Genomic DNA, 56,595 nt, shown 5'->3' with positions numbered 1-56,595 from the left:
ATTGCCTGGCTGCACGCGCATGGCGATGTGCTGGAAGAGGCGGATGCTGGAGAGGGCGATCAAGGGCCACAACGCACCTTCACCGTGCGCCTGAACCCTAAGGAATTGGGGCAATACGCTTCGCTTTAACGCTGTAATCAGGCGTTTTTCTCAGCGCGCTTGACGCGTTGCCAGTATTCCTCCTGGTCTTCGAGAGAAAGCGCCTGGAAATCGTTTCCATCGGCCTTGGCGAGCGCTTCCATCTCGCGGAAGCGGCGTTCGAATTTTTCGTTGGAGGCCTTGAGCGCCTGTTCCGGATCCACGCCATAGCGGCGGATGATGTTGACCATGACGAACAGGACATCGCCCGCTTCGAGTTCGCGTTCGGCCTCGCTGGCGTATTCGAGCTCTTCAAGCTCTTCCTGAAGTTTGTCGAGTGGCCCTTTGATATCGGGCCATTCAAACCCAGCGCGCGCGGCGCGTTTTTGCAGTTTCTCCGAGCGCAACAGCGCGGGCAGAGCCTTCGCGACACCATCGAGCGCGCTGGTCGAGCCGCTGTCTTCGCGCTCGGCTGCCTTGAGATCCTCCCAGCGCGCGGTGTCCATGTGTCCACCTTCGGTGCCAAAGATATGCGGGTGGCGGCGCTCCATCTTGTCCGAAATGGCTTGGGCGACGTCTGCGAAGGCGAACAGCCCGGCTTCTTCGGCCATGCGCGAATGAAACACCACCTGAAGCAGCAGATCGCCGAGTTCGCCGCGCAGATCGTCCATGTCCTCGCGCTCGATGGCGTCGGCGACTTCGTAGGCTTCCTCGATCGTGTACGGCGCGATGCTGGCAAAATCCTGCGCGCGGTCCCATTCGCAGCCGCTAACCGGATCGCGTAACCGGGCCATGATGGCGAGCAGACGCTGGAGCTGCCTCGTTGTGGTCTCAGGGTCGGATGGGGCGGGTTTGGTCATTGGGTGGGTTTGGCGGCTTTCGCTGGTCTGATGCTGGTCTGACGCGCCATCGCTAAGCTCGATGAGTCAGATGGATAATATATATTATGTTAAAATATAAAGCAGGCTGCGGAGCTCGTTCATACCATCCCTCGGATGCCTTTGATCAACTAAACCCCTCATAGCGTCAGTCCAAGAAGCCTTGCCAGAAGGAACAATCCACCAAAGATCGCAACCCAAACGAGTGCCAGCTGAACGGTCTTGCCCCAGCTCAGGCGATAGGAGGCGAAACCGGCGCTGACCACTATAAGCCACCCCACCATGGCGATCAGCGAGATGACGGTTGCATCGTTCATGCGGCGATCTCCAGCCCATCGTAACCGACGGTCACATGCCCGGGCACCTCGTCGCAAAGGGTGCGGTAATCCATGCTCTTGTCGAGATGGCTGAGGACCAACCGTTTCGCGCCGCTGCGTTCGCCAAGTTCGAGTGCCATGGCCAGATGCGCGTGGCTGGGATGCGGCTCTCGGCGCAAGCAGTCGCACACAAGCACGTCAACATCCTCGCACAAATCGACCATGTCATCGGATATTGCGCTGAAATCCGTGGTGTACGCAATCGATTTTGTGTCGGCCTCAAAGCGATAGGCGGTGGTCTCGCCCGGGCCATGTTCCATCTGGCACCATTCCACTGCGAACCCGGCCACCATCTTCAGGCGATCGAGTGTCTCAAGCGTAGCGATCGTCGGATAGCCATCCTGTCCCGCGAAGACGTAACCAAATCTTTGCCGGAGCCTTCTGACAGTTTCGGTGTGCGCGTAGCCCGGAATGGGACCGCCGCGTCCGTAGCGCAGCACCCGCAGATCATCGATGCCGTGGCAATGATCGGCGTGGTCATGCGTCCAGAAGACACCGTCGATGCGGTTGATGCGATTGGCGAGCAATTGGGCGCGGCAGTCAGAGGAGGTGTCGACCAGCAGTCGAGCGCCCTCGTCGCTTTCCACCAAGATCGAGACGCGCGTGCGGCGGTTGCGCGGTTCTTCGGGGTCGCAAAGGCCCCAATCGCCGGTGCCGTCCTCGCCTCCTATCCGTGGCACTCCGGTCGAGGTGCCAGAGCCCAGTATGACCACCTTCACAGCGAAACGCTCACAGCGTCGCCCTGGTGAACAGGCTCATGAAGTTCGCGCTGGTTTGCTCTGCGAGCCGATCCGGCTCGACACCGCGCAGGTCCGCGACAAACCGCGCCGTGTCCGCCACATAGGCCGGCTCGCACTTCTTCCCGCGATGCGGAACAGGCGCGAGGAACGGGCTGTCGGTTTCGACCATGAGCCGATCAGCGGGCACTTTGGCGGCCGTTTCCTGGAGCGCTTTTGCGTTCTTGAATGTCACGATGCCCGAGATCGAGATCGTCAGACCAAGATCGAGCACCTTCGCACCAAATTCATCCGATGCGGTAAAGCAGTGGATGAGCGCGGGAAAGGCGCCCTTCTCCATCTCCTCTTCAAGGATCTGGTACGTGTCGGCCTCAGCATCGCGGGTGTGGATGATGAGCGGCAGCCCGGTCTCTCGCGCAACATCGATGTGCACTCTAAACAGCCGCTTCTGCGTCTCGCGATCGGAATGCTCGTAGAAATAGTCGAGACCGGTTTCCCCGATGCCGATGACCCGTTTGTTCTCGCTAGCGGCAAGCAGCGCCTCGCGCCCAAGGTCGGCGTGCTGGTCGGCCTCATGGGGGTGGATGCCCACGCTTGCAAACACATCGCTTTCGCGCGTGGCCGTGCCAACGACCCGCTCCCACTCGCTCTGCTTGGTCGAGATATTGAGAAAGGCCCCCACCCCAGCCGCGCGCGCGCGCGCCAGAACACCGGCCTGGTCTTCAACAAGGCCCTCATACTCAAGGTGGCAGTGGCTATCGATCAGCATGGTTCCTTAAACCTCAGCCTCGTCCGGCAGTTCCAGTCGCGGAAAGATGCCCTGGGGCTTTTGAAGTGCAAAGCCGGCCTCAACGAGGCGCTGAAACCATTGGGTATCGGCCAGATCGGCGTAAGATCGCTGCCCTTGAGGCACGCCCATCTGATCGAGCAGAGCGGCGGCCTTTTCCGGGACCACGGGCTGGATCGCGACGGCAAGGTCGCGCAAGGCCACGAAGAGCGTTTGCAGGACCACCTTCATCCGCTCGGGATCCGTCTTCTTGAGCGTCCATGGGGCCTGTTCGTCGACATACTGGTTGCACGCATAAACGGCGCGCATCCACGCTTCGATTCCGTTGGAGAAGGCGAGTTTCTCGAATTCATCCGGCAGGACGTTTCGGCAGGCATCGGCGACTTCGCCCAAAAGCGCATCGTCCACGTCGCTCGTCTCGAAGGCTTCAAGCGTGCCGTCCATGTTCTTGAAGATCATGGACAAGGTGCGCTGCGCCAGATTGCCAAAGCTGTTGGCCAGCTCCGCGTTGGCGCGCGTTACGATTGCCTCGGGCGAATAACTACCGTCCTGTCCAAACGCGACTTCGCGCAGGAGAAAGTAGCGCAAGGCATCGATCCCGAAAGTGTTGGCCAGTTCAAGCGGGTCGACGACATTTCCAAGGCTCTTGCTCATCTTCTCGCCACCGCGCGCGAGCAGAAAACCGTGGCCGAACACCTTCTTTGGCAGCGGCAGATCCGCGCTCATCAGGAAAGCGGGCCAGTAAATCGTGTGAAACCGCACGATATCCTTGCCGATCAGATGCAGGTCGGCCGGCCAGAAATCGCGCATCATTGCGGTGTCATCGGGAAAGCCGAGCCCGGTCAGATAGTTCGTCAGCGCGTCGACCCAGACATACATGACATGGTTGTCCGAGTTGGGCACCTTCACGCCCCAGTCAAAGCTGGTGCGGCTGACCGAAAGATCGCGCAAACCCTGCTCGACAAAGGCAATCATCTCGTTGCGGCGACTGGCCGGCTCAAGAAAGCCCGGTGATTTCAGCAGCTCGAGCAGCGGCTCTTCGTACTTCGAAAGTCGGAAGAACCAGCTTTCTTCAACCGTCCATTCGACCGGAGTGTTCTGGGGCGAGAGCTTTGCGCCGCCCTCCCCTTCGACAAGCTCGCTTTCGTCGTAATAGGCCTCGTCCCGCACCGAGTACCAGCCTTCATAGCGGTCGAGATACAGATCGCCAGCGGCCTCCATGCGCCGCCAAATCGCTTGGCTGGCGCGATGGTGGTCTGCCTCGACCGTGCGGATGAAGCGGTCGTAACCGACGTTCAAAGCGTCGCACATTTCCTGGAAATAGCCCGACATCTCGTCCGCCAGGTCGCGCGCGGTGCGGCCCTGTTCTTCGGCCTTGCGAGCCATTTTGAGCCCATGCTCATCGGTGCCCGTCTGAAAGCGTACCGTCCGCCCGCGAAGGCGCTGGAAGCGCGCGATCACGTCCGCCGCAATCGCCTCATAGGCGTGCCCGATATGCGGGCGGCCGTTGGGATAGCTGATGGCCGTCGTGATGTAATAGGGCGAGGTGTCAGTGTGAGCCATGGGCTGGCTCGCTAGCTGCGTGCGCTGAGACAAGCAAGGTGCCGATTTCGAGCGTGAGAAGGCCGGGATCGTAATTGTGCGTCGGCGCCTGCGCGGCCAGCTTGGCGAGCCGCTGGTGTGCATCGATCAGCGCCGCGCGCAAGCGTTTGGTTTCGGCTCGCCGGGCGCGTTCTGCGGTCATGCCCTGAGCCAGGTCGAACACGGCCTGGACGCGAGCACGGTCGGCTCTAGCGCCGATAAGCCGAGACAGCTCGGACCGTGCGACAAAGCCGGGATCGCCAACTGTGAGCAATCCGTCGATCATGCGCGCGATCGGCGCGAGATCCTCTTCAACAAAGCGCACCGCCGCGCCGTACGAGCCGCCCGCTGCGTGCAAGGCGGCGGGGTCGGGCGCAAACCCTTCCTCGGCCAGCATGGCGGCAAGTTCGTCTTCGCTCAGCGATCGGAAGCGGAGCACTCGGCAACGCGAACGAATAGTGGGCAACAGCCGTGAGGGGCGATGGGTCACCAGCAAGAAAAACGTGCCTTCGGGCGGTTCTTCAAGGCTCTTCAAGAGCGCGTTGGCCGCTTCGGTGTTCATGTCGTCAGCCGGGTCGATGACGATCGCGCGCCGGCGCCCCAAGGTCGGCCGTGTCGTCAGCCGCCGCTGCATTGCGCGGATTTCGCGCACCCGGATCACTCTTGAAAGTTCATAGGGCTTCCCGTTTTCGCGCTTGCGCTCTTCCTTGTCGTCCTTCGGTCCGAAAGTGACGTGAAGAATATCGGGGTGTTCGCCCGGTTGCGCCGCGCCGGGTTCCGCGACCAGTTCGCGCGCCGCCGCGTGCGCGAACTCGCGTTTCCCGAGCCCAGCCTTGCCCGCTAGGATCCAGCCGTGGTGCATGCGTGAGCCACTCAGTGCGCTGCGCCATTCGCGCCAGGGGCCATCGTGGTTGGGCCACCGGCTCATGACAGGTCGCTGCCAAATCGCCGATCGACAGCGGCGGCGATCCGCGCCTGCACCTCTAGTGCAGAGCCCTCCCCGTCGATGACAGCGAACCCGTCCGGATCGGCTTTGGCCAGAGCCTGGAATGCAGCCGCCACTTGGTCGTGATACGCGGCGCTTCGCCCTCCAATAGCATCGCTCGTATCACCGTCGCGGTCGAGCAGACGCGTGCGAGCGACCTCACTGTCTGTCACGATCAGAAGCGTAAGGTCAGGGCGAATACCGTCGCTGCCGAATGCGTGAAGCCGACAGATCGCTTCGTCGCCCAGCCCTCCGGCTCCGCCCTGATAGGCGCGGCTTGAATCCACAAACCGGTCGCACAGGACCCACGCGCCTCGCTCGAGAGCAGGCCGAATGCGCTGCGCGACATGATCGGCGCGGGCCGCTGCGAACAGCAACGCTTCGGCCTGCGGCCCCCAGCTCGTCCCCTCTGGCGGATCGAGCAGCAGCGCGCGGATGGCTTCAGCGCCCGGCGTGCCACCCGGCTCGCGCGTCACGTCCACCTCATACCCCCGCGCGCGCAAAGCTTCGGCGAGAAGTCGCGCCTGCGTCGACTTGCCCGCGCCCTCTCCTCCCTCAAAGGCGATGAAGACACCGCGGCGCGCTGCCCCGCTCATCCCAGCCACCTGGCCACCGCGTTGACGATCCGATCGAGCCAGTTCGCCTTTTCCACCGAGTGTCCAGCAAACAGAGGCACGCGCGCGGGGGCAATACCGGGCGCGGTGATCTCAAGCGTCGCAATCGCTGCCCCGGCCGGAAACGGCGCGCGCAGCGGTCCGTCGTATCGGATGGTCATGGCAAGGCTCTCCCCCGCCCCTTGCGGGAGGTTGATTGCAACCGGGCGATCGGTCACAAGATCCACGCGGCGATGCGAGCCGTTCTGGACCCGCGCTGCGCCGACAACCGCGCCGTCGGCGAATATCTCCCTGCGTTCGAAGTCCGCAAAGCCCCATTCGATCAGATCGCGCGCCGCCTTGGCGCGATCCGCGCTGCGCGGGCTGCCAGCGATAACGACGATCAGACGTTGCTCGCCCCGTTTTGCGCTGCCCAGATAGGTGTATCCCGCTTGATTGGTGTACCCTGTCTTGAGCCCGTCGGCCCCGTCCACCTCTCCCAGCATCGGATCGCGGTTGCTTTGTGTGATACCGCCATAGCGAAACTGCGCGCGCCCTATGAACCGCGCCACGGATCGGGGATGCTCACGATAGAGCGCGCGGGCGAGCGTTGCGAGGTCGCCCGCGCTGGTGAAGGTGCGGCCTTCGTCGGGCCAGCCATTGGGCGTTGCAAAATGGCTTTGGGTCATGCCGATCGCGCGCGCTTTGGCGTTCATTTGCGCGGTCCAGTTCTCGACAGAGCCCGACGCTCCTTGCGCCAGAACAAAGGAGGCATCGTTGGCGGAGACGGTCGCAATACCCGTCAGCAGATCAGGCAGCCCGACACGGTCGCCTGCATTGAGGAACATGGTCGACCCCTTGCCGCGCCACTGCCTCCAGGCTTCCGGACTCACCGTCAGCGACTGTTTGAGGTCGAGCTCACCGTCTTCGATCATTTCGAACGCGGTGTAGAGCGTCATGACCTTGGTAACCGATGCCGGGACGAAACGCCGCGAAGCTCCGCGCTCGAACAGAACCTGGCCCGTGTCCGCGTCGACAAGGAGCGCGACAGGGATGTCGGGATTTACAGAGAAGGGCGAGGCATCCGGCGCTTTCGCACTCAGCGGAGCGGCCAGAACTGCCCCAGCAACGATCGCCGCGAGCGCTCGCAATCGTATGGACACGGGTGATCTCATGCTTGGGAATATAGGGCCCCAGGGCGCGGTTAGCGAGGCGCGTCCACCGCTTAGTTCACGATTTCATCGGCGAGGAGGCCAACGCTCATCGCATAATAATTGGAACAATTGTATTCGAGGATCACGCGGTAATTGCCGGTCAAGAGCCAGGCGGGCTTGCCGGGGCCATCGGGCTGAAACAGCGAGACCAGCGTGTCATCCGCCAGCGTCCGGCGTGGCTCTACGCCCAGCGCGCGCCATTCGCGCACGGTCTTCCACTGACTGTGGCGTTCGTGAACGCGCGGACACACGCGAGCCGAGAGCTTGGTCTTATGAGCGTCCACATCGAAGTCCGCTGGCACATTCGCGCGCACACCCCAGGGCTGTCCGCTGCGCCAGCCCGCGTCTTTGAAGTAGGCGGCGATGGATGCGAAGGTGTCCGCGCGGTTGGTGAAGATGTTCGCGCGGCCATCGCCATCCCCATCCGTTGCGAGGCGCAGATAGACCGAGGGCAGGAATTGGGGGTTGCCAAACGCGCCCGCGTAGCTGCCGACAAGCTCACCGCGCGAGAAGCCGCGTTCGGCGACCTTCATCAAAGCCACCCACTCGCCTGCAAACAGCTCACGCCGACGCCCTTCCCAGGCTAGGGTTGCAAGCGAGCGCGATAGATCGAAGCCGCCCTTGATCCGGCCATAGCTTGTCTCATGCCCAAAGATTGCAACGATGATCGAGGCCGGTACGCCCGTTTCCTGTTCGATACGCGCCAGACGGGTGCGGTTCGCACGGTATACCGATCGGCCTCCGGAAACCCGCGTCGAGTTCACATGGGTTGCAATGTAAGGCGCAAGGTCGGGGTAGCCGCGCTTTGTCGGCTTGCCCGGCTGCCCCTGATCGAGGCGAATGACGCGCGCGTTCGGCGTCAGACCCGCACTCATACGCTCCAAGGTGCTCTCTTGCACCCCTTCGGCTCGCGCGCGGGCCTTGAGCAGCTCGATATAAGCGTCGAAGGCGATGCCGTCGCGGGCCTCGACCTGGGCGTGAGCGGGGCCGGTTGCGGTGAGGCTGAGGAGAGCAAGGGCCGCGAGGCGAAACGGGATAAAACGAAGCATAATCGGCGGGTTCTCACATTTCTAGGCGCGGGCCAAGAGGCGGTTTGATCACACGGGGCTTGAGCGCGGCGATCGGTCCGGCTACTGGCCGCGCTGACGAAATCGCGCGCGCGGACAGGTGGCAGAGCGGTTGAATGCACCGGTCTTGAAAACCGGCAAGGGTGCAAGCCCTTCGTGGGTTCGAATCCCACCCTGTCCGCCAAACGCACTCGCCGAGGGCGGGTGCGATTGGTGGATTGCGGTGAGGCTGAGACCCCATGGTTCGGAGTCGAAGCCGCGCATGCGGCGTAGACGGGCGTAGCCCAATCCCACCCTGTCCGCCAAACGTGTCGCTCGCCGTACAATGACTGGTAGCTCCAGACTTCTCGAAAGCGATAGGCCGTCTTTCTTGAACCGCAGCTGATCCCGGCTCAGGGAAGGACAGCCGTCTTGGCGCGGTCGCCTGCGACGAATATCAGGGTGTCGACGCTCGTGCCGGTGCCGAGGTTGACCCGGTTCTCCTGACGCGCCCAGACATCGGTCAAGACTTTCGAGAGCACGGATATTTCAGCCCCCCGACCAGGCGAAGGCCCCTCTTGCAAGACCAGGAGACGCCCGCTCTCGATCTCGGTTCCCAACAGTGTGAGGGCAATTGGCTTGCCGTCCCTGACAATCGCAAACCGCTCCGCCACGTACCGCGCAAAGGCGCGGCGACTGGCAATATCGTTGACGATATCGGGCGAAGTGTCGCCCTGCGTCTTGAGAGCGTGTTCGGCATCGTGCAGCGGGATGCGGTGCACCACTTCAACCAGCCCGGTTCGCGGATTGTGCGCAACCGTTGTGATCGTCACCTTCTGCTCATGCGCCGCTGCCGGGACCGCCAGCAGCAGCGCAAGCATCAAGGCCAGGGCTCGGATCACTCGCTACCCTCGGTCGCGGCCTCGTCGTCGGTGTCTGCCTCGGCATCTTCCAAATCAGGGACAAGCACTTCGGCCATCAGGTCGCGGCCAGTCCGCGACGTCGGAGCGGGGCGCTTGAAGGCTTCGACACGGCTGTCGATGATCTTGCGCGGATAATGGTTATTCGAGATGTCCGCGTCGGCGGTTTCCCAATCGGGATCGACCTCGACCGAGGCCAACTCCTTGTCTTTGGGAAACACCAGAAGCTTGCTGACATTGCGCGAATTGCGCCGCCAGATCTCCGCCGGGATCATCATCCGCTCGCTCGTGCCGTCGGCAAAGGTCAGGCCAAGAATGATCGGCATGACGAGACCGCCCTTGTTGGAGAAATTCAGGACATAGTAGTTCTTGTCCTCGTCGATCGCGCGGTCGAAAACCTTGCGCTCCCAGTCTTCGAGACCCTCTAGAAAGCTCTCATAGCTCTTTACGTCCCTGGGCGTGACGGTGAACTGATCGTTTTCGTCGTAGAAATCGGTGACGCCGGGGTTCTCGAGGACCCAGATCGGCAGGCCTTGTTCACGGTTCAAGCGCACGCCCACCTTCTCCGGCTCGCCCGCAAGCTCGTCGCGGCGACGCGTCAGATCGATATCGGGGTTCTCCGTGTCGAGGCGCAGGCGGTGGATGGTGTCGAGCGAGATATCGACGTGATCGGTGGTGTAGAACCAACCGCGCCAGAACCAGTCGAGATCGGTGCCTGAGGCCTCTTCGATCGTGCGGAAGAAATCCGCCGGCGTCGGGCGCTTGAACTTCCAGCGGCGCGCGTATTCGCGCAGCGCAAAGTCGAACCGCTCGCGCCCGATGATCGTGTCGCGCAGCATGTGATACGCCGCCGAGGGCTTGCCATAGGCGTTCGGCCCCAGGTTCAGCACGCTGTCCGAATGCGTCATGATCGGAACCTGATTGGTCGAGGTCATGTACGGGATAAGGTCGCGCGGAAGGCTGCGGGTCCACGGCATGTCCGGATCCCATTCGTAGCCCGCGACGCTGTCGAGGAACGAATTGATGCCCTCGTCCATCCACGTCCACTGCCGCTCGTCCGAGTTCACCGTCATCGGGAAGTAGATGTGGCCGATCTCGTGGATCACGACGCCCACGAGGAAGACCTTCTCGCTTTCCGAATAGGTGCGTGAGCCGTCTTCGTTCAGATTGGTGCGCGGCCCGTTGAAGGTAATCATCGGGTATTCCATGCCCCCGACCGGTCCGTTGACCGATTGCGCCGTGGGATAGGGGTAGTCGAAGCTGAAGCGCGAATAGACCTTCATTGTATGCACAACCGCAGCGGTTGAGTATTTCTGCCACAGCTCGCCGCCTTCCTTGGGATAGAACGACATCGCCATCACGGTCTCGTTGGCCGCGCCCGGCTGTTTGTGACCCTGCGCATCCCAGGCGAACTTGCGGCTCGTCGCCCAGGCGAAATCGCGCACGTTCTTCGCGGTGTAGCGCCAGGTCTTCACTCCGGTCGGGTTGCTGCTCTCGTTTGCCTCGGCCTCTTCCGGTGTCACGATAAACACGGGCGCGTCGGCGTTGCGCGCCTGAGCAAGGCGCTGGCGCTGGGTGGGCGTCAGAACCGCGCTGGGATTGGTGAGGACGCCGGTCGAGGAAACGATATGATCGTTGGGCACCCGCATCGTCACATCGTAATCGCCGAATTCGAGCGTGAACTCGCCGCGACCGAGGAATTCCTTGTTGTGCCAGCCTTCGTAGTCCGAATAGGCCACAAGGCGCGGGAACCACTGGGCAAACAGGAAGATATCGTTGCCGCCTTCGCGCGGATCGTCCGGGAAATGCTCATAGCCCGAGCGCGCGACGATCACGTTTTCCTCGACGATGTTGAACGCCCAGTCGATGTTGAAGCTCACGCTCTGACCGGGGCGTAGCGGGGTGGCCAGGTCAATCCGCATCAGCGTGCCGACAATCGTATGCGAGAGCTCGCGCCCGTTCGTCAGGCTCACCCGCGTTATGTCATAGCCATAGCTGTTGTCTTCCATCGCCTGCTGGCGGCGCAGCTCTTCCATGCTGAGGCGCGCTGGAGCGCCGCCACCACCGGCGCTGACGGCGGGGCCGCGCCGACCCGGACCGCCAAAGGTGTTGGTCAGCTCGGCCATCGAATCTTTCTTGAAGATGTTCTGGTCGAGCTGCATCCAGATCCACGGCAGCGTATCGGGCGAGTTGTTCTTGTAGGTGATCGTGGCCTTCGCCGTCAGGCGGCGATTGTTCTCATCCAGATCGGCCGTGATCCTGTAATCCGCCTGTTGCTGCCAATAGCGAAAGCCCGGCGCGCCGCTTGCGTTGCGATAGACGTTGGGATCGGGAAGCACTTCGTCGAGCTGGCGGAACTTGTCTTCATAGTCGCCCTTGGTCTGTTGAATGCCCTGGGCGTGAGCCGGAAGAGCAACGAAAAAGGCGAGCAAAATCGCAATCAGTCTCAACGGATATTCCTTCGTTTCGGTGCGTGAGTTGATGGGCGCGCGTGTGCGGATGATCAGTCAACAACGTCCATTTCATCGATCAGGGCCTGCGCCCCGTCCACTTTTTCCATGACCCACAGCATGTAGCGCGAATCCACGTGGATCGAGCGGGTGGTGCGCGGGTCGAAATCCCAGTCCGAATTGATGCTCTCATAGGTCCCGTCGAACAGCAGTCCGACAAGCTCACCCCTAGAGTTGAGCGTGGCCGAGCCGCTATTCCCGCCGGTTACATCAAGATCGGACAGGAAGTTGACCGGCACAGAGCCGATCGCGTCCAGCTTGTATTCGCCGTATTCGCCCGCCTCGATCAATTCGAGTTGACGCTTGGGCGCGTTGAATGGGTCTTCGCCGGTGTCCTTGGCGGTGATTCCTTCGAGCGTGGTGAACGGCGCGTAGATGAGCCCGTCCTGCGGCGAACCGCCCAGAACGTTGCCAAAGGTGACGCGCAAGGTGCTGTTGGCGTCGGGATAGGCGAGAACGCCCTGCTCCGCCTGCCACGCGGTGATCGCTTCCATATAGTCCGGGCGCAGCGCAAGGCTGCGGCCCGCGCGGGTCTTGCTCTGCGTTTCAAGTTCGAAGCCGTAATCGTACATCGCGACCGCAAGCTTGATGAACGGATCCTCGCTTGCCTCGAAGTCTTCCGGCGAGGCTTCCATCAGCGCCAGGCGCGTGTCGAGATCGCCCAGCGTTGTTCCCGCGTAGAACGCGTCCAACAGCTCGGGCAGATCGTCCGCCGTAGTCTCGGCAGTGAAGCCCATGGCCTCGTCAAGCTCTGCAACGCGTTCTTCAACGGGCTGCGCTAGGTAGCCGGTCAAGAACAGAATCCAGGTCGCCTTGTCGACGCCCGCATCGTAGCGCCGGTCGATTGCCTCCATGCTTTGCCTGAAGAATGTCATGTCGCGTTCCTGATAGCCGCTTTCGCGCTCGGCGTTGGGCTTCTGGCGCTCCTTGGAGAGACGATATAGCCGCCGCGCCACGCCGAACAGTTGCGCCCTCGTGGCGTTCCCGTACCAGAAATTGGTGCGCGCGGCCTTGGCGCTCTCCTCGGAAAGCTCGGCCAACGAGGCAATGGCGGCGCCGTATTCGGTGCGGGAGGGATCGGTCGCGATCCACTCAGCCAAAGCGGCTTCGCGGGCGCGGCGTCGGTCGACAAGTCCAACCCGCTGCGCGCCTTCCATCTGGCCGCGCAGGTTCTTCTCAAAATTATTGAGCCCGGCGAGCAGACTTTCATACTTGACCCGCGCTTCCGAGCCTTCGGGCGCGGCCTCTTCGATCGTGGCGATCCATTCTTCGATAAGCTTCTGGAAGGTCGGGTAATTCCAGTCGAACGTGTTCTCGACCTCCGCAAGGAGCGTGTAGCGGCTCGTGGCGCCCGGATAGCCTGCGACCATGACAAAGTCGCCGTCTTCAACGCCCGCCGCGCTCACTTTGAGGTGATGCTCCGGCTTGTAGGGAACATTCGCTTCGCCGAAGTCCGCCGCCGAGCCGTCGGGCGCGACATAGGCGCGGTAAAAGGCGAAATCGCCAGTGTGGCGCGGCCACTGCCAGTTGTCGATGTCGCCACCATATTTGCCAATCGAATCCGCGGGCGCGTAAACAAGCCGCACGTCGCGCACTTCGAGGCGCTTGATCAGTTTGTACTGTGCGCCTCCGAAAAAGCCGGAGACTTGACAGCGATAGCCCGCCGCTTCCTCGCATCCCGCGATGATATCCTTGCGGCGCTGCTCGACAAGTTCATAGCGCGCCAGCGGCTCCATACCCTCGGTGCCCTCGCGAACAGCATCGGTCACGTCGGTCACTTCGGTGGTTACGTATACGCGCGAGCCGGGCGCGGCGGGAAGCTCATCGGTCTTGGTCGCGGCGAGAAAGCCGTTTTCGAGATAGTTGTTTTCAGCCGTCGAGTTGAATTGCACCGAACCGCGCGCGCAGTGGTGATTGGTGACGACGAGCCCTTCTGGCGACACGAAACTCGCCGAACACCCGCCCAGCGAGACCACCGCGCCCATCGGAAAGCTGGTGAGATCGGCCAGCGTTGCCGGATCAAGCTCCAAGCCGGTTTCCCGAAGTTCATCGCTGATCTCTTTCAGCTGGTCGGGCGTATACATGCCCTCTTTGGCAGCCAGAGGGGCGCTCAAAGCCGCGCTGAGCGTAAGGCCGATCGTGGCCAGTCGGGTCATGGTCATGCTGCAACCCTGTAGTTGCGCCAGCGCTTGGCGCTGGCTTGAGAGACGAACGAATGCGTGAGGGGCAAAAAGACGACGCGATGCGTGGGGTCAAGCGTTAATCGAGCAAGTTCTTGGTCGCTCGAGGCGTCAGGAGGGTTTTGCCTGACGCAGGCGATAGAAGACACCGCTCTCGTCGTACCCGGTCAGTTCAAGCACGCCGCTCACCACATGGGCGTTCTTCTCGTCGGTGGGAAAGGGCGTGTTCGCGAACACCTCGATGTACTGATTAGGCGCGGCGTGAAAGTGATAGGGGCATCCGGGAGGATAGCCGAGCAGCACGAAGCGCTTTTGAGTGCGCGATTCTTCCAAAGGAAGCATCCATCCGGCGACCTTGATCCTCTTGCCCTCCAGCTTTTTGACATCGTTCGTGAAAACGGGTTTTGAGCGGATGAAGCCATTTTCGTCCAGGCGCTGTTCCTCCTGGGTGGCCTCAAGCACAGTCCATGAGGTTCCGCCTTTGGGCGTTGGGGCCGGCTTCCAGATATCCTCGACAGGCGGCCCCATTTTGGGGTCCGGCGCCTGCGCCAAGAGTGGCCCCGACAAGACGGCCAGGCTCATACCCATTGCGGCCACGGCGCCCAGAATTCCGTTCGATGTCATAATTGCCTTCATCCCATCAAATTCGCGCCATAATCCGGGCGGGGTCCACCTTGTAAACCCGCCACGCCGGTATGAGCGCGGCCAGCGCGCCGATACCGACAACGCCGATCAACAGGAAGCCCTCCGCCGGCATGATGTTCCAGGCGGTCAGACCCAGATCGGCCAGCGTTGCAAAGTTCGACTTGGCCAAGGCGATCAGCGTATGAGCGGCGATCCATCCCAGAACGGCTCCCAACGCCGCTGTGATCACGCCTTCCATAACGACCGTTGCGACAACCTGAACGCGGCTCGCGCCCATGACCCTGAGCAAAGCCAGATCTCCCTCGCGGCTGCGCGCCATATTGAGCAGAGCGACAAAGATCGCGAGGCCGCCCGTCGCCGTCAGCAGCCAGGCGAACAGTCTGATGCCGTCAAAGCTTGCCCCGATCAACTCCAGCAGACGCGTCGTCTCGACCGCCGGTACTGCGGATTGCATCTGCGTCTGCCGATTGATGAGCGAGGGTATGCGGACCGCGCCCGAAGCGTTGCGATAGGTCACCAGCAGCGCGGTAAGCTCCTGTTCGAGCACACGGCTGCGAGCCTGGAGAACCCGCGGTGACTGGCCGCTTGCTCCCACGAACGGAGAGGCGGCCTCTTCCTCCTCAGCGTGATCGTGCCCCTCGTGCGCGTGCTCGTCCCCCTCATGGTCATCGCCATGGTCATGGTCGTGATCATCGTCAGTGTCATGGTCGTGATCATGCTTTATCCCATGAACCTCCCAGACGCTTTCGAAGGGCGTCAGGATCAGGCGATCGGCCACCGTTCCGGTCGGCTCAAGGATCCCGACCGTTGTGAACGGCGCGTTTTCATGCCCGTGGTCGCCGTCCTCATCTGTGGTCAGGCCATGGCTGCCGATGAACATCTGCCCCAGCCGCGCGCCGGTCTGTGCCGCGACCGAGGCGCCCAGAACTGCCTCCATTGGCGCATCGAACCCCCGCCCTTGCGCAATTCGGGTCTGGTAGAGATCGGCGAAACTCTCATCGGTTCCGACGATACGATACCCTCTGAAATTGTCGCCCAGAGCAAGCGGCACCGCGCGCGCGACCGAAGGGTCCCTGCGCAGCAGATCAAGCGCGGCGAACGGCACATTGCCGGTCGGTTGATCGACGTGGAACACACTCGAAAGGATCAGTTGAAGCGGCGAGCCTTTCGCCCCCACGACCAGATCGACATCGCGGCCATCGCGCTCCAGCCGCTCGCTCGCCTGCGCGCCGAGTTGCAGCAGCAGAATGAGCATGGCGACCGCAATCGCGAGCAACGCGACATTCAACGCGGTGGTGAGTGGGCGATCGCGCAAATAGGCAAGAGCAAGCGAGATCACGCAGCGAGCCTTCCGTTATCGAGCGTCATCGTGCGCGCAAACAAGGCGTTGAGACGCTGGTCGTGCGTCGCCACAAGCAAAGACGCGCCCGCGTTTCTTGCCACATCGAGCAGCAGCTGTGCGGCGCGCTCGGCGTTGGCGGCGTCAAGCGCGGATGTGGGTTCGTCCGCAATCAGCAGGGTCGGCTTGACGACCAGAGCGCGCGCGATCGCCGCCCTTTGCGCCTCCCCCTGGCTCAGTTCGAACGGGCGCGCATTGGCGCGATCCGCGATACCAAGTCTATCGAGCGTCTCCTGGACGAGGTTCGGGTCGTGCGCGCCGTTCTGAATCTTCTGAGCGAGCAGCAGATTGGCTTTCAAGGAAAGCGCCGAAACCAGCCGCAGGGTCTGGAAGATGATGCCCATGGACCGCCGCCGGACCGCATCGCTGTTCGCTGAACCATCGGCGCTCACCACTCGTTCGGTCCCGAGTGTTACCGTTCCCCGATCGGGCGTTTGCAGGCCGCAGATGATGTTGAGAAGGCTCGATTTACCCGAACCCGATGGCCCCAGCAGAAGCGCGCTTTCCTGCTGTTCAAGCGTGAACGAAACATTCTGCAGAACCGGTCGAGCGCCGTAGGATAGGCCGACCTCTTCGACCTTGAGCTCCATAACTATCTGATCGCGGCTCGCTCTTCAAATTCTTCGAACTCTTCGACTTCGCCGCGCGTGGAATCCCTCTCGGTCTTCTCGGCCGCATCCGACCGCTCCGCTCGGCCCCGATCCGTCTCGTCACGCTCGGCCCGCGGGCGGCGTTTGATCTCGGCGACGCGCCTTTCCGCGGCCTCATCTGCGAGCAGTGGATTGTGATTGGTCAGGTTATGAAGGGCCTGAGCAAAGGGATTGTAGCGTTGGAAACCGTGGGCCTGATCCGGGCCATGCCGATCACAGGCGGACGCAGAGGCCCCGACACCAAGCGCCGCAGCGCTGACCAAACTCACGAATAGATGACGAAACTGCATTACGGTAGGCCACTCTTTCAGTTCTGGCGCGAGGTCATAGCACGCCAGCGCGGCATCGCAAAACCCTCACCATGAAAAGCCAAAACGCGTCTTCCCACGCGCGACCAGGACCTAGAAGTGCAAAGCGCGGCCATAAGCGTCGAGCACACTCTCGTGCATCATCTCCGAAAGGGTGGGATGGGGGAAGACCGTCTGCATGATTTCGGCCTCGGTCGTCTCCAAGGTCTTGCCGATAGTGTAGCCCTGGATCAGCTCGGTCACTTCCGCGCCCACCATATGCGCGCCCAGCAATTCGCCGGTGCCAGCGTCGAATACCGTCTTGATGAGGCCCTCCGCCTCACCCAGCGCGATGGCCTTGCCGTTGCCGATGAAGGGAAAGCGCCCCACCTTGATCGCGTGCCCGGCTTCTTTTGCCTGAGCCTCAGTCAAGCCAACGCTTGCCACTTGCGGGTGGCAATAGGTGCAGCCGGGTATCGCGCTGCGATCCATGGCGTGCGGGTGAACGTCTGTATCGCCCAGCTCCTGCGCGATGGCTTCCGCGCAGGCGACGCCTTCGTGGCTGGCCTTGTGCGCAAGCCAAGGGCCCGGCGTGCAGTCGCCAATCGCCCAAAGACCCGGGGTCTTGGTGCGCCCGAGCGGATCGATCTGGATGAAGCCGCGATCCATCTCAACGTAATCTTCCAGCCCGATGTTCTCGGTGTTGGGCTGAATGCCGATGGCGCTGATGACATGGCTGAATTCGGTCTCGCTGACCGTCCCGTCCTTGCCCGTAATGGACGCGGTGACCCCCTTGTCGCTGACCTTTAGGTCTTCAACCCCGGTGCCGGTAAGAATGGTCATTCCCTGCTTGACCATCGCCTTTTCAAGAAAGGCCGAAATCTCTTCGTCTTCAGCCGGAACGATACGGTCGAGCATTTCCACGACCGTCACATCGACGCCGATGTCGTTGTAGAAGCTGGCAAACTCGATCCCGATCGCGCCTGAACCGATGATAAGCAGCTTGGTCGGCTTTTCGGGTGGCACCATCGCGTGGCGATAGGTCCATATTCGTTTGCCGTCGGTCGGGGCGAACGGCAGATCGCGCGCCCGCGCTCCCGTGGCGAGGATCACGTGTTTGGCGGCAAGATCTTCGGTGCCCTTGTCGCTCGTCACTGCCAGCGACGTGGCGCCGGTAAGAGAGCCCTCGCCCATATGGACGGTGATCTTGTTCTTCTTCATCAGGTGCCCGACGCCCTGATTGAGCTGTTTGGCGACGCCCCGGCTGCGGCTCACGATGGCCTCTAGATCCGCCTCGATCCCCTTGGCCACCAGACCGTAATCGTGCGCGTTCTGCATGTAGTGGTAGATCTCAGCCGATCTGAGCATCGCCTTGGTAGGGATACAGCCCCAGTTGAGGCAGATGCCGCCGAGGTTTTCGCGTTCGACGATGGCGGTTTTCAAACCAAGCTGCGCGCAGCGAATTGCGGCGACATAGCCTCCGGGGCCGGAACCAAGCACTGCAACGTCGTAACTCACTGACATCTCTCGTTTCTCTCTTCTCAAACCCTACAGGATGGAACACATGGAACACGGTCCTGAAGAACAAAACGATTCCTGCGATTTGCGCATCATGTCGCGCGGTGTTGTCCAGCCTGTGTATGCCGTTTTCATAAGCCCGTGTCTCACATGTCAGCGTCTTGCATATCAGACCCTTGTAGGACAGCGCTTCGCAAGGGCGTGACGATCCAGAACCAGCCGAGCAAGGCATATGTCAGGACTGCCGCTATGCTGGGCAGGCCAATCCAATAGGCGATGAAGGCTCCGCCGATGGCAAAACTGGCGAGAACCACCATGATCGCAGCGAGCGCGACGATCATGGCGAAGGTCGTCAGCGACCGGGCCATGTGACGGCCGGAAAACTGCAGGGTTAACAGCGCCACCGGAAAGCCCACGAGCAAATTGCCAGCCGTCGCGTAGTAGAGCACGACTAGCGGGCGAGCATCGTAATCGCGGATGCCGAAACGGATCATTGTAAGGTAGACAAGTGCCCAAACGGCTCCGGCGACGAGCGTGATCGCGACAAGTTTGGCGAGAAATCCGGAATACCTTCCAAACCTGCTCACGCCCTCGCTCACACCACCAGCCCCAGCGGGTTCTCGACATTCTGCTTCACCGCCTCCATCAGCTGCGCGCCATCAGCACCATCGATCGCGCGGTGATCGAAGCTGCCGCTCGCGTGCATCACGGTGGCAACTCCCAGTTCGCCATCGATCACGTAGGGCGCCTTCTGCCCCGCCCCGACCGCCAGGATCATGCCTTGCGGCGGGTTGATGACCGCGTCGAACTGCTTGATCCCGTACATTCCGAGGTTCGAGAGGCTGGCGGTGCCGCCCTGATATTCGTGTGGCATCAGTTTGCCGTCGCGTGCCTTGGTCGCAAGCGCTTTCATCTCGGTCGAAATCACGGCAAGGCTCTTGGTGTCCGCTTCGGTGATGACCGGGGTAATCAGCCCGCTGGGCGCGGCGACCGCCACCGAAATATCCGCGCGGGTGTAGCGGCGCATTGTCTCGCCATGGAAGCTGACATTGCAATGCGGCACGCGGATCAAAGCCTTGGCCAGCGCCTTGATCAGGAGGTCGTTGACGGACAGTTTCACGCCATCGGGTTCCAGCGCCGCGTTCAGCTCAGCGCGCAGCGCCAGCAGCGGATCGAGCCGGATATCCATGGTGAGATAGTAATGCGGAACGGTGTTCTTGCTCTCGGTCAGGCGGCGGGCGATGACCTTGCGCACACTGGAGACCTTCTCCTCCTCGTAGGGAGCGCCGAACTCCGGAACGCTTCCCGCCGACGGCGCGGATGTCGAAGCGGGCGTCTCGACTTTCGGGGCCGGCACGAAGTTCTCGACATCGCGCTCGATGATACGCCCACCGGGACCGGTGCCGCTCACCTCGCCAAGCGTGATACCCTTTTCGCCGGCAATCCGTTTCGCCAGCGGGGAGGCGATGATTCGCTCACCATTGCGGGTTGGCGGAGCGCTCGCGCTCGCGCTCGTGGCCGGGGCCGTGGCCGGGGCCGCATCGAGCGAACCCATCGCCGATGTGATATCCGCCTTGATAATCTTGCCGCGCGGACCAGACCCTTCGATCGAAGTCAGATCAACACCACTGGCCGCGGCCAGACGTCTGGCGACCGGGGTGACATTGGGCAATCTTGCCGCGTTGGTGGTTTCAGAAGATGACCCGGAGTGGCCTTGCGACAGCGGCGCTGGCCCGTCCTGCGCTTTCCCATCGGGCGCGCCGACATTGCCGAGATCTTCGCCATCCTCGGCCAGCATGGCTATCACCGTGCCAACCGCCACATTCTCGGTCCCTTCATCAATCAGGATCGACGCCAGCGTCCCTTCATCGACGGCTTCGAACTCCATCGTGGCCTTGTCGGTTTCAATCTCCGCCATGATGTCGCCGGAGCTGACCGTGTCGCCCGGCTTCACGAGCCACTTGGCGAGTGTGCCCTCCTCCATGGTGGGCGAAAGCGCGGGCATTCGAATTTCGATCGACATGACGTTTTCAGACCCCTTGCAAGCGATGCGCGGCGCCATCCGTTTGGCGAATTCGGGCACGCCGGGCAAGGGGGCGAACGAGCGATACCCCTCCTTCGGCCCCTTTGCCCCTCGCGCGCGATTTTGACACCGGCCCCCTTTTGGTGACAGGGGTTCACGATGCGCACGTTTCTGGTGATTACCGACGAGAGCGAAGAGGCCCGCGCAGCGCTTCGATTCGCAGCAAGGCGCGCAGTCGCCGTCGATGGCGCCGTCCATATCCTTGCGCTTGTCCCGCAGCAGAGTTTCAGCGCGTTCGGCGGCGTGCAGGCAACGATCGAACAGGAAGCGCGGGACCGCGCCGAAGTGCTCGCGCACGGCGTTGCCGGCAATCTGTTCGCCGAGAGCGGGCTGATGCCGACGATTTCGGTGGCGATCGGGAACGGCACGAAAATCGTCTCGGACTTTCTCAACGAGCATGAGGAAGTCGCGGCGCTTGTTCTGGGCGCGGCCAAGGGCAGCAATCCCGGCCCGCTTGTGCTGCACTTTTCCGCGAACGCCGGAGCGCTTTCCTGCCCGCTCTATGTCATCCCCCATGATTACGACGAGCGGGACAGCGATCACGGCGCCTAGTCCGGCGGTCTATTTGCGGCGTCGCCCCTGGTGGCGGATGTTTCCCGGTCGGCCCCTCTTGCCCGTCTTGTACTTGCCGCGCTGTGGCCCGCCCGCACGCGGCTTGGCTTCAGGCCGATGCCCCCGCGTCTCGACCGCGTTGCCATCGCTGTCCACCGGCGCAAACTTGAGCGCGCCGGTCAGAGCGTTGGCCTCCGCGAGTTGCAGTTTGAGCCGATCGCCCGCCGCGTAGCGCGTGCCGCTATCTTCTCCGATTAGAGCCTGCGCGGCCTCGTCGCGACGGAAGTATTCGCGGCCCAGCGTGGAGATCGGGACGAGCCCGTCTCCGCCAAGACCGACGATGGTCGCGAAGAAGCCAAAGCTCTGAACCCCGGTGATGCGGGTATCGAAGGTCTCCCCCACGCGGCCCGATAGCCACGCGGCGACGTAGCGATCGATCGTATCGCGTTCGGCCTCCATTGCGCGGCGTTCGGTGCCGCTGATCGCGTCGGATATCTGCTGAAGATTGTCGCGGTCGCGATCGGAAAGGCCCGTTGTCGGCGGCAGCGAACCGGGTGGCTCGGGCTGCTCTAGCTTGTAGGCGTCCACCAGCGCGCGGTGCACGAGCAGGTCCGAATAGCGGCGGATGGGCGAGGTGAAATGAGCGTAGGAGCCGAGCGACAGTCCGAAGTGCCCGGCGTTGGCCGGGCCATAATAGGCCTGCGTCTGTGTGCGCAGCACAGCCTCCATCACTTGCGCCTTTTCCGCCTCGTCGGTGACGTCTTTCAGCATGCGGTTGAAGAGGCTCGGAGTGACCACCTGGCCCAGCGCCAGCTTTCGGCCCATCGTCGCCAGATAATCGCGCAAAGCGATCAGCTTCTCTCGGCTCGGCGGTTCGTGGACGCGGTAGACCACCGGAGCGGTCTTGGCTTCCAGCGCCTTGGCCGCAGCGACGTTGGCTGCGATCATGAAATCCTCAACCACGCGGTGCGCATCGAGCCGCTCGCGCACAGCGATTTCCGCAATCTGGCCGTCGTCGCCCAGAACCACCCGGCGTTCGGGCAACTCCAGCTCTAGCGGATCGCGCGCCTCACGCGCCGCGGCCAACAGCTTCCAGGCGCCCCAAAGGTTCTGCAGGAAGTCAGGCGCTGCTCCACCATCAATCCGGTCCTGCGCGTCTTCGTAGGCGATGTTGTGATGAATGCGCACGAGCGCGCGCGTGAAGCGATGGCTGGTGACTTTGCCTTGCGCATCGATTGTCAGATGGCACGCCATCGCCGCGCGGTCCTCATCCTGTTTGAGCGAGCAGACATCGGCGCTGAGAAGCTCCGGCAGCATCGGCACCACTCGGTCGGGAAAGTACACCGAATTGCCGCGCTTCCTCGCCTCGCGGTCGAGCGCTGAGCCGGGGCGCACATAAAACGACACATCGGCAATCGCGACCACCGCGCGGTAGCCGCCCTTCCCGTCGGGTTCGGCCCAGATCGCATCGTCATGGTCGCGCGCATCGGCGGGATCGATCGCGACGATGGGCAACGCCCGTAGATCTTCGCGATGGTCCGCAGACAAGCGCAGCCTGGCCGCGCGCGGGGCTTCTTCAATCACTTCCTCGGGAAACACCGTCGGGATGCCGTGCTTTGCGATCGCAATCAGGCTGAACGCGCCCGGTGCGAGTGGGTCACCATAGACCTCCACGACTTTCACGCCGCTGCGTTCAGAGCGTCCGATGCGCTCAGCGAGGACCAGCTGGCCTTCCTCCGCGCTGCCCAGATCGCTGATCTTCGCAGAGCGACGCACGCGTTTATCGACCGGGGCGAGCCAGGCGTTGCCGCCAAAATCCTTCTCGACCACGCCAAGCAGGCCCTCGGTGCGCGCGGGCAGCTTCTTCATTGGATGCGCGATCCATCCGCCGCCCTGTTCTTCGGCCCGCTTCTCGGTCCGCGCCAGCACCCGGTCGCCGCGTTTGAGGGCGGGCGCGCGCTTTCCTCCACTCTCCTTCCTCTCCTTGAGCGTCAGACGCGGCGGCTTACTCGGAGCTTCCGGATCCCAGTTGTCGGGGATCGCAATCGGCTCGCCATCTTCGACATCCACCACCCGCAAGACGGTGACTTTCGGCACGCCGCCCATACGGTGATAGGCGGTCTTCCTGCCGTCGATCAGCCCTTCTTCGGCCATATCCTTGAGCAGACGTTTGAGTGCGATCTTTTCCTGCCCTTTCAGGCCAAACGCCTTCGCGATCTCGCGCTTGCCCGCGGGCGTGTCGGAACTCTGGATGAAGTCGAGCACCTGTTGGCGCGATGGCAGACCTTGCGAAAGCTTTTGTCGAGGCATGCGCGCGCTCTAGCCACTCGCTCACAGCTTGTCGAAGTCGAACGCGGTGAAAGCCTCAATAGGCTCTTGCCACCAAGATCCGCTCGACCGCCGGTTCGCCGGTGAAGATGCACGAACCGCTCGCGGGATCGGCGTCGCGCGGCACGTTGCGGATTGTCAGCTGGAGGGTTTTCAAGCGCTCAACGACCTTCTCCAGCGCGGCGCCAGTTGGCTTGGACCATTCGACCTCGATCCAGCCGGGATACTTGCCGCCGTCCTTGAAATGGCTGACGACGGCCTCCCACTCCGTGATACCGCGCGTGATGTTGGCATCGCGGCGCTCGGCGGCCTGGGCGTAAAGCGTGGTCTGGATATCTTCGAGCAGCGCGGGCGCTTGGGCGACAAAGGCCTCGCGATCCACGAAGTCCATGGCGGGTTTGCCAGTTTCGACGGTCCACAACTGGTCACGGCGCAGCAGCGCCACCTTGCCGCCGTCCATATCGCGCGGGCCGACTTCGATTATCACCGGTGCACCCTTGCGCACCCAGTCCCAGCGCTTTGCGCTCGCCTTGCCCGGTGTCTTGTCGAGGAGCACGCGGATCGGCCCGCCCAGACTTGACTGCGTCGCGAGGCGTGCGCGGACCTCCTCGCAATAGGCAAGCACCGCTTCGTCCTCCGGCTTGTCGCGCAGCATGGGCAGGATCACCACCTGATAAGGCGCAATGCGCGGCGGCACGCGCAGACCGTCATCATCGCCGTGGGTCATGATGACCCCGCCGACGAGCCGCGTGGAGGTGCCCCAACTCGTCGTGTGACAAAGTTGCTGCGTGCCCTCGCGATCCTGATACTGAATGCCCGCAGCGCTCGCGAAACTTGTGCCGAGGTAATGGGATGTACCCGCTTGCAACGCCTTGCCGTCCTGCATCATCGCTTCGATCGACCAGGTCTCGTCCGCGCCCGGGAACCGCTCATTCTCAGGCTTTTCGCCCGCAATGACCGGCAGCGCCAGATCCTCTTCGGCGCACGCCCGGTACATTTCCAGCGCGCGGTGCGTTTCCTCCAGCGCTTCCTCGCGCGTCGCGTGCGCAGTGTGCCCTTCCTGCCAGAGGAACTCGCTGGTGCGCAGGAACATGCGCGTGCGCATCTCCCAGCGAACGACATTGGCCCATTGGTTGAGCATTAGCGGTAAGTCCCGCCAGCTCTGCACCCACCGCGCCATGGCATCGCCAATGATCGTTTCCGAGGTCGGACGCACGACCAGCGGTTCTTCAAGCTTGGCATCGGGATCCGGGATAAGGCCGCCCTTTTCATCGGCGATAAGGCGATGGTGTGTGACCACCGCCATCTCCTTGGCAAACCCTTCCACGTGATCGGCCTCGCGCTCAAAGTTCGCAAGCGGGATGAAAATCGGAAAGTAGGTGTTCTGAACCCCGGCGGCCTTGATCCGGTCGTCCATCAGGCGCTGAATGCGCTCCCAGATGCCATAGCCCCAGGGCTTGATCACCATACAGCCGCGCACGCCGGATTCTTCGGCCAGGTCCGCGGCGCTGATGACTTCCTGATACCATTTGGCAAAATCGTCGGTGCGCCGGGTGTTGAGCGCGTGCCGTATGACAGGGCTGTTGTTGGACACGAAACCTGGCTTTCTGCTGGAGGCGGATGGCCTCGCGCGGTGACGTTATTTGCTGAGTTCGTCCAGCTTCTTTTGCATCGCCGCCATCTGCTCCCTGAGCACGGCAATCTCGGAGGATGAGCTTTCCGAGCTTTCCGGAGCCGCTGGTTCCGCCGCGCGCTTCTTCGACCCTGGAATGAACGTGTCCGCCGCTGCGCGCATCATGGCCATGTTGGTTTCATGGATCGCGGCCAGCGGGCCGGCGCTCATGCCCTTTTCAAACGCCTCGCGAATGTTGGCCTGGTTCTGGCGAAAGTTGGTCATGCTGGCTTCAAGGTAGGACGGCATCAGGTTCTGCATCGAGTTGCCGTACATGCCGATCAGCTGGCGCAGAAAGCTGACGGGCAGCATCTGGCCACCGTTGGCTTCCTCATCCATGATGATCTGCGTCAGGATCGAATGGGTGATATCATCGCCCGACTTTGCATCGAGAACCTGAAAATCGACATTCTCGCGGACCATCTTGGCCAAGTCTTCAAGCGTGATGTAGCTCGAAGAGCTGGTGTTGTAGAGCCGCCGGTTGGCGTACTTCTTGATCGTGATGACACCCTCGGCGTCATCGCCGGAGGTGGACGTGTTCTTCTTGGCCATGTGATAATCCCAATGCGACGTGGCAGATAGTTTAGCACTTGCAATATGTGCAGCGCAATATGCCCTGACTAGCCCCGCAGACGATTGCCGATCGTGGTGAGCAATTCGTATTGGGAAACAGAGCTTTGCCGCGCAGCATGGGGCAGCGAAAACGGCGCCTCGATCCAGTCTCCCGGTGCAAGGTCGCGAGCTTGGGCAAGGTCGACGACAACCATGTCCATCGAAACGCGCCCGAGGACCGGACACGGCTTATCGCCCGCCATGAAGACTGCGCCTGGCCCGCGCGCGCGCAGGAAGCCGTCGGCATAGCCAAGCGAAACCGTCGCGATGCGCATGGCCTCGTGCGCTGTGAATTTCGCATTGTATCCAACGCTCGCCCCCGCTTCGATATCGCGAACTTGAAGGATGGCTGCCTCAACGCGCGCAACCGAGCGGATCCGATCGGCAAGTTCCGCACGCGGAACGCCGCCGTAAAGCGCAAGGCCCGGCCGTGTCACGTCGAATGCGTAATCCGTGCCAAGCGCGATCCCGGCGCTGTTGGCAAAGCTTGCGCGGCGATGCGGGACGGTCCGTGCGGTTTCGCGGAAGAGCTCGAGCTGGCGGTCGTTCATCGGGCTGTCTTCGTCGGCGCAGGCGAGGTGCGACATCAGGATGTCGATATCGAGGCTCTCGATATCCGCCGAGCCTACCTCGCCCGGTGAAAGGCCAAGACGGTTGATCCCGGTGTCCACCATCACGTGGCATCGCCCTCCCCCGGCCTTCCTCCAGGCGCGCGCCTGTTCGAGCGAGTTGAGAACCGGGACGGCTCCGGTGGCCTTGGCGTATTCGATTTCGGCTGCGTTGATCAGGCCGTGCAGCACCGCAATCGAGGCCGCTGGGACGTGGCGCATAACCGCGTCGACTTCGCTCCAATGCGCAACAAAAAAGCTGTCGCATCCCGCGTCGCGCAAGGCAGGTACACAAGTCTCGATGCCCAGCCCATAGGCGTTTGCCTTGACCGCCGCTCCCGCCTGCGCGCGACCGGAAAGGCGATCGAGCGCAAGCCAATTGTCCACAAGCGCCTGAGTATCAACGGTCAGTCGAAGCGTGGGCGGCGGCGCCTCCGGTGGCGCGTCAGACGGCATCGTCGGCGAAGTCTTTGGGAGGGCCACCGGGCAGCCCCCACCACGCGACAACCACGCCGAACGCGACCACGCCCCACGTGTACCAAAGGCCGGAATAGATATCGCCGGTGCTGGCCACGATCACACCTGCAATGAGCGGGAGAAAGCCGCCAAGGTAGCCAGCGCCGATATGGTAGGGGATCGACATGGAAGAATAGCGGATCTTGGGCGGAAACATCTCGGACAAGAGCGCGGCGACCGAACCATAGGTTAGAGCCGACAGCATCCCGAGACCAAGCAGGATCGCCACGATACCAAGGACATTGGCCAGGGCGGGCTTCTGTTTGGAGAAATCAAATCCGAATTCGCCCAGCGCCGCGTGGACGCCCTCTCGTCTCGCCTCTCCGCTCTCCAACCATTCGGGAGCGATCGCGATGGACTTGCCGCCAGCGGTGAGAGACAGCGTCGATCCTGGCTCCAGCGTGTAAGCGACCCCGGAAGCGGTAAGTGTTTCAAGGATCTTGCCGCAATCGGTTTGCTCGCGGTCGAACAGCTCGGCGAACGGATCCGTCACGCATTGCGGCCCGGAAACGACAATGGGCGTTGTCCTTGCCGCTTCATCCAGCCCCGGATTGGCGAGGTTGCCCAGCCCCCAAAAGGCCGGGAACAAGAGCGCGAGAGTGCCCAGAGCTCCGATGATGATCGGACGCTTGCGCCCGACCCGGTCCGACCATTTTCCAACGATCAGGTAAAAGGTCATGGAAATCGCGCCCGCGACCAGCAGGATAAGCTCCACCGTTTGCGGATCGACATGCATCGGCCCTCGCAGAAAACTCAGCCCCGAGAAGAAGGCGGTGTACCAGATCGTTGTCAGGATGCCGGTTACTCCGAACAAGGCAACGAAGATCCGCTTGGGATTGCCCGGATAGGTGAAGCTCTCGACAAAGGGATTGCCCGCTATCTGCCCTTCCTCTTTCATCGCCTGGAAGACCGGGCTTTCCGACAGCATCAGGCGCATCCACAAGGATATCGCAAGAAGCGCGATCGAAAGCAGGAAGGGCACCCGCCAACCCCAGGCCTCGAAATCCTCGGTTGAGAGAAGCGCGCGGCAGGCAAGAACGACGATGATCGAGAGCACGAAGCCCCCCGCAACGCTCGCCTGGATAAAGCTGGTGTAAAATCCGCGTTTCTCCGGCGGCGCGTGTTCGGCGACATAAATCGCCGCTCCGCCATACTCTCCGCCCAGGGCCAACCCCTGTACGACGCGCAGCAGGATCACGATGATGGGAGCGGCAACACCAATCGTCGCGACGGTGGGAATGAAACCGACGCCCGCGGTCGCGATGCCCATCAAAGTCACGGTCACGAGGAAGGTGTATTTTCGGCCCAGGCGATCGCCGAGAAAGCCGAACAGGATCGCGCCAATCGGGCGAAACGCGAAGCCGACAGCGAAGGTCGACCACACCAGGAGCAGCCCTAGCGTGTCGTTATCCACGTCGTAGAACGCATCCTTCAGAATGTAGGCGAGCGTTCCGTAGATAAAGAAGTCGTACCATTCGAAGATTGTGCCCGCGCTGGATGCGCCGATCACCAGGCGGATTTCCTTTTCGCTCGGCTCGCGCGCAGCGAGCGCGTGCGCCTCTCCTTTTGCGGTGCCAAGCGCGGCTGTGTCTGACATCGTGCCCCTTACTCTTGCGTCTGTGTCGTGCATTGCGCCTTGAGCGCTCAAGGCGCGGGTCTAGCCAAGCCGCAACCCGGAGGGAAGGTCGCTTGCCTATTCGGCGCTGGAAAGCGCTTTGACCGCCGCTTCCCACGGCAATCGCAGCGCGCCGTGCCTTCCGGGGTGATCGAGCGCGCGTTCGATGGCGCCAAAGCGGGGCCAGGCCGGAATGTCCCCTTCCCCCTCCAACCAGCGATCAATCGCATCGAGCGTCGCGTGGATGTCACCCGGCGATGCGCCCTTGGCGGCGCTGGCAAGGATCGCAGCCGAACTCTGACCGATCGCGCAGGCCGACACTTTCATTCCCAGATCTGAGACGGCGCCCGCGTCGGTGAGATCGAGGCCCAGCGCGATCCGGCTGCCGCATACCTTCGAGCGCGCCTCAGCGTGACAGGCGAAATCCTTCGTGAGCGGGTAGTTCACAAGCTCGGTCGACAAAGCGAGCATCTCCGGCGTGTAGAGCGCGCTCACGCTTCGGTCACTCCGCGCCTAATCGGACGCCTCGTCCGGGTTCTCTTGCGCGTCCTCGCCCAGCACCAGGGCGCGCCGCTCGGCAAGGATCTGGATGAGCTGGCGTGAAAAAGCGTCCGCCGCCGGATAGGTGCGCGCTTGCGAGATCCAGTCCGGTCGGCCCTTGTAGCCCCACACCGTATCGAAACCGAGAACCAGCACGGAGAAGGCAAAGCCGGCAATCAGCGCGCCCTTGACCGCCCCAAATCCAAAACCAAGCACCCTGTCAATGGGCCCGAGGATCGATCCGCGCGAGGCTTGGCCCACGTTGGCCGCGATCAGCTTCATGGCGGCGTAGGGAATGAGCAGCAGCAGGGTGAAGGAAAGGATGGGTGTGGCTGGCTCTGCGTCGTAATACTCGCGCAGCGCCTCGGTCAGAGGGGTGTGCAGGTAGTAGACGGAAAACGCCGCCAACAGCCAGGCCGCCAGCGACAATACCTCCTGCGCCAGTCCGCGAATGAACCCTCCAATCGCCGCGATGCCGACGATTATGAGCACAATGATGTCAAATCCCGTCATAGTCTGCGCGAGTTATGACGGGACCATCACCTGGTCAACGAGGTTCGCCAATTGCGTCAGGCCGCGATATTTCATCGGAGACGAACCGGTCTTTGTATCGGACGGACCGTAGCCGCTTGCAAAGCCCAGTTTGGCCGCCTCGCGGATTCGCAGCTCGCTATGAGCAACGGGCCGAATCTCTCCGGCGAGCGAGACCTCTCCGAACCAGATCGACTTTTCCGGCAGAGGCTTGTCCGCAAGCGCCGAGACCAATGCTGCGCTGACCGCGAGGTCTGCCGCAGGGTCCGACAGGCGGTAGCCGCCGGCGATGTTCAGATAGACCTCGGCCGAGGCAAAGTTCAGCCCGCAGCGGGATTCGAGCACCGCCAGAAGCATCGCAAGCCGCCCGCTGTCCCATCCCACGACCGCGCGGCGGGGCGTGGCTCCGGATTGCAGCCTGACAATAAGCGCCTGGATCTCGACCAGAACCGGCCGTGTCCCCTCCAGCGCCGGGAACACCGCGCTTCCAGCCAGGGGCTGATCGCGGCCCGACAGAAACAGCATGGACGGGTTGGCGACCTCTTCCAACCCCTCACCAGCCATGGAGAACACGCCGATTTCGTCGACCGCGCCAAAGCGGTTCTTGAGCGCGCGCAGGATACGGTATTGGTGGCTGCGTTCCCCTTCAAAACTCATGACCACATCGACCATATGCTCCAGCACGCGCGGCCCGGCAATGCTGCCGTCCTTGGTGACGTGCCCGACCAGAACCAACGCGGTCCCCTTCTGCTTGGCAAAGCGAATGAGCTCCAGCGCGCAGCCGCGCACCTGGCTTACCGTACCCGGCGCGCCTTCGATCGTGTCGGAATGCATCGTCTGGATCGAATCGATCACCAGCAGAGCGGGCGGGTCGCCCTGCCCCAGCGTTGTCAGGATATCGCGCACGGAGGTTTCCGAGGCGAGCCGGATCGGCGCGTCAGCCACGCCCAGCCGCGTGGCTCTCAGCCGCACCTGCCCCGCCGCTTCCTCTCCGCTTACATAGACAACATCGTTCCCACCGCGCGCCAGCGTCGCCGCGGTCTGCAAGAGCAGCGTCGACTTTCCGATCCCCGGATCGCCGCCCATCAGCACCGCTGAGCCCGGCACCAGCCCTCCGCCAAGCGCGCGATCGAATTCAGCGAGCCCTGTCGATTTGCGAAGCGGCAATTCCGTCGGCTTGTTGAGGGGCACAAACTCGATACCCCGCCCGCCGCGCGACAGGTCATGCTTTTGCGAGAACACCGTTGCCGGCGCGTCCTCGACCAGCGTGTTCCACTCGCCGCAATCGCCGCATTGCCCCTGCCAACGCGGGCTGACCGCGCCGCAATTCGTGCAAACATATCGCTTTTTGACCTTGGCCATGCGTGGATTAGTAACCAGAACAAAGGTTGAACGCAATTGCGCTTTGGAGAGATTGCCCATTAGGAAGGTGCCGATGCGCCAAAAGGAACTCAGACTGGCTCTCGTTTGCTATGGCGGGGTGAGCCTTGCGGTGTACATGCACGGCGTCACGAAGGAGATCTGGCATCTCGCCCGCGCCAGTCGCGCGTTTCAGTCCGAGGCAGACGCAGTCGAGGAGGAAGCCCTTAGCGGCTCCGCAGAAGCCTATTGCGATTTCCTGAAAGCGATCGAGCGCGAGTGCGGTCTGCGCCTGCGCGTCATGCCCGATATTCTGACGGGCGCCAGCGCGGGCGGGATCAACGCGGTGTTCCTCGCGCAGGCGATCGCAACCGGGCAATCGCTCGAGCCGCTGACCGATCTGTGGCTGAGCAACGCGGATGTGAGCGAACTGACCGATCCCGACGCGGAACCGATGTGGCGCTACGCCAAGATCTGGGCTCAGCCGATCGCGGAATGGTTTCTCAGCCGGCCCGGCAATGCGGTGAGCGAGAGCGTTTCGCCCGAAACGCGCGAAGAGGTGCGCCACAAGGTTTCGCGCCTCGTACGTGGCCGCTGGTTCAGCCCGCCTTTTTCCGGCGACCGTTTTTCGGCCATGCTGTTCGAAGCGCTCGAAACCATGGCCGCCCAGTCGACGCGGCGGCCTCTGCTCCCGCCCGACTATCCGATCGACCTGTTGGTGACGACTACGGATTTTCGCGGACACATCCAGCTGCTCCGGCTCAATTCGCCCGAGATCGTCCAGGAAACCGAGCACCGCCTGCCCATAGGCTTTCGCGCCGCCGTCCAACCCGACGGCTCGACCCGTCTGGCCGATCCGCTCGAGCTTGTGCTTGCGGCGCGCGCGACCGCGAGTTTTCCGGGCGCTTTCCCCCCGCTGCGTGTGGATGAGATAGACCGGTTGGCGGCGGAGAACGGCCACAACTGGGCAAGTCGCGAGACTTTTCTTGAGCGGATCATGCCCGTGCACTTTCGCGACAAACGGATCGATACGGTGTCGCTTATCGACGGGTCGGTTCTCGTCAACGCGCCCTTCGGGGGGGCGATTGCCGCGCTCAAAGGCCGCCAGTCGCAACGCGAGGTCGATCGCCGCTTCGTCTATATTGACCCGCGCCCCGACCGCATCGGCGCGTTCGATGATGAGCAAGAAAAGCCGATTGGCTTTTTCGCCGCGATCTTTGGCTCGATTTCAACAATCCCGCGCGAACAGCCCATCCGCGACGATCTGGAACGGATCGAGAGACAGTCGCGCGACGCGCAGCGCCTGCGCCGCATCGTTCTGGATCTGCGCCCGGAGATCGACGCGGCGGTCGAGAAGTTGTTCGGCTACACTTTCTTCCTCGATCGACCCAACCCCAAACGCCTCGCCAACTGGCGGGCAAAAGCGCAGCAGGCGGCGGCTGAAAAAGCGGGGTTTGCGTTCCACGCTTACGCCCAGACCAAGTTTACAGGCATCGTCGACCGGTTGGCCACTCTCGCGCACGACGCGGCGCCGGAAGTGGGCCTGGGAGAACCCGGCCTGATTGCGGATCGCATGCGCGAGCATCTGCGCGAAAGCGGTCTCCATAACCTGTCGTCCGACAAGGGCGGCGCAACCGAGCCGGCGATCGCCTTCTTCCGCGCCCACGATGTGGGCTTTCGCATCCGCCGACTTCAGCTTTTGATCCGCAAGGCCTCGCGTGAGTGGGAGCTCGATCCCGACATCCCGGATGAGGCCCTGAATATCGCGCGCGACCGGCTCTACGCCACCCTCGCTTTGTATATCGAAGCGGAGGAAAGAGGGGTAAAGAGCGACTCCTTCAAGGCGCTGGCGCGCGACGTCATGAAGCGGCCCGAGCGCGTCCTTGAGTACCTCTCGCAAACGCGGCTCTTGCCTGAGACGGACCTTGAAGCCGAAAGGAACCTGTCCGAGGCGCTGGAGGCGATGCCCAAGACATTGCGCCAACGGATGCTGCTGACCTATCTCGGCTTCCCGTATTACGACATTGCCACTTTTCCGCTGTTGCAACGCGAGACGCTGAGCGAGTTCAACCCGGTGCAGGTCGACCGCATTTCGCCCGATGACGCGCGATCCATCCGTGACGGGGGTACGCGCGCCACGCTGCGCGGCGTCGAGTTCTACAATTTCGGAGCCTTCTTCAGCCGCGCCTATCGCGAGAACGATTATATCTGGGGCCGTCTGCACGGGGCTGAGCGCATGGTAGACATCGTCGCCTCGACCGTCGATGGCACAGTTGGCGAGGACGTACAGCGCACGGCCAAGCGCGCGATCTTTCTCGCCATTCTGGAAGAGGAAGAGATCGCGGGTCGATGCGCGCGCGCCTTGATCGAGACGTTGCGCCGCGAGGTTGAACAGCGGCTCAGCTAAAGCCCGTTGCTCAGGCGCCGAACGCGTCCTTCAGTTTTGAAAAGAAGCTGCGGCTTTCCGGGCATTCCTCGCCGGTCTCGGTCTCGCGAAAGGCCTCGAGTATCTCCTTCTGCTTGCGACTGAGCTTGGTCGGGGTTTCGACCTTGATCTCGACCACAAGATCGCCGCGTCCGCGTCCTTGAAGAACGGGCATGCCCGCGCCGCGCACGCGCAGCTGCTTGCCCGACTGGATACCGACCGGAATATCGATCGTGTTGGTCTTGCCCCCCAGATCGGGAATATCGACCGATCCACCCAGAGCAGCGGTGGTGAATGAGACCGGCACGCGCGCGGCAAGCGTTGTGCCTTCGCGCTCGAACAAAGCGTGGCGTTTTACATGGATGAAGATGTAGAGATCGCCAGCCGGCGCGCCGCGCGCGCCCGCCTCGCCCTTGCCGGCAAGCCGGATGCGGGTGCCGGTATCAACGCCCGGCGGAATTTCCACATCCAGTCTTTGCACGCGATCCACCCGACCCTCGCCGCGGCATGCGGTGCAAGGATCTTCGATGACGACGCCGCGCCCATGGCAGGTGGGACAGGGGCGTTCGACCACAAACAGGCCCTGTTTGGCGCGCACGGTTCCGCGCCCGTGGCACATATTGCAGGTGCGCTCGCCCGTGCCCGGCTTTGCCCCGGTGCCGCCGCAGACGTCGCATACGGTGCTGACTTCGATTTCGATCTGTGTCTTCTTGCCATGGAACGCTTCTTCAAGCGTGATTTCCATGTCGTAGCGCAAATCCGCGCCGCGCCGGTTCTGCTGGCGCGCGCCGCCCATTCCGCCGCCGCCGCCAAAGGCGCTGCCGAAAATGGTCTCGAAAATATCGCCAATATCGGCGAAGTCGCCCTGGCCAAAGCCGCCCGCGCCGCCGCCGCCACCGTTCATGCCCTGCGTGAACGCGTCATGGCCATAGCGATCGTATGCGGCGCGCTTTTGCGGGTCCTTCAGGACCTCATAGGCTTCCGCGCAGGCCTTGAACCTGGCTTCCGCGTCGCTGTCGCCCGGATTGCGGTCCGGGTGATACTTCATCGCCAGCTTGCGATAGGCGCTCTTGAGAGCCTGCGGGTCAACGTCGCGCGCGACGCCCAGAGTGTCGTAATAGGTCTGACTAGCCATCGGTCATCATCCCGAGCGATCTCACCGCCGGCGCGTGAAAACGCTGGCGGTGAGTTTCGCTGTGCATTTCGGGACCTTAGCCCTTCTTGTCTTCGTCGACTTCCGAGAACTCGGCGTCGACGACGTCTTCATCGGGGGCGCCTTCTTCGCTCACCGCGTCTTCCGGCGCTGGACCGGCGGCCTGCTCCTGTTCGTAGATCTGCTGGCCCATCTTCATGGCCGCTTCGGTCAGAGCCTGCGCTTTGGCGTTGATCGCGTCCGCGTCATCACCCTCAAGGGCCGTCTTGGCCTCGGCGATTGCCGTTTCGACGGCGGCCTTGGTGTCCGCGTCAACCTTGTCACCGTGCTCTTCGAGCTGCTTCTCGGTCGCGTGGACCAGGCTGTCGGCCTGGTTGCGGGCTTCGGCGCCCTCGCGGCGCTTCTTGTCTTCTTCGGCAAACTTCTCCGCGTCCTGAACCATCTGGTCGATATCCGCGTCGCTGAGACCGCCGGAGGCCTGGATCTGGATCGTCTGTTCCTTACCGGTGCCCTTGTCCTTGGCGCTGACCGAGACGATCCCGTTTGCATCGATATCGAAGGTCACTTCGATCTGCGGAACACCGCGCGGGGCGGGTGGAATACCAACAAGGTCGAAATTGCCGAGCAGCTTGTTGTCAGCCGCCATCTCACGTTCGCCCTGGAAGACCTTGATCGTCACCGCGTTCTGGTTGTCCTCGGCGGTCGAGTAGGTCTGGGTCTTCTTGGTCGGGATCGTGGTGTTGCGATCGATCATGCGGGTGAAGACACCGCCGAGCGTCTCGATACCCAGCGAAAGCGGGGTCACGTCGAGCAGCAGCACGTCCTTGACATCGCCCTGCAGAACGCCCGCCTGGATCGCTGCGCCCATGGCGACCACTTCATCGGGGTTCACGCCGGTGTGCGGCTTGGCTGCGAAGAACTTCTCAACGACTTCGCGCACCTTGGGCATGCGGGTCATACCGCCGACCAGGATCACCTCGTCGATGTCGTCCTTCGACACGCCCGCATCGCTAAGCGCCTTCTTGCACGGATCGAGCGTGCGCTGGATCAGATGATCGACCATCTTTTCCAGATCGGCGCGGCTGATCGTTTCAACCAGGTGCAGCGGCGTGGATGCGCCGCCTTCCATGCGCGCGGTGATAAACGGCAGGTTGACTTCGGTCGTCGCGGACGAGGACAGTTCGATCTTGGCCTTTTCCGCCGCTTCCTTGAGACGCTGAAGCGCGAGCTTGTCGGCCTTCAGGTCCATGTTTTCCTTCTTCTGGAACTGGGCTGCGAGGTGTTCGACAATCGCGTTGTCGAAGTCTTCGCCGCCAAGGAACGTGTCGCCATTGGTCGACTTCACCTCGAAAACGCCGTCGCCGATTTCGAGGATGGAGACATCGAAAGTGCCCCCGCCAAGGTCGTAAACGGCGATGGTCTTGCCGTCTTCCTTGTCCATGCCATAGGCGAGCGCGGCCGCGGTCGGCTCGTTGATGATGCGCAGGACTTCAAGCCCTGCAATCTGGCCAGCGTCCTTGGTCGCCTGACGCTGCGCGTCGTTGAAATATGCGGGAACGGTGATGACCGCCTGCTCCACCGTTTCACCCAGGAAGCTCTCAGCGGTTTCCTTCATCTTCTGGAGGATGAAAGCGCTGATCTGGGAGGGGCTGTAATCTTCGCCGCCAGCCTTCACCCAAGCATCGCCATTCTTGCCCTTGGTGATCGTGTAGGGGACGATCTCCATATCCTTCTTGGTCAGCGGATCGTCGAACCGGCGACCGATAAGGCGCTTGATCGCGAACAGCGTGTTGTCCGGATTGGTCACCGCCTGGCGCTTGGCCGGCTGTCCGATCAGTCGCTCCCCATCCTTGGTAAAGGCGACGATCGAAGGCGTCGTGCGCGCGCCTTCGGAATTCTCGATAACCTTGGGTTTGCCCCCATCCATGACGGCGACACATGAATTGGTGGTGCCGAGGTCAATACCGATTACTTTACCCATTGTCTTCCCATCTCTTACAGGCTTGTTGGACACCGCGCCTTCGCGCCTCCCCTGTGAAATTCCTGCGGGCAAAGCGGCTCGGCGGCTCGAATATGACGCGGATATAGGTGCGCTTTTGCTTGGCACAAGACACCCTTGCCCCTAGTTTTTTGCCCAGCCTCACTAAGAGACAGGTTTGCATCAAAGGATCGAATTATGAGCGGATGGAATTGGGTTGCCAAAGGTCGGACGGCGGCGATGGGCGCGGCGGTTGGTTTGAGCTTGGCACTGGGCGCATGCGCCGAAGAAGCGGCGGCTCCGGTCGAGGTCGAGGGCGTCTATCCCGGCATCGAAGTGACCAACGCGCGGCTTGTCCTGCCGCCGGTCTCCGGCAACCCCGCTGCGGTCTATTTCGACGTCGCCTATAACGGCGAGCGCGGCATTTCGATCACCGGAGCCGAGGTCGAGGGCGCTGAGAGCGCGAGTGTCCATGCGATGATGGAATACAACTTCGAAATGACCATGGCCGAGGCTGGTCCCATCGCGGTCCGCGGCGGCGAGAGCCAGAGCTTTGAGCCGGGCGGTTTCCACATCATGGTCAACGGGCTTGATGAGAGCATCGCACCGGGCTCAACCGCGAAAGTCACGCTCAAGATCGTAGGGGGCAAGACGCACAAGTTTGATGCTGAAGTGCGCGCCGCCGGGGAAGAGCGCTGACGTCGAACGCAAACGCAATCCCGGCCTGCCCTGTGGGCGGGGAGCGTGGCTTGACCTCCGGAGAGGTCGCGATGGCGCGCTCGGTGTTCGGCGCCGCCCTCGACTATGAGCCGATCCGCCTGCGCCGCCGCAAGTGGTTTCCCTTCCAGCCGCGCAAGGTCACCATGGCCCCGCGCGGGCACATCCACTTTCACCCGAGCGGAAGCGCCTATTGCGATGACTTCTCGCGCGAAAGCGTGATCCGGCAGGGCCTCTTGATTCACGAGCTTGTGCATGTGTGGCAGACCCAAAAGCGAGGGCAATGGTATCTCATCCTCAACCGCCATCCGTTTTGCCGCTACGACTATGCGCTGAGGCCCGGTCAACCCCTCTCTGCCTACGGGATCGAGCAGCAGGCGATGATCGTGCAGCACGCGTTCTGGCTGAGACAGGGCCTCACCCTTGCAGGCGTCGCGGACAAGGCGGCGTATGACGCGCTGGTCAATTTTGAAGGGGCGAGCCTTGGTTGAAGCGCCCTTCACCATCCGCCCCTTCCAGCCCGGCGATGCGCAGGCGTTTGCGCGGCTGAACCGACGGTGGATCGAGGAACACTTCGGGATCGAGGCGGAAGACGAACGTGTATTGCGCGCACCGGAAGAGACCATCCTCGCGCCCGGCGGCCATATCGCCATCGCCGAGATGGACGCAGAAGCGGTCGGGACAGGCGCGCTGATGGTCCCTCAGACAGACACGGGTCAGTTGCGCAGGCTCGAACTTGTCAAGATGGCAACCGATCCAAGAGCGCAAGGGATGGGCATCGGGTCTGCGGTGCTGGACCACTTGATCGAAACGGCGCGCAGGCACGGTGCCAAGACTATCTGGCTGGAAACCAACAACAAGCTTGAGGCCGCCACCCGGCTCTACATGCGCAAGGGCTTCCGCCCGCTCAGCCAGGACGAAGAGCACCCAACGCCCTATTCACGCTGCAACTTGCAGATGGTGCTGGAGCTTTAGGCGATCACTCCGCCGCTTTCGCCACGCCCACCATCGCCGGGCGCAGCAGGCGGTCCTTGATCGTCCAGCCTGATTGCATCTCCTGAACGACGGTGCCCGGCTCGGCGTCTGCGCTGGGAACCTCGATCATCGCCTGATGCTGGTTGGGATCGAGCGGCAGGCCCATCGCGGCGATGCGCTCAATGCCGTGCTGCTTGAACACCTTTTCAAGCTCGCGCTGGGTTGCCTCGATACCCACCGCAAGGCCCTTCATCTTTTCGTCTTCGCGCAAGGTGTCCGGGATAGCCTCGACCGCGCGGGCCAGATTGTCCCACACCACCAGAACATCGCGCGCAAAACCGGTCGCGGCGTAATTGCGCGCGTCCTGCATTTCCTTTTCCATCCGGCGGCGCAGGTTCTGCGTCTCGGCCTTGGCGTAGAGCGTTTCCTGCTCGGCGGCTTTCAGGTCTTCCTTCAGACTCTCCAGCGCCTCTTCGACGGAGCCCTCTTCGCCCTCCTCGCCGTCCAGCATATGCTCGGGCACGCCTTTCAGCTCTTCGGCCACCGCATCATCCTGCGGTTTGTTGTTGTCGTTCATCGATGTGCGTCCAATTCTGCAAAAACAGCGTTGTTTCTATGAGATCAATTTGCCCAGCGATCGGGCGGTCAAATCCACCATGGGGACCACGCGCGCGTAATTCAACCGCGTCGGGCCGATGACACCGAGAACGCCGACCACCCGGCCCTCACGGTCGCGATAGGGAGAGGCGATGACCGAGGAACCGGACAAACCGAACAGGCGGTTCTCGCTGCCAATGAAGATGCGTGTGGCGTCGGCTTCGCGCGCGCTTTCAAGCAGGGCCGCGACCGATTGCTTGTCTTCCAGATCATCCAGCAGCGAACGCACGCGCTCGATATCGTCGAGCGCCGTTTCGTCGAGCAGATTGGCCGCGCCGCGCACGATCAACACCGGGCGTTCCTCGGTGTCCTCGCTCCACACCGCAAGGCCGCGTTCGACCAGATCGCGGCTTGCCTCGTCCAGCTCGGAGCGTTCGGCCGCAATTTCCGCGCGCATTGCCCGCGCCGCTTCGCTCAGCGTGCGTCCCGAGAGCCGCGCTGTGATGTAATTGCTGGCCTGTTCGAGAGCGCTGGACGAGGCGATCCGCTCAAGGTCAAGCACCCGGTTCTCCACCCCGCCCTCTTCATCGACGAGGACGGCCAAGGCGCGGCCGTGTCCAAGGTCAACGAGGTTAAACTGCGCCAGACGCGCCTCGCGCGTGGGCACCATGACCATGCCCGCCGCCCCCGAAAGATCGGACAAAAGCGCGCTCGCCTTGGTCAGCGCCTGCTCGACCGCGCCGGTCTCTGCGAGCCCCGCCTCGATCCGCACGCGTTCTTCGGGGGTGGGTTCGGCGACGCGCATCATGCCATCGACAAAGATACGCAGCCCCGCATCGGTCGGCATGCGTCCCGCGCTGGTGTGCGGCGCGGCGAGCAGGCCGAGCGATTCCAGATCGGCGAGCACCGAGCGGATGGAAGCGGGTGAGAGATTGAGCGCGCCGTCCGAAGCGATCGTCTTCGAGCCCACGGGCTGGCCCGTTTCGATATAGCCTTCGACAACACGCTGAAAGATATCGCGCGCACGGTCTGTCAGTTCGGAGATGGGAGGTGAGGACATAGCAGATAGCTATGGATTTTCCGCGCAAACCTCAATTCCCGTTCGCGTTGCGCTTGTCGAAGCGTTGCACTTTCTTCTACGGCGCTGGGCCAGCAAAAATCGCCCACGTTACGACGCTCAGACCGAGCGGCGCCGGGCTCAGGAGAATTGCATGAGACCGTCCAACCGCGCTCCCGACGAAATGCGCGCGATTACAATCGAAACCGGCTTCACCAAGCACGCTGAAGGTTCGTGCCTCATCAGCTTCGGCGACACGCGCGTCTTGTGCACCGCGAGCGTTGAAGAACGCATTCCGCCGTGGCTGCGCGGCAAGGGCGAAGGCTGGGTGACGGGTGAGTATTCCATGCTCCCGCGCGCCACGCACACACGCAGCAGCCGCGAGGCGGCGCGCGGCAAGCAGTCGGGGCGCACGCAGGAGATCCAGCGCCTGATCGGTCGCTCCTTGCGCGCGGTGGTGGACCTTCAGAAGCTGGGCGAGCGCCAGATCACGCTCGATTGCGACGTCATACAGGCCGATGGCGGCACGCGCACAGCCGCGATTTCCGGCGCGTGGATTGCGCTGAGGCTCGCGGTGCGCGACCTCATCAAGGCCGGAGAGATCAAGGAGGATCCGATCACCGGGCAAGTCGCCGCGATTTCCTGCGGGATCTATCAGGGCACGCCAGTGCTGGACCTCGATTACGACGAAGACAGCTCGGCGGACGCCGATGCGAACTTCGTGCTGATCGATGGCGGCCAGATCGCCGAGGTTCAGGCCACCGCAGAAGGCGCAACCTACGACGAGGAAGGCCTCCTGCGCCTCCTGCGCCTGGCGCGCATGGGGTGCGACCAAATTTTTGCCGCGCAGATCGACGCGACGAAATGACCCGAAAACTCTCCGGCGGTTCGCTCGTCATCGCGACGCACAATTCGGGCAAGCTGAAGGAGATTTCGGCGTTGCTTGAGCCTTACGGTCTCAAATGCCTCTCTGCCGGGGCGCTGGGTCTGCCCGAGCCGCCGGAAACGGGCACAACCTTCGTCGAGAACGCTTTGATCAAGGCGCGCGCGGCGGCCGAAGCCTCGCAACTGCCCGCGCTCGCCGATGACAGCGGGCTTAGCGTCGATGCGCTGGGCGGGCGGCCCGGGGTCTACACCGCCGACTGGGCTCAGCGTCAATGGTTCGAAGGCGAGCCGGGGCGCGACTGGTACATGGCGATGGGCAAGGTTGAGGGGATGCTCCAGCAATTGGGGTCCGACATCGACCGCTCGGCTGCCTTTCACTGCGTGCTGGCGATCGCGTGGCCCGATGGGGAGCACGCAACCTATGAGGGCCGATGCCCCGGCGCGCTGACATGGCCACCGCGCGGCGCGCTTGGCTTTGGCTATGATCCGGTGTTTGTGCCCTCAAGCCGCGCGGGCGAGGAGACCTTCGCCGAGATTGACCCGCAGGAAAAACACCGCATCAGCCACCGCGCCGACGCGTTTGCAAAACTGGTCGCCGATCAATTCGGCGCTTGATCAGCGTTTGGCGACCTTGGCCATGGGCGCCAGCGTCTCGCCGATGAGGTTTCCGGCGGGCCAGTATCGGCACACCAGCACATCGTACCTCTTCCCGGTCGCGATGGCGCAACCGATCTCACGCGTTTCGGGCCACACGATCTGCGTGTAGTGCCCCACATCGCTCCAGCGCCCGGTGCGCGACACCTGCGGGAAGCGGCCCGGCACAAAATCGGCCTGCTCATCCACAAAACTGCCGATCATCTGCGCGGGTGCATAATGGCCGCGCGTGCCCATCCACAGATTCTCGCCGGTTCCGCCGCGCTGCTCGCGTGAGGAGTGGCGCAGGTGCCCCCGGCGCGCGAGGGTGCGCGCCCAGCCCTCGGCTTCATTGGCGAGCTTCGCGTTCCAGACCACCGGAGCGCTGCCGAATTCGGCGCGCGCCGCGTTGTGCTCGTTCAGCCAGATGCGCTCTTTGGACGTATGAGAGGTGCTGGCAACGGCCAGCGAGGCCGAACCCAGGATCAACGCGCAACCAAGGCTTCCCAAGCCTGCAAGCACAGTGAGAGAATTGCGCATCGCCATGTCCGAAAGCTTGACTCCACCAGCTTAAGAAAGGCTGAAAGGCCCTCATGGCACGCGCGCTCTACGTTCACTGGCCCTTTTGCGCCAAGAAGTGCCCTTATTGCGATTTCAATTCGCATGTGCGCGAGACGGTCGATGTCGAGGCGTGGCGGGCGGCGCTTCTCGCCGATATGCGCGCCGAGGCTGAAGCGGCGGGCGGCGAGACATTGCGCTCGATCTTCTTTGGCGGCGGCACGCCTTCGCTGATGCCACCGGCGCTCGCCAGTGAATTGATCGATGAGGCCCAGCGCTTGTGGGGCTTTGCGCCGGGTATCGAGATCACCCTGGAGGCCAATCCATCCTCGGTCGAAGCGGCGAATTTTGCCGATCTGGCGCGCGCCGGGATCAACCGCGTGTCGCTGGGTGTGCAGTCGCTGGAGGACGAAGCTCTGCGCTGGCTGGGGCGCCTTCATGGAGCGCAAGAGGCGCTGAACGCCCTTGAAACCGCGCAGGCGCGCTTTCAGCGGGTGAGTTTCGACCTGATCTACGCTTTGCCCGGCCAGACGGCGCGGCAGTGGGAGGCGCAGCTGGACCGCGCGCTGAGCCTTGGGACAACTCACCTCTCGCTCTACCAGCTGACCATTGAGCCCGGCACGCGCTTTGCGACCGATGTTCGGCGCGGCGTGTTCGAACCGCTGGACGATGATGAGGCGGCAGAGCTGTATGGGCTTACGCAAGAGCGTACCGCCGCCGCTAGCCTGCCTGCTTACGAGATCAGCAACCACGCCGCGCCCGGTGAGGAAAGCCGCCACAACCTCACCTATTGGCGCTATCAGGATTACGCCGGGATTGGCCCCGGCGCGCATGGTCGGCGCGGCGGGTTTGCGACCGAACGGCACAAGAAGCCGGAAAACTACCTCAAGGCCGTCAATGAGCGCGGGCACGGGATCGCGGTGCAGAGCCAGCTGACGAGCGAAGCCCAGATTTCCGAGGCGCTGCTGATGGGGCTGCGCCTGGTTGCGGGGATCGATCTTGCCGGGCTTGAAGCGCGGTTTGGCCGGGCGCGCTGGGCGATGGTGAGCCGCGAGGCGGTGGAGAGGTACCAGGCGCTGGGCCTTGTGTGGCAACGCGATGATCGCCTCGGCGTCGAACGCGAAGGCATGGGCGTTCTCAACTCGCTCATCGCCGAGCTGGTGGGCGATGAGTTGGTGAGCGGATGAGCGCAGCCGACCTTCTGGAGGCGTGGCGCGATCACCTGACCCACGCCAGGCGCCGCAGCCCGCACACGGTGCGCGCGTATATGGCGGCGGCGCAGCGGATTATTGCCCGCCATGACCTCGCCGACTGGGACGCCGCCGCGCGGATCGAAGCGCACGATCTACGCCGCCACCTCGCCGCGCGCCGGGCCGAAGGGCTCGGCAACGCGAGCGCGGCGCGCGAATTGTCGGCGCTCAAGGCTTTTGTCCGGTTTGCGCGCGAACAAGCGGGCGATCCCGATCCCGCCGCGCCGCGCCTTCGCGGCCCGCGCCTGAAGAAGGGCCTGCCCCGCCCCGTCACGCCCGACGAAGCCGTCAACATCACCGATCTGGTCGATGGTCTGGCGGGCGACGATTGGGTTGGCGCGCGCGACCGGACGGTGCTGCTGTTGATGTACGGCTCGGGCCTGCGCATTGCCGAAGCGCTCTCGCTGACGGGCCGTGACGCGCCTTTGGCAGAGACGCTGAGCGTCACTGGCAAAGGCGGCAAACAGCGCATCGTGCCGATCCTGCCGATCACGCGGAAAGCGGTGGCCGAGTATGCGAGCGCCTGCCCCTTCGACCTTGAGCCGGAAGCTCCCCTCTTTCGAGGCGTCAAAGGCGGGCCGCTCTCGCCCGGCATGGTGCAAAAGGCGATGGCAAACGCGCGCAAGGCGCTCGGCCTGCCCGACACCGCAACCCCGCACGCGCTGCGGCACTCTTTCGCAACGCACCTGCTGGGAGCGGGAGCGGATTTACGAAGTTTGCAGGAATTGCTGGGCCACGCCTCGCTGGGTTCAACGCAGATCTACACCAAGGTGGACGCGGCGAAGATGCTCGAAGATTACCGCGCGGCGCATCCTCGGGCGAAGAAGGGTTCACTATGAGTCGCAGATTGAAGAAAATGCTTTCGAGCATTGTGCTTGTCAGTGTTGCTGCTGTTTTCGGACCCGTTCTGATCGCTGCTGTTGCAACGCTCATCTCAATCAACTTGCCGCCCAATCCCGTGCAGGTCCGGACTGAAGCTCAAAAACTCGTGAGCGCTTATCGAGACGAAGAGAAGAACAAATTTGTTCTTTATAGCTCAATCCCTCCGCCTGACGGGGCCGAGTGTGGCTATGAGCCAGCTCAGCTTTTCCCTGGAGATCAACTCATGGAGTCCGCCAAGGAAGGGCGATTTACGCATTATTGGGGGTACTTCATTCTGGATGACTGGCGCAGTGATTTCGAATGGGAGTCTTTCAACAATCGCATCGCAGAAGAGCTCGATGAAAACGGCAGCCAATTTCAGCTAGGCTTTTTGCGGCGCTGCATCAATTTCACATTGGCACGCCCTGTCTGCATGTCCCAAGTTGAGGACTTGGTAAGAGCGACGGCCGAGCGGGTTCCGAGAAGTTTTGGGGGAACCGAATCAATACATCGCGGCACCGTGAACGATGTGGTTTGCCTTTACGCTGATGGGGTGGCGGCCAGAATTGGCATTCCGCTGCAATCCAAGAGCGACAATTAACTTTTGATCGGTGGTCTACACTAGGCTCAGGACTCATTGATCACAGCCAGTAGCAGACGGTTGCTGCGATACAGATGGCGGACATGAAGGTGTGTGCGCATCGGTCATAGCGCGTTGCGACGCGTCGCCAGTCCTTGATACGAGCGAAGACATTCTCGATTTTGTGGCGCTTGCGGTAGAGTTGCCTGTCGTAGGGCAGCGGCACCTTGCGATGGCGCACAGGCGGGATGCACGGAACGATACCGCGCTCGGTCAGAGCGTTACGGAAGCGGTCGCTATCATAGCCTCTGTCACCGATCAGGACCTTGGCCTGGGGCAGGTTGGGTAGCAGCATGCTTGCCCCCTTGTGGTCGCTCATCTGGCCTTCGGTAAGGAGCAGGATGATCGGCCTGCCCAGTCCATCGCAAACAGCGTGGAGCTTCGAGTTCAACCCACCCTTGGTGCGCCCGATACGTCTGGGAAGAGCCCCCCTTTTAAGAGGCTTGCCGCCGTGCGGTGCGCTTTGAGATGGGTTGCATCGATCATGATCGCATCGGGCTCCCCGGCTTCGCCCGCCAGCTCGGCGAAGATGCGGTTGAACACGCCCATCTTGCTCCAGCGGATGAAGCGGTTGTAGATCGTCTTGTGCGGACCATAGCCCTTGGGGGCATCGCGCCACATAAGCCCGTGCTTGATGACATAGACAATCCCCGACACGATCCGCCGGTCATCGACCCTGGGAATGCCATGCGACAGCGGGAAATACGGCTCAATCCGGCGCATCTGCGCCTCACTCAGCAAAAACGGTACATCCATCAACAGCGCCTCCTCAACACCGCCCTTGAATCAGCCAATCATCCCTCATGCAAGCAATTTAATAGGTCCTGAGCCTAGCTCAAACGCCCCTCAATCGCGTCCCAGATCATCCCTGCCAGGTCCGTCCCATCAAACTCCGAGATCGCCACAATTCCCGTGGGTGAGGTCACGTTGATCTCCGTCAGGTACTTCCCGCCGATCACATCGATGCCAACGAAGGTCAGGCCTAGGCGCTTCAGGTTTGGGCCCATTGCTTCGCAGATTTCCCGCTCGCGGTCTGTCAGCCCTGTGGGCTCCGCGCTGCCGCCCATGGCGAGGTTTGAGCGAAACTCACCTTCGCCCGGAATCCGGTTGATCGCGCCTGCAATCTCTCCATCGATCACGACGATGCGTTTGTCGCCCTCGGTCACTTCTGGAAGGAAGGGCTGGACCATGTGCGGTTCGGGCCAGGTCTGGTTGAACACTTCGAGCAATGCGGTGAGGTTGTCGCCATCCGCCGGAATGCGGAAGATCGCCTTGCCGCCATTGCCGTGGATGGGCTTCACCACCACCGCGCCGTGCTCAGCCATAAACGCGCGCACTTCATCGACCGAACGGGTGACGAGCGTGGGCGGCATGAAGCGGCGGTAGTCGAGCACCATCACCTTTTCCGGCGCGTTCCTTACGCTGACCGGATCGTTGACCACCAGCGTTTCGCCCGCGATCCGCTCCAACAGGTGCGTCGCGGTGATGTAGCCCATGTGGAAGGGCGGATCCTGCCGCATCAGGACAACATCGATATCCTTGCCCAGATCAAGGCGGACGGCTTCGCCCTTCTCGAAATGGTCGCCCTGAACCTTGCGCACCTTTACAGGGTATCCTTGCGCGTAAAGCCGATCATCGGCGTCGAGCGTCAGGCTTTCGACGTGATACTCGAACACTTCGTGCCCGCGCTCTTGTGCGGCCAGCATCAGCGCGAAAGAGCTGTCGCCCTTGATATTCACGCTTTCAATGGGGTCCATCTGGACGGCTATCTTGAGAGCCACATCCTCAACTCCGTTCGCCCTGAGCCTGTCGAAGGGCCGTACTTCAATTTTTTCGACGCACAAGAGAAAGTGCGGTGCTTCGACAGGCTCAGCACGAACGGGTGACTAACGGATGGACTAAGGCATCCAGGCGTTCTCGATGTGACGCGGGACACTGCCGGGCGCAAGCAGGATTACATCGATCCGCATGTCCTCGCCATTGGCCGCGTATTCGTGGCCGACCGCCTCCACCGCCGCCGCGACGCGGGCCAGCCGCCGTTCATCGATCGCGGTCGCCAGGTCCGCCGCGCGGCTACGCCATTTCACTTCGATAAAGGCCACAAGGCCGGGCTTGCGCGCGATCAGGTCGATCTCGCCAAGCTTGGTTTTGACGCGCTCGCCAAGGACCTCCCACCCCTGTTGGGTTAGCCAGCGCGCGGCCTCGGCCTCGCCCTCGCGCCCGCGCTTGTCCGCCATGACGCGCTTTTCGCTCATGAGCGCTTGAGCTCCTCCTTGATGGCGACGGCGCGCGCGTAGAGCGTCTGTCGGTCGAGCCCCGTCGCCTTGGAGACGCGGGCGGCGGCCTTGCTGACGGGCAGTTCGCCCAGCGCCTCGCGCAGCAGAGCGTCCGGGTCCTCATCCGGCGCGGCGGGCCAAGGTGGCGCCACGAGCAGGACGATTTCCCCTTTGGCCGGGCGCTCGCTGTAGTGCGCGGCCAAATCCGCCGCCGCGCCCGTGCGGCATTCCTCGTGCAGCTTGGTCAGCTCACGCGCTACAGCGACATCGCGGTCCGGCCACAGCTCAGCCAGCGCTTCAAGGGAGCGCACCAGCCTTGGCCCGGTTTCATAGAAGACAAGCGTCGCTGGCACGCTCGCCAGTTCCGCGAGCGCATCACGCCGGGCCTTGTCCTTCGCGGGCAGAAATCCGGCGAACAGAAACCGATCGTTGGGAAGCCCGGAGAGCGTGAGGCCGGTGATCGCCGCGCACGCGCCGGGGATCGAGGTCACGGCCACAACGCTGTCGCGCGCTTCGCGGACAAGGCGATAGCCCGGATCTGAGATGAGCGGCGTGCCCGCGTCGCTGACCAGAGCGACCGGCTCTTGCGCGGCCCGCTCCAACAACCGCGCGCGCGCCGCGTCCGAGGCGTGATCGTCATAGCGCTGCATGCGCGTCTCGATCCCCAGATGGGCCAGCAACCGCCCCGTCACGCGCGTGTCTTCGCACGCGATCACCGCGCAGCGGCGCAGAGTGTCGATGGCGCGCAACGTAATATCGCCGAGATTGCCAATCGGCGTTGCGACAATGTAGAGGCCCGGCTCAAGCAATGCGGACAGGTCTGATTCACGCGGCGTCGTCACGATTGCCCCTGTGAAGCAGGCAAGAGGGGTCTTCAAGAATGAAGCGGTTTTTCGAGAGTGTTTCCTCAGGGGTGAGCGCGGTGTTTTCGCGCCGCAATCTGGCTTTGGCGGGCGCGGCGGCTCTGGTGGCCGGATGTTCGGTCATTCCCAAGACCGAGACCGTGTCAACGCCCACTGCACCGCCCACGCCTCAGCCGACCCCGACCGCGCTTCCAACCGATGCGACGCGCCACCGCGTGGCCCTGCTGGTACCGATGACCGGCAAGACCAGCGAAGTGGGACAGGCGCTCGCCAACGCGACCACAATGGCGCTGCTCGACACCAACGCCAACAATCTGCGGATCACGACCTACGACACCGGGAGCGGCGCGAGCGAGGCGGCGCGTCAGGCGATTGTCGATGGCAACAAGCTGATCCTGGGACCCCTGCTCGCCGCCAACGTGCCCGCCGTGCAGGCTCAGGCCCGTCCGGCGTCGGTTCCCGCGATTGCCTTTTCGAACGACACCGAGGTCGCCAGCCCCGATGTCTTCCTGATGGGGCACGTGCCCGAACAATCGATTACCCGCACGGTCGAGTTCGCCCGCTCGCGTGGCTCGAACGCTTTTGCCGCCCTGATGCCTGAGGGCGATTACGGCGATCGTTCCTTCTCCGCGCTTCGAAACGCGCTCGCGGCCTATGGCGGCAATCTGGTCGCGCGCGAGACCTATTCGCGCGGCAACACCTCGATCGTCAGCGCAGCGCAGCGCCTGCGCACCGATGGCGGCTACGACACGGTTCTGGTGGCCGATGGCGCGCGCCTGGCGATCCGCGCGGCCAGCGAACTGAAGCGCGACGGCGCGGAGGGCACGCGCATCCTTGGGACCGAATTGTGGAGCGGCGAAGGGGAGATTACCCGCGCGCCCAATCTGGAAGGGGCGGTCTTTTCGGCTGTGTCCGATGGTCGTTTCAAGCGCTTTTCCGACAGCTACGAAGCGCGCTTTGGCGCCAAGCCCTACCGCATCGCCACGCTGGGGTACGATTCGGTGCTGCTGACCCTTCGCATTGCGCGCGATTGGCCCGTGGGCAGCGCCTTTCCGACAAGCCGTCTTTATGATGAAGGCGGCTTTCTGGGCGTTGACGGACCGTTCCGCTTTGGCCGCGACGGCGTCGCCGAACGCGCGCTGGAAGTGCGTCAGGTGAGCGGTGGCAAGGTGAGCCAGGTAGACCCGGCTCCCTCCAGCTTCGGGGAATAACCGCGCATACGTGCGCTGCGCGTCTTGTGAGGCCTCACCGAGCGCGCCTATATCGCGAAGCATGTCTGACGACCTCTTCGAGAACACCCCGACCTCCAGCGGCGATTACGACAGCTCCTCTATCGAGGTGCTCGAAGGCCTTGAACCGGTGCGCCGCCGCCCCGGCATGTATATCGGCGGCACCGATGACCGCGCCTTGCATCACCTCGCGGCCGAAGTGCTCGACAATTCCATGGACGAAGCCGTCGCGGGGCATGCGAACCGGATCGAGGTGCGCCTGGAGGAAGGCAATCGCCTGAGCGTCTCGGATAACGGGCGCGGCATCCCGGTCGATGAGCATCCCAAATATCCGGGCAAGTCGACGCTCGAAGTGATCCTTTCAACGCTCCATTCCGGCGGCAAGTTCTCCGGGAAAGCCTATGCGACCAGCGGCGGTCTGCACGGCGTTGGCGTCAGCGTCGTCAACGCGCTGTCCTCGCACACCCGCGTCGAGGTGGCGCGCGACAAACAGCTCTACGCGCAGGAATTTTCCAAGGGCCACACGCTCGGCCCGATAGAGATCGTGGGCGCGGCGCCCAATCGCCGGGGAACCACCGTCACCTTCACTCCCGACACCGAGATCTTCGCAGAGCGCGCGTTCAAGCCCGCCCGGCTGTTCAAGCTCGCGCGGTCCAAGGCCTATCTGTTCGCGGGCGTCGAAATCCGCTGGAAATGCGCCGAGAGCCTCGCCAGCGAAGACGTGCCCACCGAAGCGGTCTTCAAGTTTCCCGGCGGCCTTGCCGATCACCTCAAGGAACAGATCGGCGCGCGCGAATGCGTCACGGCGTTGCCGTTTACCGGATCACAGGACTTTCCCGATGACGAGGCTGGCACCTCTCAAGGCCGTGTCGAGTGGGCGATCGCCTGGCCGCTTTATTCCGATGGCTCGACCAGCTGGTATTGCAACACCGTGCCGACGCCCGATGGCGGGACGCACGAACAGGGCGTGCGCGCGGCGCTCACCAAGGGGTTGCGCGCGTTCGGTGAGCTCACCGGCACGAAGAAGGCGAAGGATATCACCGCCGACGATGTGATGACCGGCTGCGAAGTCATGCTCAGCGTCTTCATCCGCGATCCGCAATTTCAGTCGCAGACCAAGGACCGCCTGACCTCGCCCGAAGCCTCTCGTCTGGTCGAGAACGCGGTGCGCGACCACTTCGACCACTTCCTCACCGACGATATGGAGCGCGGAAAAGCGCTGCTTGGCGAGGTTATGGAGCGGATGGAGGAGCGCCTTAAGCGCAAGCAGGAACGCGAAATCAAGCGCAAGACCGCAACCAACGCGAAGAAGCTGCGCCTGCCCGGCAAGCTCACCGATTGTTCGGGCGAAGGGGACCGCGAAACCGAGCTCTTCATCGTCGAAGGGGATTCAGCCGGCGGCAGCGCGAAACAGGCGCGCGACCGCAAGACCCAGGCGATCCTGCCGATCCGGGGCAAGATCCTCAACGTCGCCAGCGCGACCGCCGACAAGATCCGCGCCAACAGCGAGATCGCCGACCTCGCTCTCGCGCTCGGCTGCGGCACGCGCAAGGATTGCGACGCGGAGAACCTGCGCTACGACCGGGTCATCATCATGACCGACGCCGACGTCGACGGCGCGCATATCGCAACGCTTTTGATGACGTTCTTCTTCCAGGAAATGCCCGACGTGGTGCGCAAGGGGCACCTGTTCCTCGCCAAGCCGCCGCTCTACCGCCTGACGGCGGGCAAAGAGAGCCGCTACGCCAGCGACGATGCGCACCGCGCCGAGCTGGAAGCGACGGTTTTCAAGGGCAAGAAGGTTGACGTTGCGCGCTTCAAGGGTCTGGGCGAAATGAACCCCGCGCAGCTGCGCGAGACGACGATGAACCCCGACACCCGCTCGCTGATCCGGATTACCCTGCCCGCCGAGTTCCAGGAACGCGCCGGCGTCAAGGAACTGGTCGATCAGCTCATGGGCAAGAACCCCGAACACCGTTTCAACTTCATCCAGAACCGCGCGGGCGAAATGGACCGCGACATGATAGATGCGTGAGAAAGACGGGGCGACGCCCCGCTATCCAGATCCGCGCGAAGAAGACATCATGGCGGGCGACCGGCGCCTGTCGCGCCCGGACGCTTCGGTGCCCGATTGGGAGGTGCCCGACACTTCCTATCGCCCGATCCCGATTGTATGGTTCACCGGGGCGTTTCTGCTGCATCTGATGGCGGTGCTTGCGATCCTGACGGCGCTTGGCCTGACGGGTCTTGTCACGCCCTGGCTGGCTGTCCCGGCGGCAGCGATTGCTGCGGGGGCCATCGGCGCGTGGACATGGGAGCGCGGAATGCGCGATGCGGGCGCAGGTTGGAAGGTTTCGACCGCGCTGTTCCTTGCGTTTAACACCCTGTTCGCGCTCGCTGCCTCAGCCTGACGCACACACTGTCCCACCTCTCGCGTCCCCTTGCGCAGCGTTCGAGCGGTCCCTATCGCTGCTCGCCAGCACATATATCCGTTTCAAAGGACCACTCATGACCGACCAGACCCGTTTCGAAGGCACCAGCAACTACGTCGCGACCGAAGACCTCAAGGTTGCGGTCAACGCCGCTGTAACCCTTCGCCGCCCGCTGCTGGTCAAGGGCGAACCGGGCACCGGAAAGACGGTGCTGGCGCATGAGATATCCAAGGCGATCGGTGCGCCGCTGATCGAGTGGAACATCAAATCCTCGACCAAGGCGCAGCAGGGCCTGTATGAATACGACGCGGTGGCGCGTCTGCGCGACGGCCAGCTCGGCGATGAGCGCGTCCACGACATCTCGAACTACATTAAGAAGGGCAAATTGTGGGAGGCCTTCACCGCGGACCAGTTGCCCGTGCTGCTGATCGACGAAATCGACAAAGCCGATATCGAGTTTCCCAACGATCTGCTGCAGGAGCTCGATCGCATGAGCTTCGACGTTTACGAGACGCAGGAGCGGATCGAAGCCAAAGAGCGCCCGATCGTCGTCATCACCTCGAACAACGAGAAGGAGCTGCCCGACGCCTTCCTGCGCCGGTGCTTCTTCCACTACATCAAATTCCCCGATCGCGAGACGATGCAGGAGATCATCGACGTCCACTTCCCCGACATCCAGAAGGTGCTGGTGAAAAAGGCGATGGATATCTTCTACGAACTGCGCGAAGTGCCGGGTCTGAAGAAGAAGCCCTCGACCAGCGAACTGCTCGATTGGCTGAAGCTGTTGCTGCACGAAGACATGCCCTTGGAAGTGCTGCAGGACGCCAACCCCAACAGCGCTATCCCGCCCTTGCACGGCGCGCTCCTCAAGAACGAACAGGACGTGATGCTGTTCGAGCGCCTCGCCTTCATGGCGCGCCGCAATCCGAGCTGATGCGCACCCCGTTGGCGGGTCGGGTCATATCCGCGACCCGTCCAGCGAATAGGCGAACTTGAGGTCGCCCCAGCGCTCGCCCTTGATGCGGATCGGCACGTAGACGCTGCGCACGACGGTGTAGCCGCCGGCTTGCGTGGGCTGGCGGAAGACGGAGAGACGGCAGGGGGCCTCGCTCTGGAGCGCGGCGCGGTCGGCATCGTCCATCAGGATACGTCCGTTGCGGCAAAAGCGCGTGTCGTGCTCCAGATCGCCTGTGGGTTTCTGGCAGAAACGCTCGATATGCGTGGGCATGAAGCCGTTCACATCGGCGCACACGGTCGCGAGCGCCTCATCGATGCTGTCGGTGGAGCGGTCGAAAACCGGTTTCCACACGCTCGTCGCAAAATCGGTGATGCCTGAGGTGAAGCGTTCGGGTGCCGAGCCCGCGATCCGTTTGTAATCCTTGTCAAACACCGCGCCTTGCGAGATTTCCCCGGAGTCTATCGCCGTTTCGGTCGCCTCCATGATCTCGCGCGCCACGTCCATCGCGTGGTGCGCCATCGCTTCATCGCGGGGCGAAAGGCCAGCCTGCACCAGGCCGTCGAACATGTCGTTCGCGATGCCCTCAAGACTGACCGCCTCGCTCTGCGCCTCGGCGAGTTGATGTTCGTTGTCCCGCGTCACCTCGTCGTAGCGCACCAGCACGTCCTGCACCGCGTGAACGTGGCCGCTGATGGTTCCCGTCGAACGGGCGATCACATCGTTCTGCTTGTCGACCTCTTCGACAAGGCCGCTGACGCTGTCCATGGTTTCCTCGATCCGCGCCACCGAAGCCTTCGCCTGAGCGCTCGCCTCGCTGCCCGCTTCGATCCGGGTGATCACCTGCGTCGCCTCGTCGCCAAGCGAGGCAAGGGTCTGGGCGATTTCCTCCGTCGCCTTGCGCGTGTCGTTGGCGAGGCTCTTCACCTCGCTTGCAACGACCGCAAAAGTGCGCCCGGCTTCTCCTGCGCGCATCGCCTCGATCGTGGCGTTAAGCGCAAGGATATTGGTCGTCTCGGCGATCTCGTCGATATCGCGTGCGCTGCGCTGCACCTGATCCATCGCCGCTGCAAAGGTCGTGACGTGCTGGCCGAGCGTGTCCACCATCTCGAGCAGGTCGTTGATCTGGCCAAGCGAGCTCTGGATGAGCGCGGCCCCCTCGCCCAGGCGCTCGATAGCGCGTTCGGACAAGAGGCGCGCTTCGTCGCTGGCTTCGGCGACCTTGGACTGGTCGGCCTCCAGCGCAGCAACAGTGCCCTGCAACGCGTCGTGTTCGGCGCGCAGAGCTGCGGACGATTTGATCACCGCTTCGACAACGCCCGCGACCTGGCTGCAGCCGACCGTGACCGCGCCGCAGCTTTCGGGGATTTTCTCCAAGACGCCCGTGTCGCTGGTGTCGATTGTGAATGGCTTCATGAATGCGCGCCCCTGTTCCGCGCTCGCAGTGGAAAGCGCGTTGTTTGCATCGCGGTAACTCAGGATGGTTAACGAAGGTTTAGGCGGCAACGCCGATGTCGGCGAGGGGCTAGCGCCGCTCGTCTCGGCGGGCTAAGCCCACGCCCATGTTCTTCAACTTTACAGACGAGCTGCGCAGCGCCGGCATTGGTGCGAGCTTCAAGGAGCACCTCACGCTGCTGGAGGCGCTCGACAAGGACGTGATCGAGCAGACGCCCGAGGCGTTCTACTATCTCAGCCGCGCGACCTTCGTGAAGGATGAAGGGCTGCTCGACCGGTTCGATCAGGTGTTTCACAAGGTCTTCAAGGGCGTGATGTCCGATTATGGCCAGAACCCGGTGGAAATTCCGGAGGACTGGCTGAAGGCGGTGGCCGAGAAATTCCTCTCGCCCGAGGAGATGGCCGAGATCGAGAAGATCGGCGACTGGGACGAGCTGATGGAGAAGCTCAAAGAGCGCCTGGCCGAACAGGAAAAGCGCCATGAGGGCGGGAACAAATGGATCGGTACGGGCGGCACATCGCCGTTCGGAAATTCGGGCTACAATCCCGGAGGCGTGCGGATCGGCGGCGAAAGCAGGCACAAGCGCGCGGTGAAGGTCTGGGAAAAGCGCGAGTTCAAGAACCTCGACAACACCAAGGAACTGGGCACGCGCAACATCAAGATGGCGCTGCGCCGCCTGCGCCGTTTCGCGCGCGAGGGAAACCCGGACCAGCTCGATCTGGATGCGACGATCGAAGGCACGGCCAAGCAGGGCTGGCTCGACATTCACATGCGGCCCGAGCGCCGCAACGCGGTGAAGCTGCTGCTTTTCCTCGACGTGGGCGGGTCAATGGACCCGTTCATCAAGCTGGTCGAGGAACTGTTCAGCGCGGCGACGGCGGAGTTCAAGAACCTGGAATTCTTCTACTTCCACAACTGCCTTTACGAAGGCGTGTGGAAGGACAACAAGCGCCGCTGGCAGGAGCGGACCAAAACGTGGGACGTGCTCCACAAATACGGTCACGATTACAAGGTTGTGTTCGTCGGCGATGCGGCGATGAGCCCGTATGAGATCACGCACGCCGGCGGCAGCGTCGAACACATGAACGAAGAAGCGGGGGCCACGTGGATGCAGCGCGTGACCAACACCTATCCGGCGACGGTCTGGCTCAACCCCGTGCCCGAAAAGCAATGGGGCTATTCGCAGAGCACCAAGATGCTCAAGCAGTTGGTCGATGACCGCATGTACCCGCTCACTCTGGAAGGGCTTGATGAAGCGATGCGGGAGCTGAGCCGCAAGCAGGGGCATTGAGCGAGATATCGCTCCCCGAGGGGATCGAGCTAGACGATCCTCGGCCTATTGCGGCCTCCGCGCCCTACACTTTCTTTATGCCGCATCCCGATGAGTTGGCAGCGCTAAGGCCTGGTGACGGTATCCAGGCGATCTTTCGGCAGCTTGAAGGTGCTCAAACTTACGACGCGGAACGCATGTGGGTTTTAATTGAGCGGATGGATGATGGCTGGGTCTATGGGAAGCTCGACAACGAACCTGTCGGCATGGACCGATTCAAGCTTGGTGATCCCGTGGTCGTTCCGCTCACACATGCAATTTCTACCGCTTTCTCAAAAGACAATCCACGACCCGAAAGGCCGCCGGTGCGTGAGTATTGGGACCGTTGTTTTGTCGACGATTGCGTTGTCGAAGGCCGCTGCCACGCCGATTACCTCTACCGCGAAGAACCCGACATGACCCGTGAGGGCGACAAATACCAAGACAGCGGTTGGCGAATTCGCGGCACCGATGAAGCGATAGCAGACGACAAGGCGCGCAGTCTTGATCCCGTCTACATCGCGCTTGGAAAAGTGCTGAACCAAGATGATCGTTGGCTTCACCTGATTGATCGCGAGATCGGTGTCGCCTTCCAATGGGACCGCGAGGCTCAGGATTATATTGAGCTGGAATGAGCTTGGGGGCGACGGCACTCGCACCAAGATCAACGATCTGATAAGGGTGACCTGAGCGAAGGAGGCAATCATGCGCGCTGTCTTGATCCCTGTTCTGGCCTTTGCCTGCATGGGCGCGAGTGACGAGGCTGGGGTCGAGATCCCGCAGCCGGATGAATCGGCGCTGTTTGGTGAGTATCAAGAGAAGCTGGAGGCTCTGAAGAAGCGCAATCTTGCCGCCGAACCGAACGAGGGTTCGCTCACGCGCTTGCTCCAGCGCTCAGCGTGCCGCGATCGCCTGGAACGCGCGCAAGAAGACGCGCAGAAGCCCTTGCTAGTGCAACCGCGTCCGCTGCTGCGCCGCGGTCCCGATACGCCCGAGCAGCCACCGCTGGCGATCTACGCGGTGGACCGGCGCGAGAACGGCTGCGGAATGATGGTGATGATGGGCAATCCGGAAGATGTGCGACCGGTTCCTGTATTCAACGCTGAAGATCACCGGCTGATGCCCGCGAATGCTGACCCAGAGGACTGATCAATAAAGCAAATGCCCCTGCACCGTCTGGCTCCACAGCGCTTCGTCTTGCGCAGCGGCGGTGTCGAGATCGCCCGGCGCTGAGCCTGCGTCATCGACCCATTCGCGCAAACCCGGCCCGCCATTGATCACGTCGATCGCGAGCCGGTCGAGCTCGTACTCATAGGGAAAATCGCGCCACAGATCGTAATCGGGATAGAGCGTGCGGATCGCCTTGAATGCGAGCGCCTGCATGCGCCACGGGCGGAAAAGGTTGTGCCCGTATTCCGGCCCTTCTGCGTGCATCATCAAGGCGTTGCACAGCTTTCCTGAGTGTTTGTGGAACGTGGCCTCGAACCAGCATTCGCGCACCGTCACGCCGCTGCACCATTCGGGCGCGATTTGCTTCATCAGCTT

Annotated in this window: 56 protein-coding genes and 1 tRNA gene (2 of these 57 only partly in view); 19 read left to right on the top strand and 38 right to left on the bottom strand. The window is 62.7% G+C overall.

Annotation, left to right across the window (positions count from 1 at the left end; all coding sequences use genetic code 11):
- Positions 1-129, top strand: partial view of a GTPase HflX gene (hflX, locus tag QNI87_RS04370; protein WP_300594495.1) — the 3' end only. The gene continues 1,170 nt to the left of window position 1, outside the view; only the last 129 of its 1,299 coding nucleotides appear in the window; its start codon lies beyond the left edge, outside the window; its stop codon occupies positions 127-129.
- A gap of 8 nt (positions 130-137) precedes the next feature.
- Here the strand turns inward: hflX and mazG are convergent, their stop codons facing one another.
- The 9 genes from mazG to QNI87_RS04325 all read right to left on the bottom strand — a co-directional run bounded on the left by mazG (position 138) and on the right by QNI87_RS04325 (position 8,279).
- The gene (gene mazG / locus QNI87_RS04365; protein WP_300594492.1) at positions 138-938 is read right to left on the bottom strand and encodes a nucleoside triphosphate pyrophosphohydrolase; all 801 of its coding nucleotides are present in this window, start codon (positions 936-938) and stop codon (positions 138-140) included.
- Positions 939-1,096: 158 nt separating this feature from the next.
- The gene (locus tag QNI87_RS04360; RefSeq protein ID WP_300594489.1) at positions 1,097-1,273 is read right to left on the bottom strand and encodes a hypothetical protein; all 177 of its coding nucleotides are present in this window, start codon (positions 1,271-1,273) and stop codon (positions 1,097-1,099) included.
- Positions 1,270-2,052 (bottom strand): MBL fold metallo-hydrolase, encoded by a 783-nt coding sequence (locus QNI87_RS04355; protein ID WP_300594486.1) that lies wholly within the window; start codon positions 2,050-2,052, stop codon positions 1,270-1,272. The genes QNI87_RS04360 and QNI87_RS04355 overlap by 4 nt, the downstream gene beginning before the upstream one ends.
- 10 nt (positions 2,053-2,062) lie before the next feature.
- On the bottom strand, positions 2,063-2,839 hold the full coding sequence (locus QNI87_RS04350) for a TatD family hydrolase (RefSeq protein ID WP_300594483.1): 777 nt from the start codon (positions 2,837-2,839) through the stop codon (positions 2,063-2,065).
- A 6-nt stretch (positions 2,840-2,845) separates the two neighbouring features.
- Complete coding sequence (metG, locus tag QNI87_RS04345) at positions 2,846-4,420, bottom strand: methionine--tRNA ligase (RefSeq protein WP_300594480.1); 1,575 nt, start codon at positions 4,418-4,420, stop codon at positions 2,846-2,848.
- A complete protein-coding gene (locus QNI87_RS04340; RefSeq protein WP_300594477.1) occupies positions 4,407-5,366 on the bottom strand; it encodes a DNA polymerase III subunit delta' in 960 nt (319 codons plus the stop codon). Before QNI87_RS04340 ends, metG begins: the two co-directional genes overlap by 14 nt.
- Complete coding sequence (gene tmk, locus QNI87_RS04335; protein WP_300595306.1) at positions 5,363-6,019, bottom strand: dTMP kinase; 657 nt, start codon at positions 6,017-6,019, stop codon at positions 5,363-5,365. The genes QNI87_RS04340 and tmk overlap by 4 nt, the downstream gene beginning before the upstream one ends.
- The gene (locus tag QNI87_RS04330; protein WP_300594474.1) at positions 6,016-7,179 is read right to left on the bottom strand and encodes a D-alanyl-D-alanine carboxypeptidase family protein; all 1,164 of its coding nucleotides are present in this window, start codon (positions 7,177-7,179) and stop codon (positions 6,016-6,018) included. Before QNI87_RS04330 ends, tmk begins: the two co-directional genes overlap by 4 nt.
- 62 nt (positions 7,180-7,241) lie before the next feature.
- Positions 7,242-8,279 (bottom strand): lytic transglycosylase domain-containing protein, encoded by a 1,038-nt coding sequence (locus QNI87_RS04325; protein ID WP_300594471.1) that lies wholly within the window; start codon positions 8,277-8,279, stop codon positions 7,242-7,244.
- Between the two features lie 112 nt (positions 8,280-8,391).
- Here QNI87_RS04325 and QNI87_RS04320 point away from each other — a divergent pair.
- A tRNA-Ser gene (locus tag QNI87_RS04320) sits at positions 8,392-8,481 on the top strand.
- Positions 8,482-8,689: 208 nt separating this feature from the next.
- On the opposite strand, the gene QNI87_RS04315 is transcribed toward QNI87_RS04320, so the two are convergent.
- From QNI87_RS04315 to QNI87_RS04270, 10 genes are all read right to left on the bottom strand, one after another.
- Positions 8,690-9,178, bottom strand: coding sequence for a DUF6702 family protein (locus tag QNI87_RS04315; RefSeq protein WP_300594468.1), 489 nt, complete (start codon positions 9,176-9,178; stop codon positions 8,690-8,692).
- A complete protein-coding gene (locus tag QNI87_RS04310) occupies positions 9,175-11,646 on the bottom strand; it encodes a M1 family metallopeptidase (RefSeq protein WP_300594466.1) in 2,472 nt (823 codons plus the stop codon). Before QNI87_RS04310 ends, QNI87_RS04315 begins: the two co-directional genes overlap by 4 nt.
- Positions 11,647-11,699: 53 nt before the next feature.
- Entirely contained in the window at positions 11,700-13,862 is a 2,163-nt protein-coding gene (locus QNI87_RS04305) for a S46 family peptidase (RefSeq protein WP_366146166.1), read from the bottom strand.
- Positions 13,863-13,997: 135 nt separating this feature from the next.
- Positions 13,998-14,510: a DUF3299 domain-containing protein gene (locus QNI87_RS04300; RefSeq protein WP_300594460.1), complete on the bottom strand. Its 513-nt coding sequence runs from the start codon at positions 14,508-14,510 to the stop codon at positions 13,998-14,000.
- Between the two features lie 16 nt (positions 14,511-14,526).
- A complete protein-coding gene (locus QNI87_RS04295; protein ID WP_300594457.1) occupies positions 14,527-15,870 on the bottom strand; it encodes an ABC transporter permease in 1,344 nt (447 codons plus the stop codon).
- On the bottom strand, positions 15,867-16,520 hold the full coding sequence (locus QNI87_RS04290) for an ATP-binding cassette domain-containing protein (protein ID WP_300594454.1): 654 nt from the start codon (positions 16,518-16,520) through the stop codon (positions 15,867-15,869). The genes QNI87_RS04295 and QNI87_RS04290 overlap by 4 nt, the downstream gene beginning before the upstream one ends.
- A 2-nt stretch (positions 16,521-16,522) precedes the next feature.
- Positions 16,523-16,870: a hypothetical protein gene (locus tag QNI87_RS04285; RefSeq protein ID WP_300594451.1), complete on the bottom strand. Its 348-nt coding sequence runs from the start codon at positions 16,868-16,870 to the stop codon at positions 16,523-16,525.
- 111 nt (positions 16,871-16,981) lie between these two features.
- The gene (gene lpdA / locus QNI87_RS04280) at positions 16,982-18,391 is read right to left on the bottom strand and encodes a dihydrolipoyl dehydrogenase (RefSeq protein ID WP_300594448.1); all 1,410 of its coding nucleotides are present in this window, start codon (positions 18,389-18,391) and stop codon (positions 16,982-16,984) included.
- A 140-nt stretch (positions 18,392-18,531) separates the two neighbouring features.
- Positions 18,532-18,972 (bottom strand): hypothetical protein, encoded by a 441-nt coding sequence (locus QNI87_RS04275; RefSeq protein ID WP_300594445.1) that lies wholly within the window; start codon positions 18,970-18,972, stop codon positions 18,532-18,534.
- An 8-nt stretch (positions 18,973-18,980) separates the two neighbouring features.
- A complete protein-coding gene (locus tag QNI87_RS04270) occupies positions 18,981-20,408 on the bottom strand; it encodes a 2-oxo acid dehydrogenase subunit E2 (RefSeq protein ID WP_300594442.1) in 1,428 nt (475 codons plus the stop codon).
- 159 nt (positions 20,409-20,567) lie between these two features.
- Here QNI87_RS04270 and QNI87_RS04265 point away from each other — a divergent pair, with 159 nt between their 5' ends.
- A complete protein-coding gene (locus QNI87_RS04265) occupies positions 20,568-21,020 on the top strand; it encodes a universal stress protein (RefSeq protein ID WP_300594439.1) in 453 nt (150 codons plus the stop codon).
- Positions 21,021-21,029: 9 nt separating this feature from the next.
- Here QNI87_RS04265 and QNI87_RS04260 read toward each other — a convergent pair whose 3' ends face one another.
- The 8 genes from QNI87_RS04260 to radA all read right to left on the bottom strand — a co-directional run bounded on the left by QNI87_RS04260 (position 21,030) and on the right by radA (position 30,804).
- Positions 21,030-23,330: a VacB/RNase II family 3'-5' exoribonuclease gene (locus QNI87_RS04260; protein WP_300594436.1), complete on the bottom strand. Its 2,301-nt coding sequence runs from the start codon at positions 23,328-23,330 to the stop codon at positions 21,030-21,032.
- A 55-nt stretch (positions 23,331-23,385) separates the two neighbouring features.
- On the bottom strand, positions 23,386-24,942 hold the full coding sequence (gene proS, locus QNI87_RS04255) for a proline--tRNA ligase (RefSeq protein WP_300594433.1): 1,557 nt from the start codon (positions 24,940-24,942) through the stop codon (positions 23,386-23,388).
- A 45-nt stretch (positions 24,943-24,987) separates the two neighbouring features.
- Complete coding sequence (gene phaR / locus QNI87_RS04250) at positions 24,988-25,572, bottom strand: polyhydroxyalkanoate synthesis repressor PhaR (protein WP_300594430.1); 585 nt, start codon at positions 25,570-25,572, stop codon at positions 24,988-24,990.
- A 68-nt stretch (positions 25,573-25,640) separates the two neighbouring features.
- Positions 25,641-26,696, bottom strand: a complete 1,056-nt coding sequence (gene alr / locus QNI87_RS04245) for an alanine racemase (RefSeq protein ID WP_300594427.1) — start codon at positions 26,694-26,696, stop codon at positions 25,641-25,643.
- Positions 26,686-28,353 carry an MFS transporter gene (locus QNI87_RS04240; protein WP_300594424.1) on the bottom strand — a complete coding sequence of 556 codons (1,668 nt, stop codon included), beginning with the start codon at positions 28,351-28,353 and terminating at the stop codon, positions 26,686-26,688. The genes alr and QNI87_RS04240 overlap by 11 nt, the downstream gene beginning before the upstream one ends.
- Positions 28,354-28,449: 96 nt before the next feature.
- The gene (locus QNI87_RS04235) at positions 28,450-28,866 is read right to left on the bottom strand and encodes an iron-sulfur cluster assembly scaffold protein (RefSeq protein ID WP_300594421.1); all 417 of its coding nucleotides are present in this window, start codon (positions 28,864-28,866) and stop codon (positions 28,450-28,452) included.
- 18 nt (positions 28,867-28,884) lie between these two features.
- On the bottom strand, positions 28,885-29,424 hold the full coding sequence (locus tag QNI87_RS04230; RefSeq protein WP_300594418.1) for a CvpA family protein: 540 nt from the start codon (positions 29,422-29,424) through the stop codon (positions 28,885-28,887).
- Between the two features lie 12 nt (positions 29,425-29,436).
- Complete coding sequence (radA, locus tag QNI87_RS04225) at positions 29,437-30,804, bottom strand: DNA repair protein RadA (protein ID WP_300595305.1); 1,368 nt, start codon at positions 30,802-30,804, stop codon at positions 29,437-29,439.
- Between the two features lie 73 nt (positions 30,805-30,877).
- Between radA and QNI87_RS04220 the strand changes: the two genes are divergently transcribed.
- Entirely contained in the window at positions 30,878-33,208 is a 2,331-nt protein-coding gene (locus QNI87_RS04220) for a patatin-like protein (protein WP_300594415.1), read from the top strand.
- 10 nt (positions 33,209-33,218) lie between these two features.
- On the opposite strand, the gene dnaJ is transcribed toward QNI87_RS04220, so the two are convergent.
- Both dnaJ and dnaK read right to left on the bottom strand, forming a co-directional pair.
- Positions 33,219-34,361, bottom strand: coding sequence for a molecular chaperone DnaJ (gene dnaJ / locus QNI87_RS04215; RefSeq protein WP_300594412.1), 1,143 nt, complete (start codon positions 34,359-34,361; stop codon positions 33,219-33,221).
- 76 nt (positions 34,362-34,437) lie between these two features.
- Positions 34,438-36,360: a molecular chaperone DnaK gene (gene dnaK / locus QNI87_RS04210; RefSeq protein ID WP_300594409.1), complete on the bottom strand. Its 1,923-nt coding sequence runs from the start codon at positions 36,358-36,360 to the stop codon at positions 34,438-34,440.
- 195 nt (positions 36,361-36,555) lie between these two features.
- On the opposite strand from dnaK, the gene QNI87_RS04205 reads away from it, so the two are divergent.
- From QNI87_RS04205 to QNI87_RS04195, 3 genes are all read left to right on the top strand, one after another.
- The gene (locus tag QNI87_RS04205; protein WP_300594406.1) at positions 36,556-37,056 is read left to right on the top strand and encodes a copper chaperone PCu(A)C; all 501 of its coding nucleotides are present in this window, start codon (positions 36,556-36,558) and stop codon (positions 37,054-37,056) included.
- A gap of 71 nt (positions 37,057-37,127) precedes the next feature.
- A complete protein-coding gene (locus QNI87_RS04200; protein ID WP_300595304.1) occupies positions 37,128-37,565 on the top strand; it encodes a vgr related protein in 438 nt (145 codons plus the stop codon).
- Positions 37,558-38,049 (top strand): GNAT family N-acetyltransferase, encoded by a 492-nt coding sequence (locus QNI87_RS04195; RefSeq protein ID WP_300594403.1) that lies wholly within the window; start codon positions 37,558-37,560, stop codon positions 38,047-38,049. The genes QNI87_RS04200 and QNI87_RS04195 overlap by 8 nt, the downstream gene beginning before the upstream one ends.
- Positions 38,050-38,053: 4 nt before the next feature.
- On the opposite strand, the gene grpE is transcribed toward QNI87_RS04195, so the two are convergent.
- Positions 38,054-38,626 carry a nucleotide exchange factor GrpE gene (gene grpE / locus QNI87_RS04190; protein WP_300594400.1) on the bottom strand — a complete coding sequence of 191 codons (573 nt, stop codon included), beginning with the start codon at positions 38,624-38,626 and terminating at the stop codon, positions 38,054-38,056.
- Positions 38,627-38,662: 36 nt separating this feature from the next.
- Positions 38,663-39,706, bottom strand: a complete 1,044-nt coding sequence (gene hrcA / locus QNI87_RS04185; RefSeq protein WP_300594397.1) for a heat-inducible transcriptional repressor HrcA — start codon at positions 39,704-39,706, stop codon at positions 38,663-38,665.
- A gap of 151 nt (positions 39,707-39,857) precedes the next feature.
- On the opposite strand from hrcA, the gene rph reads away from it, so the two are divergent.
- Together rph and rdgB are read left to right on the top strand one after the other, a co-directional pair.
- Positions 39,858-40,571, top strand: a complete 714-nt coding sequence (gene rph / locus QNI87_RS04180) for a ribonuclease PH (protein WP_300594394.1) — start codon at positions 39,858-39,860, stop codon at positions 40,569-40,571.
- On the top strand, positions 40,568-41,203 hold the full coding sequence (gene rdgB / locus QNI87_RS04175) for an RdgB/HAM1 family non-canonical purine NTP pyrophosphatase (RefSeq protein WP_300594392.1): 636 nt from the start codon (positions 40,568-40,570) through the stop codon (positions 41,201-41,203). The genes rph and rdgB overlap by 4 nt, the downstream gene beginning before the upstream one ends.
- Here the strand turns inward: rdgB and QNI87_RS04170 are convergent, their stop codons facing one another.
- Entirely contained in the window at positions 41,204-41,767 is a 564-nt protein-coding gene (locus QNI87_RS04170; protein WP_300594390.1) for a CAP domain-containing protein, read from the bottom strand.
- Positions 41,768-41,814: 47 nt separating this feature from the next.
- On the opposite strand from QNI87_RS04170, the gene hemW reads away from it, so the two are divergent.
- Genes hemW through QNI87_RS04155 form a run of 3 tightly spaced genes read left to right on the top strand, consistent with a single transcriptional unit; the run spans position 41,815 to position 44,491 of the window.
- The gene (gene hemW / locus QNI87_RS04165) at positions 41,815-42,966 is read left to right on the top strand and encodes a radical SAM family heme chaperone HemW (protein ID WP_300594387.1); all 1,152 of its coding nucleotides are present in this window, start codon (positions 41,815-41,817) and stop codon (positions 42,964-42,966) included.
- Complete coding sequence (locus tag QNI87_RS04160; protein WP_300594384.1) at positions 42,963-43,868, top strand: tyrosine recombinase XerC; 906 nt, start codon at positions 42,963-42,965, stop codon at positions 43,866-43,868. Before hemW ends, QNI87_RS04160 begins: the two co-directional genes overlap by 4 nt.
- Positions 43,869-43,876: 8 nt before the next feature.
- On the top strand, positions 43,877-44,491 hold the full coding sequence (locus QNI87_RS04155) for a hypothetical protein (protein ID WP_300594382.1): 615 nt from the start codon (positions 43,877-43,879) through the stop codon (positions 44,489-44,491).
- 40 nt (positions 44,492-44,531) lie between these two features.
- Here QNI87_RS04155 and QNI87_RS04150 read toward each other — a convergent pair.
- The 4 genes from QNI87_RS04150 to rsmI all read right to left on the bottom strand — a co-directional run bounded on the left by QNI87_RS04150 (position 44,532) and on the right by rsmI (position 47,648).
- Positions 44,532-45,286, bottom strand: a protein-coding gene (locus tag QNI87_RS04150) for an IS5 family transposase (RefSeq protein ID WP_300594379.1) whose coding sequence is annotated in 2 segments (ribosomal slippage) — positions 44,532-44,968 and positions 44,968-45,286 — 756 coding nt in all. Because the reading frame shifts where the segments join, the coding sequence is not laid out codon by codon here.
- Between the two features lie 74 nt (positions 45,287-45,360).
- Positions 45,361-46,311 (bottom strand): glutathione synthase, encoded by a 951-nt coding sequence (gene gshB, locus QNI87_RS04145; protein ID WP_300594376.1) that lies wholly within the window; start codon positions 46,309-46,311, stop codon positions 45,361-45,363.
- Positions 46,312-46,428: 117 nt separating this feature from the next.
- Positions 46,429-46,785, bottom strand: coding sequence for a YraN family protein (locus QNI87_RS04140; protein ID WP_300594373.1), 357 nt, complete (start codon positions 46,783-46,785; stop codon positions 46,429-46,431).
- The gene (rsmI, locus tag QNI87_RS04135; RefSeq protein ID WP_300594369.1) at positions 46,782-47,648 is read right to left on the bottom strand and encodes a 16S rRNA (cytidine(1402)-2'-O)-methyltransferase; all 867 of its coding nucleotides are present in this window, start codon (positions 47,646-47,648) and stop codon (positions 46,782-46,784) included. The genes QNI87_RS04140 and rsmI overlap by 4 nt, the downstream gene beginning before the upstream one ends.
- 38 nt (positions 47,649-47,686) lie before the next feature.
- On the opposite strand from rsmI, the gene QNI87_RS04130 reads away from it, so the two are divergent.
- The 4 genes from QNI87_RS04130 to QNI87_RS04115 all read left to right on the top strand — a co-directional run bounded on the left by QNI87_RS04130 (position 47,687) and on the right by QNI87_RS04115 (position 52,264).
- A complete protein-coding gene (locus QNI87_RS04130) occupies positions 47,687-48,880 on the top strand; it encodes a penicillin-binding protein activator (RefSeq protein WP_300594366.1) in 1,194 nt (397 codons plus the stop codon).
- 61 nt (positions 48,881-48,941) lie between these two features.
- The gene (parE, locus tag QNI87_RS04125; RefSeq protein WP_300594363.1) at positions 48,942-50,933 is read left to right on the top strand and encodes a DNA topoisomerase IV subunit B; all 1,992 of its coding nucleotides are present in this window, start codon (positions 48,942-48,944) and stop codon (positions 50,931-50,933) included.
- Positions 50,926-51,309 (top strand): hypothetical protein, encoded by a 384-nt coding sequence (locus QNI87_RS04120; protein WP_300594360.1) that lies wholly within the window; start codon positions 50,926-50,928, stop codon positions 51,307-51,309. Before parE ends, QNI87_RS04120 begins: the two co-directional genes overlap by 8 nt.
- 97 nt (positions 51,310-51,406) lie before the next feature.
- Entirely contained in the window at positions 51,407-52,264 is an 858-nt protein-coding gene (locus tag QNI87_RS04115; protein WP_300594357.1) for a MoxR family ATPase, read from the top strand.
- 24 nt (positions 52,265-52,288) lie between these two features.
- Here QNI87_RS04115 and QNI87_RS04110 read toward each other — a convergent pair whose 3' ends face one another.
- The gene (locus tag QNI87_RS04110) at positions 52,289-53,701 is read right to left on the bottom strand and encodes a methyl-accepting chemotaxis protein (protein WP_300594354.1); all 1,413 of its coding nucleotides are present in this window, start codon (positions 53,699-53,701) and stop codon (positions 52,289-52,291) included.
- Positions 53,702-53,847: 146 nt separating this feature from the next.
- On the opposite strand from QNI87_RS04110, the gene QNI87_RS04105 reads away from it, so the two are divergent.
- From QNI87_RS04105 to QNI87_RS04095, 3 genes are all read left to right on the top strand, one after another.
- Positions 53,848-55,032: a VWA domain-containing protein gene (locus QNI87_RS04105; protein ID WP_300594352.1), complete on the top strand. Its 1,185-nt coding sequence runs from the start codon at positions 53,848-53,850 to the stop codon at positions 55,030-55,032.
- Positions 55,033-55,109: 77 nt separating this feature from the next.
- The gene (locus QNI87_RS04100) at positions 55,110-55,685 is read left to right on the top strand and encodes a DUF2185 domain-containing protein (protein ID WP_300594348.1); all 576 of its coding nucleotides are present in this window, start codon (positions 55,110-55,112) and stop codon (positions 55,683-55,685) included.
- Positions 55,686-55,755: 70 nt separating this feature from the next.
- A complete protein-coding gene (locus QNI87_RS04095) occupies positions 55,756-56,199 on the top strand; it encodes a hypothetical protein (RefSeq protein ID WP_300594345.1) in 444 nt (147 codons plus the stop codon).
- On the opposite strand, the gene QNI87_RS04090 is transcribed toward QNI87_RS04095, so the two are convergent.
- A protein-coding gene (locus QNI87_RS04090) for a DUF1343 domain-containing protein (RefSeq protein ID WP_300595303.1) crosses the window boundary here: on the bottom strand, positions 56,200-56,595 show its end. 819 nt of this gene lie beyond the right edge of the window; the window shows 396 of its 1,215 coding nt (coding positions 820-1,215); its start codon lies beyond the right edge, outside the window; it ends in the stop codon at positions 56,200-56,202.

Source organism: Erythrobacter sp. (assembly GCF_030066995.1).
In the GTDB taxonomy this organism is placed as follows: domain Bacteria; phylum Pseudomonadota; class Alphaproteobacteria; order Sphingomonadales; family Sphingomonadaceae; genus Erythrobacter.
This window is presented reverse-complemented; position numbering and strand designations above follow the sequence as displayed.

Coding starts and splice junctions, on each gene's coding strand:
- QNI87_RS04305 (WP_366146166.1), bottom strand. CDS start 13,862: ATGACCCGACTGGCCACGATCGGCCTTACGCTCAGCGCGGCTTTGAGC.
- hemW (WP_300594387.1), top strand. CDS start 41,815: ATGGCACGCGCGCTCTACGTTCACTGGCCCTTTTGCGCCAAGAAGTGC.
- QNI87_RS04200 (WP_300595304.1), top strand. CDS start 37,128: ATGGCGCGCTCGGTGTTCGGCGCCGCCCTCGACTATGAGCCGATCCGC.
- rph (WP_300594394.1), top strand. CDS start 39,858: ATGAGACCGTCCAACCGCGCTCCCGACGAAATGCGCGCGATTACAATC.
- QNI87_RS04260 (WP_300594436.1), bottom strand. CDS start 23,330: ATGCCTCGACAAAAGCTTTCGCAAGGTCTGCCATCGCGCCAACAGGTG.
- QNI87_RS04340 (WP_300594477.1), bottom strand. CDS start 5,366: ATGAGCCGGTGGCCCAACCACGATGGCCCCTGGCGCGAATGGCGCAGC.
- dnaK (WP_300594409.1), bottom strand. CDS start 36,360: ATGGGTAAAGTAATCGGTATTGACCTCGGCACCACCAATTCATGTGTC.
- QNI87_RS04110 (WP_300594354.1), bottom strand. CDS start 53,701: ATGAAGCCATTCACAATCGACACCAGCGACACGGGCGTCTTGGAGAAA.
- alr (WP_300594427.1), bottom strand. CDS start 26,696: ATGCCGTCTGACGCGCCACCGGAGGCGCCGCCGCCCACGCTTCGACTG.
- rdgB (WP_300594392.1), top strand. CDS start 40,568: ATGACCCGAAAACTCTCCGGCGGTTCGCTCGTCATCGCGACGCACAAT.
- QNI87_RS04115 (WP_300594357.1), top strand. CDS start 51,407: ATGACCGACCAGACCCGTTTCGAAGGCACCAGCAACTACGTCGCGACC.
- parE (WP_300594363.1), top strand. CDS start 48,942: ATGTCTGACGACCTCTTCGAGAACACCCCGACCTCCAGCGGCGATTAC.
- QNI87_RS04170 (WP_300594390.1), bottom strand. CDS start 41,767: ATGGCGATGCGCAATTCTCTCACTGTGCTTGCAGGCTTGGGAAGCCTT.
- QNI87_RS04220 (WP_300594415.1), top strand. CDS start 30,878: ATGCGCCAAAAGGAACTCAGACTGGCTCTCGTTTGCTATGGCGGGGTG.
- QNI87_RS04290 (WP_300594454.1), bottom strand. CDS start 16,520: ATGGAGCTCAAGGTCGAAGAGGTCGGCCTATCCTACGGCGCTCGACCG.
- QNI87_RS04095 (WP_300594345.1), top strand. CDS start 55,756: ATGCGCGCTGTCTTGATCCCTGTTCTGGCCTTTGCCTGCATGGGCGCG.
- radA (WP_300595305.1), bottom strand. CDS start 30,804: ATGGCCAAGGTCAAAAAGCGATATGTTTGCACGAATTGCGGCGCGGTC.
- QNI87_RS04130 (WP_300594366.1), top strand. CDS start 47,687: ATGAAGCGGTTTTTCGAGAGTGTTTCCTCAGGGGTGAGCGCGGTGTTT.
- QNI87_RS04270 (WP_300594442.1), bottom strand. CDS start 20,408: ATGTCGATCGAAATTCGAATGCCCGCGCTTTCGCCCACCATGGAGGAG.
- QNI87_RS04300 (WP_300594460.1), bottom strand. CDS start 14,510: ATGACATCGAACGGAATTCTGGGCGCCGTGGCCGCAATGGGTATGAGC.
- QNI87_RS04325 (WP_300594471.1), bottom strand. CDS start 8,279: ATGCTTCGTTTTATCCCGTTTCGCCTCGCGGCCCTTGCTCTCCTCAGC.
- tmk (WP_300595306.1), bottom strand. CDS start 6,019: ATGAGCGGGGCAGCGCGCCGCGGTGTCTTCATCGCCTTTGAGGGAGGA.
- metG (WP_300594480.1), bottom strand. CDS start 4,420: ATGGCTCACACTGACACCTCGCCCTATTACATCACGACGGCCATCAGC.
- phaR (WP_300594430.1), bottom strand. CDS start 25,572: ATGGCCAAGAAGAACACGTCCACCTCCGGCGATGACGCCGAGGGTGTC.
- QNI87_RS04285 (WP_300594451.1), bottom strand. CDS start 16,870: ATGCAGTTTCGTCATCTATTCGTGAGTTTGGTCAGCGCTGCGGCGCTT.
- QNI87_RS04350 (WP_300594483.1), bottom strand. CDS start 2,839: ATGCTGATCGATAGCCACTGCCACCTTGAGTATGAGGGCCTTGTTGAA.
- QNI87_RS04265 (WP_300594439.1), top strand. CDS start 20,568: ATGCGCACGTTTCTGGTGATTACCGACGAGAGCGAAGAGGCCCGCGCA.
- dnaJ (WP_300594412.1), bottom strand. CDS start 34,361: ATGGCTAGTCAGACCTATTACGACACTCTGGGCGTCGCGCGCGACGTT.
- QNI87_RS04120 (WP_300594360.1), top strand. CDS start 50,926: ATGCGTGAGAAAGACGGGGCGACGCCCCGCTATCCAGATCCGCGCGAA.
- QNI87_RS04360 (WP_300594489.1), bottom strand. CDS start 1,273: ATGAACGATGCAACCGTCATCTCGCTGATCGCCATGGTGGGGTGGCTT.
- QNI87_RS04100 (WP_300594348.1), top strand. CDS start 55,110: ATGCCGCATCCCGATGAGTTGGCAGCGCTAAGGCCTGGTGACGGTATC.
- QNI87_RS04230 (WP_300594418.1), bottom strand. CDS start 29,424: ATGACGGGATTTGACATCATTGTGCTCATAATCGTCGGCATCGCGGCG.
- QNI87_RS04160 (WP_300594384.1), top strand. CDS start 42,963: ATGAGCGCAGCCGACCTTCTGGAGGCGTGGCGCGATCACCTGACCCAC.
- QNI87_RS04205 (WP_300594406.1), top strand. CDS start 36,556: ATGAGCGGATGGAATTGGGTTGCCAAAGGTCGGACGGCGGCGATGGGC.
- QNI87_RS04140 (WP_300594373.1), bottom strand. CDS start 46,785: ATGAGCGAAAAGCGCGTCATGGCGGACAAGCGCGGGCGCGAGGGCGAG.
- grpE (WP_300594400.1), bottom strand. CDS start 38,626: ATGAACGACAACAACAAACCGCAGGATGATGCGGTGGCCGAAGAGCTG.
- QNI87_RS04240 (WP_300594424.1), bottom strand. CDS start 28,353: ATGTCAGACACAGCCGCGCTTGGCACCGCAAAAGGAGAGGCGCACGCG.
- hrcA (WP_300594397.1), bottom strand. CDS start 39,706: ATGTCCTCACCTCCCATCTCCGAACTGACAGACCGTGCGCGCGATATC.
- lpdA (WP_300594448.1), bottom strand. CDS start 18,391: ATGTCAGTGAGTTACGACGTTGCAGTGCTTGGTTCCGGCCCCGGAGGC.
- mazG (WP_300594492.1), bottom strand. CDS start 938: ATGACCAAACCCGCCCCATCCGACCCTGAGACCACAACGAGGCAGCTC.
- QNI87_RS04105 (WP_300594352.1), top strand. CDS start 53,848: ATGTTCTTCAACTTTACAGACGAGCTGCGCAGCGCCGGCATTGGTGCG.